50 protein-coding genes and 2 pseudogenes (2 of these 52 only partly in view) are annotated in these 57,671 nt (G+C 64.1%); 25 read left to right on the top strand and 27 right to left on the bottom strand.

Annotated features, from left to right (window positions below):
• Positions 1-166 carry the start of an NUDIX hydrolase gene (locus JZY91_RS10915; protein WP_234947875.1) on the bottom strand. Its footprint begins 857 nt before the window's first position, so 166 of the gene's 1,023 nt are visible here — the first part of the coding sequence; its start codon is at positions 164-166; the stop codon falls past the left edge of the window.
• A gap of 149 nt (positions 167-315) precedes the next feature.
• Between JZY91_RS10915 and JZY91_RS10910 the strand changes: the two genes are divergently transcribed.
• From JZY91_RS10910 to JZY91_RS10895, 4 genes are read left to right on the top strand one after another with little or no spacing between them, the layout of a single operon-like run.
• Positions 316-1,815 carry a CCA tRNA nucleotidyltransferase gene (locus tag JZY91_RS10910; protein WP_234949139.1) on the top strand — a complete coding sequence of 500 codons (1,500 nt, stop codon included), beginning with the start codon at positions 316-318 and terminating at the stop codon, positions 1,813-1,815.
• Complete coding sequence (locus JZY91_RS10905) at positions 1,808-2,416, top strand: YqgE/AlgH family protein (RefSeq protein ID WP_234947874.1); 609 nt, start codon at positions 1,808-1,810, stop codon at positions 2,414-2,416. Before JZY91_RS10910 ends, JZY91_RS10905 begins: the two co-directional genes overlap by 8 nt.
• A 34-nt stretch (positions 2,417-2,450) precedes the next feature.
• On the top strand, positions 2,451-3,149 hold the full coding sequence (locus JZY91_RS10900) for an AzlC family ABC transporter permease (protein WP_234947873.1): 699 nt from the start codon (positions 2,451-2,453) through the stop codon (positions 3,147-3,149).
• Between the two features lie 53 nt (positions 3,150-3,202).
• Positions 3,203-3,511, top strand: a complete 309-nt coding sequence (locus tag JZY91_RS10895; RefSeq protein WP_234949138.1) for a branched-chain amino acid transporter permease — start codon at positions 3,203-3,205, stop codon at positions 3,509-3,511.
• A 10-nt stretch (positions 3,512-3,521) separates the two neighbouring features.
• Here JZY91_RS10895 and JZY91_RS10890 read toward each other — a convergent pair whose 3' ends face one another.
• From JZY91_RS10890 to JZY91_RS10830, 13 genes are all read right to left on the bottom strand, one after another.
• Positions 3,522-3,827 (bottom strand): hypothetical protein, encoded by a 306-nt coding sequence (locus JZY91_RS10890; RefSeq protein WP_234947872.1) that lies wholly within the window; start codon positions 3,825-3,827, stop codon positions 3,522-3,524.
• A 10-nt stretch (positions 3,828-3,837) separates the two neighbouring features.
• The gene (locus tag JZY91_RS10885) at positions 3,838-4,857 is read right to left on the bottom strand and encodes a bile acid:sodium symporter family protein (RefSeq protein WP_234947871.1); all 1,020 of its coding nucleotides are present in this window, start codon (positions 4,855-4,857) and stop codon (positions 3,838-3,840) included.
• A 19-nt stretch (positions 4,858-4,876) separates the two neighbouring features.
• Positions 4,877-5,629 (bottom strand): VIT1/CCC1 transporter family protein, encoded by a 753-nt coding sequence (locus JZY91_RS10880; protein ID WP_370639225.1) that lies wholly within the window; start codon positions 5,627-5,629, stop codon positions 4,877-4,879.
• 88 nt (positions 5,630-5,717) lie between these two features.
• A complete protein-coding gene (locus JZY91_RS10875) occupies positions 5,718-6,089 on the bottom strand; it encodes a Rieske (2Fe-2S) protein (RefSeq protein ID WP_234947870.1) in 372 nt (123 codons plus the stop codon).
• Complete coding sequence (trpA, locus tag JZY91_RS10870) at positions 6,086-6,928, bottom strand: tryptophan synthase subunit alpha (RefSeq protein ID WP_234947869.1); 843 nt, start codon at positions 6,926-6,928, stop codon at positions 6,086-6,088. The genes JZY91_RS10875 and trpA overlap by 4 nt, the downstream gene beginning before the upstream one ends.
• The gene (gene trpB / locus JZY91_RS10865; RefSeq protein ID WP_234947868.1) at positions 6,929-8,266 is read right to left on the bottom strand and encodes a tryptophan synthase subunit beta; all 1,338 of its coding nucleotides are present in this window, start codon (positions 8,264-8,266) and stop codon (positions 6,929-6,931) included.
• Complete coding sequence (gene trpCF, locus JZY91_RS10860; RefSeq protein WP_234949136.1) at positions 8,263-9,681, bottom strand: bifunctional indole-3-glycerol-phosphate synthase TrpC/phosphoribosylanthranilate isomerase TrpF; 1,419 nt, start codon at positions 9,679-9,681, stop codon at positions 8,263-8,265. The genes trpB and trpCF overlap by 4 nt, the downstream gene beginning before the upstream one ends.
• A 10-nt stretch (positions 9,682-9,691) precedes the next feature.
• Positions 9,692-10,720, bottom strand: a complete 1,029-nt coding sequence (gene trpD, locus JZY91_RS10855) for an anthranilate phosphoribosyltransferase (RefSeq protein ID WP_234947867.1) — start codon at positions 10,718-10,720, stop codon at positions 9,692-9,694.
• The gene (locus JZY91_RS10850; protein ID WP_234947866.1) at positions 10,713-11,387 is read right to left on the bottom strand and encodes a gamma-glutamyl-gamma-aminobutyrate hydrolase family protein; all 675 of its coding nucleotides are present in this window, start codon (positions 11,385-11,387) and stop codon (positions 10,713-10,715) included. Before JZY91_RS10850 ends, trpD begins: the two co-directional genes overlap by 8 nt.
• On the bottom strand, positions 11,384-12,955 hold the full coding sequence (locus JZY91_RS10845; protein ID WP_234947865.1) for an anthranilate synthase component 1: 1,572 nt from the start codon (positions 12,953-12,955) through the stop codon (positions 11,384-11,386). Before JZY91_RS10845 ends, JZY91_RS10850 begins: the two co-directional genes overlap by 4 nt.
• Positions 12,956-13,204: 249 nt before the next feature.
• A complete protein-coding gene (locus tag JZY91_RS10840) occupies positions 13,205-13,678 on the bottom strand; it encodes an SdpI family protein (RefSeq protein ID WP_234947864.1) in 474 nt (157 codons plus the stop codon).
• Between the two features lie 10 nt (positions 13,679-13,688).
• Positions 13,689-14,171: a hypothetical protein gene (locus JZY91_RS10835; RefSeq protein WP_234947863.1), complete on the bottom strand. Its 483-nt coding sequence runs from the start codon at positions 14,169-14,171 to the stop codon at positions 13,689-13,691.
• Between the two features lie 122 nt (positions 14,172-14,293).
• Complete coding sequence (locus JZY91_RS10830; protein ID WP_234947862.1) at positions 14,294-15,418, bottom strand: ABC transporter ATP-binding protein; 1,125 nt, start codon at positions 15,416-15,418, stop codon at positions 14,294-14,296.
• Positions 15,419-15,657: 239 nt separating this feature from the next.
• Between JZY91_RS10830 and JZY91_RS10825 the strand changes: the two genes are divergently transcribed.
• The 3 genes from JZY91_RS10825 to JZY91_RS10815 all read left to right on the top strand — a co-directional run bounded on the left by JZY91_RS10825 (position 15,658) and on the right by JZY91_RS10815 (position 20,183).
• On the top strand, positions 15,658-16,929 hold the full coding sequence (locus JZY91_RS10825; protein ID WP_234947861.1) for a dicarboxylate/amino acid:cation symporter: 1,272 nt from the start codon (positions 15,658-15,660) through the stop codon (positions 16,927-16,929).
• 116 nt (positions 16,930-17,045) lie between these two features.
• Positions 17,046-18,671, top strand: a complete 1,626-nt coding sequence (locus JZY91_RS10820; protein ID WP_234947860.1) for a DUF5129 domain-containing protein — start codon at positions 17,046-17,048, stop codon at positions 18,669-18,671.
• A gap of 51 nt (positions 18,672-18,722) precedes the next feature.
• Complete coding sequence (locus JZY91_RS10815) at positions 18,723-20,183, top strand: DUF5129 domain-containing protein (RefSeq protein WP_234947859.1); 1,461 nt, start codon at positions 18,723-18,725, stop codon at positions 20,181-20,183.
• 129 nt (positions 20,184-20,312) lie between these two features.
• On the opposite strand, the gene JZY91_RS10810 is transcribed toward JZY91_RS10815, so the two are convergent.
• Entirely contained in the window at positions 20,313-21,929 is a 1,617-nt protein-coding gene (locus JZY91_RS10810; RefSeq protein ID WP_234947858.1) for a hypothetical protein, read from the bottom strand.
• Positions 21,930-22,207: 278 nt separating this feature from the next.
• Between JZY91_RS10810 and JZY91_RS10805 the strand changes: the two genes are divergently transcribed.
• The 8 genes from JZY91_RS10805 to JZY91_RS10770 all read left to right on the top strand — a co-directional run bounded on the left by JZY91_RS10805 (position 22,208) and on the right by JZY91_RS10770 (position 35,454).
• Entirely contained in the window at positions 22,208-23,167 is a 960-nt protein-coding gene (locus JZY91_RS10805) for a S1 family peptidase (protein ID WP_234947857.1), read from the top strand.
• A gap of 561 nt (positions 23,168-23,728) precedes the next feature.
• A complete protein-coding gene (locus tag JZY91_RS10800) occupies positions 23,729-26,341 on the top strand; it encodes a type I restriction-modification system subunit M (protein WP_234947856.1) in 2,613 nt (870 codons plus the stop codon).
• Complete coding sequence (locus JZY91_RS10795; protein ID WP_370639224.1) at positions 26,325-27,572, top strand: restriction endonuclease subunit S; 1,248 nt, start codon at positions 26,325-26,327, stop codon at positions 27,570-27,572. Before JZY91_RS10800 ends, JZY91_RS10795 begins: the two co-directional genes overlap by 17 nt.
• 15 nt (positions 27,573-27,587) lie before the next feature.
• The gene (locus tag JZY91_RS10790) at positions 27,588-30,755 is read left to right on the top strand and encodes an HsdR family type I site-specific deoxyribonuclease (RefSeq protein WP_234947855.1); all 3,168 of its coding nucleotides are present in this window, start codon (positions 27,588-27,590) and stop codon (positions 30,753-30,755) included.
• Positions 30,756-31,099: 344 nt separating this feature from the next.
• A complete protein-coding gene (locus JZY91_RS10785; protein WP_234947854.1) occupies positions 31,100-32,605 on the top strand; it encodes a hypothetical protein in 1,506 nt (501 codons plus the stop codon).
• Positions 32,606-32,988: 383 nt separating this feature from the next.
• Positions 32,989-34,089 (top strand): hypothetical protein, encoded by a 1,101-nt coding sequence (locus JZY91_RS10780; protein WP_234947853.1) that lies wholly within the window; start codon positions 32,989-32,991, stop codon positions 34,087-34,089.
• A gap of 164 nt (positions 34,090-34,253) precedes the next feature.
• Positions 34,254-34,577, top strand: coding sequence for a YdhR family protein (locus JZY91_RS10775; RefSeq protein WP_234947852.1), 324 nt, complete (start codon positions 34,254-34,256; stop codon positions 34,575-34,577).
• A 253-nt stretch (positions 34,578-34,830) separates the two neighbouring features.
• Positions 34,831-35,454, top strand: a complete 624-nt coding sequence (locus tag JZY91_RS10770) for an excalibur calcium-binding domain-containing protein (protein ID WP_234947851.1) — start codon at positions 34,831-34,833, stop codon at positions 35,452-35,454.
• Between the two features lie 32 nt (positions 35,455-35,486).
• Here JZY91_RS10770 and JZY91_RS10765 read toward each other — a convergent pair whose 3' ends face one another.
• The 3 genes from JZY91_RS10765 to JZY91_RS10755 form a co-directional block, all read right to left on the bottom strand.
• Positions 35,487-35,708, bottom strand: a complete 222-nt coding sequence (locus JZY91_RS10765; RefSeq protein WP_234947850.1) for a hypothetical protein — start codon at positions 35,706-35,708, stop codon at positions 35,487-35,489.
• 11 nt (positions 35,709-35,719) lie between these two features.
• Positions 35,720-35,968 (bottom strand): hypothetical protein, encoded by a 249-nt coding sequence (locus JZY91_RS10760; protein ID WP_234947849.1) that lies wholly within the window; start codon positions 35,966-35,968, stop codon positions 35,720-35,722.
• A 126-nt stretch (positions 35,969-36,094) separates the two neighbouring features.
• Positions 36,095-37,216 (bottom strand): alcohol dehydrogenase catalytic domain-containing protein, encoded by a 1,122-nt coding sequence (locus JZY91_RS10755; protein ID WP_234947848.1) that lies wholly within the window; start codon positions 37,214-37,216, stop codon positions 36,095-36,097.
• 136 nt (positions 37,217-37,352) lie between these two features.
• Here JZY91_RS10755 and JZY91_RS10750 point away from each other — a divergent pair, with 136 nt between their 5' ends.
• The 8 genes and pseudogenes from JZY91_RS10750 (at position 37,353) to JZY91_RS10720 (ending at position 45,761) form a co-directional block, all read left to right on the top strand.
• Positions 37,353-38,333 carry a cyclase family protein gene (locus tag JZY91_RS10750; protein ID WP_234947847.1) on the top strand — a complete coding sequence of 327 codons (981 nt, stop codon included), beginning with the start codon at positions 37,353-37,355 and terminating at the stop codon, positions 38,331-38,333.
• A gap of 170 nt (positions 38,334-38,503) precedes the next feature.
• Positions 38,504-38,896 carry a flavodoxin domain-containing protein gene (locus tag JZY91_RS10745; protein WP_234947846.1) on the top strand — a complete coding sequence of 131 codons (393 nt, stop codon included), beginning with the start codon at positions 38,504-38,506 and terminating at the stop codon, positions 38,894-38,896.
• Between the two features lie 60 nt (positions 38,897-38,956).
• Positions 38,957-40,126 carry a Fic family protein gene (locus JZY91_RS10740; protein ID WP_234947845.1) on the top strand — a complete coding sequence of 390 codons (1,170 nt, stop codon included), beginning with the start codon at positions 38,957-38,959 and terminating at the stop codon, positions 40,124-40,126.
• Between the two features lie 49 nt (positions 40,127-40,175).
• Positions 40,176-41,021 (top strand): annotated as a pseudogene (locus JZY91_RS10735) (ketopantoate reductase family protein); the annotation flags it as partial.
• A gap of 59 nt (positions 41,022-41,080) precedes the next feature.
• Positions 41,081-41,152, top strand: a complete 72-nt coding sequence (locus JZY91_RS11925) for a hypothetical protein (RefSeq protein ID WP_370639295.1) — start codon at positions 41,081-41,083, stop codon at positions 41,150-41,152.
• Between the two features lie 115 nt (positions 41,153-41,267).
• Entirely contained in the window at positions 41,268-44,108 is a 2,841-nt protein-coding gene (gene leuS / locus JZY91_RS10730) for a leucine--tRNA ligase (protein ID WP_234949134.1), read from the top strand.
• Positions 44,109-44,260: 152 nt separating this feature from the next.
• Positions 44,261-45,352 carry a hypothetical protein gene (locus tag JZY91_RS10725; protein WP_234947844.1) on the top strand — a complete coding sequence of 364 codons (1,092 nt, stop codon included), beginning with the start codon at positions 44,261-44,263 and terminating at the stop codon, positions 45,350-45,352.
• On the top strand, positions 45,336-45,761 hold the full coding sequence (locus JZY91_RS10720) for a VanZ family protein (protein WP_234947843.1): 426 nt from the start codon (positions 45,336-45,338) through the stop codon (positions 45,759-45,761). The genes JZY91_RS10725 and JZY91_RS10720 overlap by 17 nt, the downstream gene beginning before the upstream one ends.
• 56 nt (positions 45,762-45,817) lie before the next feature.
• Here JZY91_RS10720 and JZY91_RS10715 read toward each other — a convergent pair whose 3' ends face one another.
• Positions 45,818-47,353, bottom strand: coding sequence for a plasmid pRiA4b ORF-3 family protein (locus tag JZY91_RS10715; RefSeq protein ID WP_234947842.1), 1,536 nt, complete (start codon positions 47,351-47,353; stop codon positions 45,818-45,820).
• A 9-nt stretch (positions 47,354-47,362) separates the two neighbouring features.
• Positions 47,363-47,992 (bottom strand): hypothetical protein, encoded by a 630-nt coding sequence (locus JZY91_RS10710; protein ID WP_234947841.1) that lies wholly within the window; start codon positions 47,990-47,992, stop codon positions 47,363-47,365.
• Positions 47,993-48,034: 42 nt separating this feature from the next.
• On the opposite strand from JZY91_RS10710, the pseudogene JZY91_RS10700 reads away from it, so the two are divergent.
• Positions 48,035-49,181 (top strand): annotated as a pseudogene (locus JZY91_RS10700) (Bcr/CflA family efflux MFS transporter).
• Between the two features lie 477 nt (positions 49,182-49,658).
• On the opposite strand, the gene JZY91_RS10695 reads toward JZY91_RS10700, so the two are convergent.
• The 7 genes from JZY91_RS10695 to JZY91_RS10665 all read right to left on the bottom strand — a co-directional run bounded on the left by JZY91_RS10695 (position 49,659) and on the right by JZY91_RS10665 (position 56,486).
• Complete coding sequence (locus tag JZY91_RS10695) at positions 49,659-50,771, bottom strand: MFS transporter (protein WP_234949133.1); 1,113 nt, start codon at positions 50,769-50,771, stop codon at positions 49,659-49,661.
• 565 nt (positions 50,772-51,336) lie between these two features.
• Entirely contained in the window at positions 51,337-52,941 is a 1,605-nt protein-coding gene (locus JZY91_RS10690) for a cytochrome b/b6 domain-containing protein (protein WP_234947839.1), read from the bottom strand.
• Between the two features lie 55 nt (positions 52,942-52,996).
• On the bottom strand, positions 52,997-53,314 hold the full coding sequence (locus JZY91_RS10685) for an electron transfer flavoprotein subunit alpha/FixB family protein (RefSeq protein ID WP_234949132.1): 318 nt from the start codon (positions 53,312-53,314) through the stop codon (positions 52,997-52,999).
• Between the two features lie 204 nt (positions 53,315-53,518).
• The gene (locus JZY91_RS10680) at positions 53,519-53,734 is read right to left on the bottom strand and encodes a hypothetical protein (RefSeq protein WP_234947838.1); all 216 of its coding nucleotides are present in this window, start codon (positions 53,732-53,734) and stop codon (positions 53,519-53,521) included.
• Positions 53,734-53,985, bottom strand: coding sequence for a hypothetical protein (locus JZY91_RS10675; RefSeq protein ID WP_234947837.1), 252 nt, complete (start codon positions 53,983-53,985; stop codon positions 53,734-53,736). Before JZY91_RS10675 ends, JZY91_RS10680 begins: the two co-directional genes overlap by 1 nt.
• Before the next feature lie 13 nt (positions 53,986-53,998).
• The gene (locus JZY91_RS10670) at positions 53,999-54,769 is read right to left on the bottom strand and encodes an electron transfer flavoprotein subunit beta/FixA family protein (protein WP_234947836.1); all 771 of its coding nucleotides are present in this window, start codon (positions 54,767-54,769) and stop codon (positions 53,999-54,001) included.
• A 58-nt stretch (positions 54,770-54,827) separates the two neighbouring features.
• Positions 54,828-56,486, bottom strand: a complete 1,659-nt coding sequence (locus JZY91_RS10665; RefSeq protein ID WP_234947835.1) for an NAD(P)H-hydrate dehydratase — start codon at positions 56,484-56,486, stop codon at positions 54,828-54,830.
• 35 nt (positions 56,487-56,521) lie between these two features.
• Between JZY91_RS10665 and JZY91_RS10660 the strand changes: the two genes are divergently transcribed.
• Positions 56,522-57,671: the 5' portion of a DUF1846 domain-containing protein gene (locus JZY91_RS10660; protein WP_234947834.1), read on the top strand. It continues 344 nt past the right edge of the window; 1,150 of the gene's 1,494 nt are visible here — the first part of the coding sequence; it begins with the start codon at positions 56,522-56,524; its stop codon lies off the right edge, out of view.

Below are 57,671 nucleotides of genomic sequence, written 5' to 3'. Positions count from 1 at the left end.
CTTGCTGGCCGCGGCCCTTGCCGCGCCCACGCCTGCGGCGGCGCCGCGGGCGGCGATCGTCTCCCCCACCGTCACCGGACCCACCGCCCCCCGGGCGCGACTGCTCGCCCTGGGATGCGTCCCGGGGTGCAGAGGCGCCCGGGACGGGCCGTGTGTTGTCCGTCATTCGCCTTATCGTATCCGCCCCGCGCGGGCTTGTGGTATTTAACCGGCGCGAATCAGCCGGGTAACGTGTGACGGGTGACAGCTCCTGAAACGTACCCGGATGTCTTTGACCTGCCGCCCGCCGATGACCCCAATGCGCCCGCGGTGTTGATGACGCGGGTGGTGGCAGGCGTCGAGAAGCAAAAGCCCCTGCTGGAACCCCTGGCCGCCGCCTTCGCCGAGCGCGGGGAGCGGCTGTACCTGGTGGGCGGGCCGGTGCGAGACGCCATGCTGGGCAAGATCGGGCACGACCTTGATTTCACCACTTCCGCGCGGCCGGAGACGATCCGCGAGATCCTGGACGCGTGGGGCGAGAAAACCTGGGACACCGGCATTGAATACGGCACCGTCAGCGCGGTGAAGCACGGGGAGCAGGTGGAAATCACCACCTTCCGCGCCGATTTGTATGACGGCGTGACGCGAAACCCTGAGGTCACCTTCGGCGACACCATCGAAGGCGACCTGGTGCGGCGCGACTTCGCCTGCAACGCCATGGCCATTGAGCTTTTGCTTGTCGACGGCTCTTTGCAACCCGTTTTCCACGATCCCGTCGGAGGGTTGGAGGACGTGCGGTGGCGCCTACTGGACACGCCGCAGGCGCCCGAGGTGTCATTCCGGGATGACCCGCTGCGCATGCTGCGCGCTGCCCGCTTTGTTTCCCAACTCGGGTTTAAGGTGGCGCCGCGCGTGTTCGACGCGATGGTGGACATGGCGGATGAAATCGGCCGCATCACCGTGGAGCGCGTGCAGGCGGAGCTGGACAAGCTGATGGCCGGCGCGCGGCCGTGGGAGGGCATCGACTTGCTTGTGCAGACCGGGCTGGCCGCCCACGTGCTGCCTGAGGTGCCGGCGCTGCAGCTGGAGCAGGATGAGCACATGCAGCACAAGGATGTGTACCGCCACTCGCTGACCGTGCTGCGCCAAGCCACTGAGCTTGAGGCGGCGGCGGACCCGAATGCGGAGCCGGACCTGAAGCTGCGCTGGGCGGCGCTCCTGCACGACATCGGTAAACCGGATACCCGCGCCGTGAAAGAGGGCGGCGGCGTGAGCTTCCACCACCACGAGGTGGTTGGCGCGAAGATGGCCCGCAAGCGGCTCAAGGCCCTGAAGTACCCGAAGCACATGGTGGAGGACATCGGCCAGCTGGTGTATCTGCACATGCGCTTCCACGGGTTCGGCGAGGGGCAGTGGACCGATTCCGCCGTCCGCCGCTACGTCACCGATGCGGGCGACCTGCTCCCCCAGCTGCACAAGCTGGTGCGCGCGGATTGCACCACCCGCAACCCGAAGAAGGCCCGCCGCCTCCAGCGCACGTACGACCACCTGGAGGACCGCATCGCGGAACTCGCCGAGAAGGAAGACCTTGCGCGGGTGCGCCCGGACCTGGACGGCAACCAGATCATGGAGATCCTGGACCTCAAGCCCGGCCCGGAGGTGGGCAAGGCATGGAAGTACATGAAGGAGCTGCGCCTGGAGCGCGGCGAGCTGGACCACGATGAAGCCGTGGCGGAGCTCAAGGCGTGGTGGGCTGCACAGCAGTCTGGTCAGGAGCCAGGCCAGCAGTCCGGCCAGCAGTCCGGTCAACCTGGGGAGGAGCAGGAGCATGCCTGAGTACTTTTACGCGGACCGCTTGTTCAACGCCCTCGAGCGGGAGGAGCCCGCGCCGGGCATGCTGCTGCTCGCCGCGCCCGGCATGCTCTCCCCCGAATTCGCCCGCACGGTAGTCCTGGTGCTGGAGCACGATGCGGACGGCACCATCGGCGTCGTGCTGAACCGTCGCAGTGAGCTCGCGCTGTTCAACGTCATGCCGGATTGGGCCGATCTCGCCGCCTCGCCCCAGGCGGTGTATGTGGGTGGACCGGTGTCCCCGCAGTCCGCCATCGGCCTCGGGGTGACCAAGCTCGGCGTGGACATTGCCAACCATCCCCACTTCACCCGCTTGGCAAACAAGCTGGTGCACATCGACCTCGGCGCGGAGCCTTCCGTGCTTGCCGACGATCTCGAGGGCATCCGTGTCTTCGCCGGCTACGGCGGGTGGGAGGCCGGCCAGTTGGATGAGGAGATTCAGCGCGGCGATTGGTACGTCACCCCGGCCCTGCCGTCCGACGTCATCGCACCGGGTTCGGCGGATCTGTGGGGCGACGTGATGCGCAGGCAGGCTATGCCGCTGCCGCTTTTCGCTACCTTCCCCGCAGATATCGAAGACAACTAGCCCGGGGGCAAACGTGGCCGTTTCACGTGAAACATTGACGGAAGTACGCGCGGGCGTCAAGGACGCGTGGGTGGTCGCCCTCGGACTCGTTCCCCTGGGTCTGGCGTTCGGGTTGTTGATGGCGCAGGCGGGGTTCGCGTGGTGGTGGACCCCGATCTTCTCCACAGTAATTTTCGCGGGCTCGATGGAATTCCTTGCCATCGACCTCGTGCTCACCGGCGCGGGTGTCTGGACGGCCGCGCTCACCACCTTCATGGTGAACTTCCGCCACATCTTCTACGGCCTCACCTTCCCGCGCCACGTGGTGCGCCCCGGTCTCCCAAGTGCGTACGCCACCTACGCGCTGACTGATGAGGCTTACGCCGTCGGCTCCGCCGCCCACGCCCGCGGCCCGCTCACGTCAGCTCGACTGCTTTCCATCATCGGCTTTATACAGGCGCTGTGGATTATCGCGGGCATCGTCGGAGCGCTGGCTGGCTACGTCCTGCCGCCGGACCTGGAGGGCATGGACTTTGCGCTCACCGCATTGTTCGCCGTGCTGGCGTGGGACTCCTTCGGCGCGTCCCGCGACTACTCCGCCCCGCTGATCGCGGGCACGCTGGCGCTCATCGCCGCGGTGCTGGTGCCTGGCCAGGTGGCGGTTGTCGCGCTTCTGGCCTACTTCGCCGTCTTGCTGGTGCGTTTCTGGTCACCCAAGATCGACAGCGCCTTGACGTGGAGGCGGAAGGGGTGAGTGTGTTCACGACGCCCGGCGTCCTGGGTCTGCCCGAGCACGTCACTTTGGGAATGACGCTGGCGGTGCTCGTACCGGCGTGCCTGATTACCGTGCTGCTGCGTGCACTGCCGTTCTCCCTTATCAAGGCGTTGAAGGGCAGCCCGTTCATCGCATTCCTGGGCACGATGATGCCGGTGGGTGTGATGACGGTGTTGGTGGTGTACACCCTGGTGGGCTACGTGGACAAACCCGCGCGCCTTGGTGCGGCGCTGGTCTCGCTGGTGTTCACGCTGGTGCTGCAGTGGTGGCGCCGCCGCGCGGATGTGTCCATCCTCGGTGGCACCGCGCTGTTCATGGTCCTGGTGAACCTAGTGTTGTAGGGGCGGCGCCTTAACCCGGGAACTTGGCCCGGGCTTCCTCCCACAGGCCCTCGAACTCTTCCTCGCTAAGGCGCGTGGCGGTGATGCCCTCGAATTGTGCGTAGGCGTCCGGGTGCGGGACGGTGCCCATCGGCTCATTCGCTTGGCCGATGACCTTGCCGTCCACGTAGATGCCAGTGATGGTCTCGCTCGGGTCTAGCTCAATCATGCGCACCATGGTGCATTCCTGGGCGGAGACCTCTTCAAGTTCCGCGATATTCAGCAGCTCGCCGCCGAGCTCGGGGACCACGTAGTGAAGTCGGATGAAATGTTTCACGTGAAACACCCTACTTCCGCGGGGCGGAAACCCCAGCGTCGACCGTCGATGCCCCTGGCGCTTCCTCCGGCTCAGCCGCCAGCCGCGAGACGTACGCGGAGCACATGAGCAGCTGCACGAGGTGGTAGATCATCAGCGGGATGATCAAGACACCCAGCGTCGCCCCGCCGCCGAAGATCACCGACGCCATAGGCAGGCCCGTAGCCAGAGACTTTTGGGTTCCGCACATCTGGATGGCAACCTGATCCTCGCGCGAGAACCCCAGGCGCTGCGGCACCGCCTTGGACACCCACAGCATCGCTGCAACTAGGACCACAGAGAACACAGCCAGGAAGACAATCTCCCACACGGAGATCGTCCCCCACACGCCCGCTACAATGCCCTGCGAAAACGCGGAGTACACCACCATCCAAATAGAGCCGCGGTCCACGATCTTGGTCGCCTTGCTCTTCGCAGCTTTGCGTATCGACGGAAGAACATTATGCGCGATCTGTCCCAGCACAAACGGGAGCAGCAGCTGCAGCGAGATGTCGATGAAGACAGACGCGTCGATATGGATCCCGTCGCCCGCGCCCATCAGCAGCATCACCAAGAGTGGTGTGAGCACCACGCCGATGAGCGAGGACATGCTGGCCGCCACCACAGCACCCGGGACGTTGCCGCGCGCAATACCCGTCAGCGCCACGGAGGACTGCACGGTGGATGGGACCAGGGTGAGGAAGAGGATGCCCTGGTACATCTCCGGCGAGACAAACGCCGTTGTTGGCCGCATGGCAAGACCAATCAGCGGGTAGATCACGAACGTGAACACCAGGATGGTCAGGTGCAGCCGCCAATTGGTCAGGCCACGCAGCGCCTCTTGGGTGGACAAGCGCGCGCCGTAGAGGAAGAAGAGCAGGGCGATGGCCAGCTTCGTCAGCACACCGAAAACATCGGCGAAAGTGCCGCTCGCCGGTGCGATGAAGGCGAAGATCACCGCCACGATGATGCCGACGATCAAGGGGTCGGCCTTTTTCAAGAATCCGGGCATGGCGCCCAGTGTAAGACGGCTACCCCACGCTCGTGCCAAGCCAGGAGCCGACACCGAAGGTCACCGCCAGGGCGAGGCCGCCGCCGATGACCAGACGCGCCACCGCGCGCCACGGCTTCGCGCCACCCAGCTTCGCGGACAGGTAGCCGGTGACGGCAAGCGCGATCAGGGTGACCAAGACAGTGACCACCACACGGGAGGCCGCAGGTGTGGCGATGATGGCAATCAGCGGAATGAGCGCGCCGACGAAGAAGGACAGGAATGAGGCAATCGCAGCGGACCACGGGCTCACCAAGTCTTCCTCATCAATGCCGTAGTGCACCTCCAAGTGCGCCGCCAGCGGGTCCAGGGCGGTGCGCTCCCGCGCCACCGCGATCGCGGTCTCCTCGCTTAGGCCAGAGTCTTTGTACGCCTGGACAAGGTGGTTGAGCTCCGCGGCAGGGTCATCCTCGTGCAGCTGGCACTCGGTGCCGATGGCGGCGTCCTCCGCGTCGCGCTGCGAGGACACGGACACGTACTCCCCCAGCGCCATGGACACTGCACCACCGACAAGGGCGGCCACGCCGGCCGTGACAATCTCGCGGGTGCTGGATGTCGCGCCAGCAACGCCCACAACAACGGCAGCGGTGGACACAATGCCATCGTTCGCGCCCAACACGGCTGCGCGCAGGCGGTTGAGCTTCTCCCCCATCCCGTGGGTTTCTACCTCAACCTCGTGGAATTCCACGTCCGCGTTCGCCTCGCGCAGGTTCGCTGCGTCATTCGTACCCATGCGCACCGTTGTACACGGCTTGCATACCCGCGCACAAGCAAGTTAACGCATACTTACCGCAGCTCAGCGGTAGTTTTTCAGGTAAGGCTTAGCTGGTCGCGGCAGCGACGGTGTCGCCCTGGTCCACCAGCTTCACCTCAGTCATCGGGTTCAGCGACGGGCCCTGGAGCACCGCGCCGTCCTCGATGCTGAAGGTTGAACCGTGCTTGGTGCAGCGCACGGTATCGCCCTGCACCACGGTGATCTTGGACTGCTGGTGCGGACACACGGCGGAGTAAGCGACAAAGTTACCCTCGGTGGGCTGCGCGATGATCACGCGGTCCAGGATCACGGCGCTGCCAACGGGCACCTGAGTCTTGGCAATCTCGTCGTTCGGCGCCTGACCGCAGGCAGCCAAAAAAGCACCGGCGAAGGTGGTTGCGGTTCCGGCGAGAAAGAGGCGGCGGGAGCAGGTTGTCATGCCTTCACCGTAGCTGCTTTCATCTCCGAAACGTAGGAGGTGAGCTCTTCGCGCAGGCCCTCCCAGTCCGTCACGCGCCCCGGGTTCGGGTGGGTGTACTCCACGTACTTGGACACGATGTTGTTGATGGCGGAGCCGGTAATGGCGCCGACGGCACCGGCCGCAACTGCGTCGGACACGTGCTTGGGCTTAGAAATGCCGAAGCCCAGCATCACCGGCGGGCCGCCGAAGGTGCGGATGCCGTCCACCACCTCGCGCAGGCCGTCCACGGTCGCCTCCTGCTCACTGCCCGTCACGCCGTCGCGGGATACCGCGTAGATGTAGCCGCGGGAGTGCTCCGCCACGGCCTTAAGCGTTTGCTCCGCAGCCTTGTGCGGCGCGATGTAGACGGGTTCGATGCCGTTGGCTTCTGCCGCGGCGGAGAAGGGCGCGGCCTCGCGCACCGGCACATCCGGCAGGAGCACCGCGTCCGCCCCGGCCTCGTGGAACTCGCGGTAGAAGCGGTCGGTGCCGCGCACGTACGCCATGTTGGCATATGTCAGTAGACCGATCGGCAGCTCCGGGTACTTCGCCCGCAGCACGCGTACCTGCTCGAGCGCCTTGTCCAGCGTCGCTCCGCCGTCCAGCGCCCGCACGTGTGCGAGCTGGATGGAGGGGCCGTCCGCCACCGGGTCGGAGAACGGTACACCGAGCTCCAGGGCATCCGCGCCGGCCTCTACCACGATGGAAATGATCTCCAGCGCGTCTTCCGGCGACGGATCCGAAAGCATGAGGAACGGCACGAATGCGCCCTGTCCCTTCGCCTCCAAGTTTGCAAACAGGGTGTCAAAACGGCTCATCTACTTCGCCTCCTCGGCGTGCTGGGTTGGCTCTTCGCTCTCGGTGCCCTCCACGTCGGCGGGCATACCGGGCGCCGCGCCGTCGGTGACGTTGCCGCGGTGGTTCGGGCGGTCATCCTGCACCACCCAGTCCGGGCGCTCCTCCAAGGTCTGGCGGATGTGGGCGACGTCCTTATCGCCGCGGCCGGAGAGGGAGACCAGGATGTGCAGGGGTTCAGCGTCCTTCGGGTGCTCCGACGCGCGCTTGAGTGCGTACGCCAGGGCGTGGGAGGACTCCAGGGCCGGGATGATGCCCTCGTAGCGGCTCAGCATCTGGAAGGCGCGAATCGCGTCCTCGTCCGTCACTGCCACGTACGTCGCCCGGCCGCTCTTGGCCAGGTAGGAATGCTCCGGGCCCACGGCCGGGTAATCCAGGCCGGCGGAGATGGAGTAGGACTCCTCCACCTGGCCGTCCGGGTCGCGCATGACGTAGCTCTTCGTGCCGTGGAGGATGCCCACGGTGCCGGCGTTGACGGCGGCGCCGTGCTTGCCCACGCCGAAGCCTTCGCCGCCGGGTTCCGCACCGACAAGCTCCACGCCCTCATCATCGATGAAGTCCGCGAACATGCCGATGGCGTTGGAGCCGCCGCCCACGCAGGCGGTCACCACGTCCGGCAGCCGGCCGGTGCGCTCCAGCATCTGGGCCCGCGCCTCGGTGGAGATAACGCGGTGGAATTCCTTCAGCACCACGGGGAAGGGGTGCGGGCCCGCCGCAGTGCCCAAGAGGTAGTGGGTGGTGTGGAAGGTGGCGGTCCAGTCGCGCAGCGCCTCATTCACCGCGTCCTTCAGCGTGCCGGCGCCCGTCTCCACGCCGACAACCTCCGCGCCCATCAGTCGCATGCGGTACACGTTGGGCTCCTGGCGCTCCATGTCCTTCTTGCCCATGTAAATCACGCACTCCAGGTCCAGCAGCGCGCACGCCAAAGCAGTGGCGGTGCCGTGCTGGCCGGCGCCCGTCTCAGCGACAATGCGGGTCTTGCCCATCTGCTTGGCCAGGAGCGCCTGCCCGATCACCTGGTTGGTCTTGTGCGCGCCGCCGTGGACCAGGTCTTCGCGCTTGAGGAAGATGCGGGCGTTTGCCCCGTCCGTCGGTAAGTTCATGCACTCCGTAAGCGGCGTGGGGCGGCCGAGGTAGTCCCGCAGCAGGCGGCGGTACTCCGCCATGAACTCCTCGTCCGCCAGCGCGTCCACAAACGCCGCCTCCAGCTGGTCAAGCGCGGGCAGCAACGCTTCCGCAACGTACTGTCCGCCAAACTCGCCGTAGTACGCCGGCAGCAGCGGGAAGGTCCTCTCCGTCATGATGTTCTCCAGTTTCCAATGATCGAAAATGCGCGGTTGATCGCCGCTGCGTCCTTGCGCCCAGCCCACTCGCCTGCGCTTTCGGGGTACTCCACGCCGGAGTTCAGGTCTACGCCCGCACATCCCACTGCGAGCGCGTCCGCGACGTTGTCCGGGCCGATCCCGCCGGCCAATAGCGCCGAGCGCTTCACGGATTCCGGCACCGCGGACCAGTCGAAGGTGCTGCCGGAGCCGCCGTCGTGGGCATCGAGCACAAGCTTATCGACGCTCCCTTCAAGCCCCTCGGCCACCGCAGCACCGTCAGGGTGGGTCATGGACACTGCGCGCCAGACCTCGACGCCGGCAGCACCGGCGTCGTCAAGTTCGGAGCGCACGCGCTCCACCAGCGCAAGCTCGTCCTCCAAGCTGCCCTGGTACGGCGCGTGCACCTGCACGGCCTCCACGCCAGGCAGGCACAGCTCGGCGTAGCCCTCGGTGCGCCGGGACACCGCCACGTACGCCAGGCCGGGCTCGTGCGCGATGATGTTTTGTGCCGTTTCACGTGAAACATTGCGCGGACTCGCGGCCTCAAAGATCAGGCCGCCGTACACCGCGCCGGCTGCTTTCGCCGCTTGGGCAGCGCTCTTCGACGTCAAGCCGCACACCTTATTCGGACCGTAGACCAGCTCGCGGGCGGCGCGATCAATGTCGGGCTGCGCCGTGAGCTGGGAGCCGACCAAGAAGGCGTCCGAGTGCCCGCCGAGGCGGCGCACAGTGTGCACGTCGCGGATGCCGGACTCCGACACCACCACGGCACCCTCCGGGGCCAGCTGCGCGAGGCGGCCGGAGCGCTCAAGGTCAATCGTCAGGTCGTGCAGGTTGCGGTGGTTCACGCCGAAGATTTTGGCGCCGAGCGCAGTGGCGCGCCGCGCCTCCTCCTCGTCGATCACCTCCGTGAGCACGTCCATGCCCAGCTCCGCGGCGAGGGCGGCAAGGTGGGCGTAGGAATCGTCGTCAAGCACGGAAAGCATGAGCAGGATCGCGTCCGCGCCGAAGTAGCGCGCGGCGTAGACCTGGACCTCGTCGATGATGAAGTCCTTGCACAGCACGGGCAGGTGGGTGGACGCGGCAACGGTGGCTAGGTGGTCGTAGTCCCCGCCGAACTTGTCCGGCTCGCACAGCACCGAGATGCCAGCGGCGTACCGGGAGTAGATCCGCGCGATAGCGCCCGGCTCGTAGTGCTCCCGGATCATGCCCAGCGACGGGGAGGAGGATTTGCACTCCATGATGAAGCTCGTGCCCGGTGCCGCCAACCCGTCGTAGAGCGAGCGCTCCGATTTAGATAACGTGGTGAAATCTACGTGGGCAACCCGCTTGCGTATTTCGTCAAGGTGACCTTTTCGGGCTTCAACGATGTTCTCCAGCACCGTCGGCAAGCTGGAGGGGCTACGCACTGTAATCGGCCTCCTCGTGGGTGCGCAGCCAGGCTTGCACCGTGCCGTCGCTAATAAGCATGCGTGCATGCTCCACGCCCGCCGCGATGGAATCCGTGGTGCCGTTGAGGTAGAACATGGCACCCGCGGCGGCCGTAATGGCGTCGCGGTGCGCGGTGGGGCCCTCGCCGGCGAAGGTGGCGCGCATCATGGCTGCGTTCTCCGCGCCGTCCCCGCCCTTGAGATCCTCCAGGGCGTGGCGGCCAACGCCCAGGTCCTCCGGGGTGAGCGTGTAGTGCTCGATGTTGCCTTCGCGGTCCAGCTCCCACACCAGGGTCTCGCCGTGCACTGCGATCTCGTCCGTGCCGGCGCCGTGGACCACCAGCGCACGGCCGCGGCCCAGCTCGCGCATGGTTTCCGCGATCATCTGTCCCTGCGCCGGGTTGGCAATGCCCATGATCTGCAGCTCCGGACGGCCCGGGGACAGCAGCGGGCCCATCGTGTTGAACAGGGTGGGCACGCCAAGCGCCTTGCGCACCGGCTGCACAAACGCCACCGCCGGGTTGTACGCGGGCGCGAAGAGGAAGGTGAAGTTGGAGGACTCGAACTGGCGCACCGCGCGTTCCGGGTCCAGGTCCAGCGGAATGTTCAGCGCCTCCAGCACGTCCGCGGAGCCGGACTTGGAGCTCACGGAGCGGTTGCCGTGCTTGACCATCTTCACTCCGCCCGCGGCCGCAGTGAGCGAGGCTGCGGTGGTGATGTTGATGGTGTTCGCGCCGTCGCCGCCGGTGCCAGCGGTATCCATAATCCCCTCCCCCGTCACCGGGAACGGGCGGCCCGCGTTCAAGAACGCGCGGGCGGCACCCGCGATGTCGGCGAACGTCTCGCCGCGGGTGCGGATGGTGGCCAGCAGCGCGGCAATGTGCACGTCGTCATAATCACCCACCGTGAGCGGGGTGAACGCCTCCACCGCCTCCTCCAGGGTGGGCTCCGGGTTATCCAGGAAGCGGCGCAGGATTTCCAGGGAAGAATCGCTAGCCATTGTTCGTGCCTTTCTGAAGAAGTTGGTCCACGCAGCGGTTAAGGATCAGCGGGCCGGCGGGGGTGAGGATGGATTCGGGGTGAAACTGCAGGCCAATGGACATCCCGTCCGTGCTCTGCGCGGCCATAATCACGTCCCCGATCTGGGTGTCAGTCCACGCCAGCGCCTCCATCCCGGCAGGGACCTCCGTCGCACCCAGGGAGTGGTAGCGCGCCACCGGCACGTCGCGGCCAGGCTCGCCGGGCACCCCGCCTTCCGTCAGCCCGGCAAAGAGCGGGGACTCCACCCCGGCGTCGGTGAGCTGCATGCTTATCGACGCCCCATGCACCGGCCCACAAGGCATCACCCGCCCGCCGAAATGCTCGATGAGGGCCTGGTAGCCCAGGCAGATACCCAAAAGCGGGATGCGGCCCTGGGCGCGCTGGATGACTTCCATCATGCAGCCCGCCTCCGCCGGGTAGCCCGGCCCGGGCGAGAGCACGATCAGGTCCGGGTTCGCGGCGAAGACGGTGTCCGCGTCCACGGTGTTGCGGTACACCACCATGCTTTCGTGGCCCGCGGCGCTTGCCGGCTCCACCGGTGCCACGGATTCCGCCGCGCGGAATCCGTGCAGCGCGTCCACCAGGTTGTACACAAAGGAATCTTGGTTATCCAGCAGCACAATCATCGCGTGACCTCCAGTTCAGCGTCCGCCGCGGCCGCAATCGCGGAGAGCACCGCGTAGGCCTTGTGCAGCGTCTCATCCGCCTCCGCCTGCGGGTTGGAATCCCGCACCACGCCAGCGCCGGCCTGCACGATGGCGCGGCCGCCGGTGACGTAGGCGGAGCGGATGACAATGCAGGTATCAAAGTCGCCGGTGCCGGTGAGGTAGCCCACCGCGCCGCCGTAGGAGCCGCGGCGAACGCCCTCCAGCTCCCGCAGCAGCTCGGTGGCGCGCAACTTCGGCGCGCCGGTGAGCGTGCCCATGTTCATGCAGGCGCGGTACGCGTCCAGCGCGTCTAAATCATCCGCCAGGCGTGCGGTCACCCGGCTGACCAGGTGCATCACGCGGGAGTAGCGGTCCACTTGCAGCAGCTCCGCCACCTCGCGGGTGCCGGGTGCGGCCACGCGGGCCATGTCGTTGCGCGCCAAGTCCACCAGCATGGTGTGCTCCGCCACCTCCTTGGCGTCGGTGCGCAGCTGCAGCTCCATGCGCGTATCCAGCTCGTGGTTCACGCTGCCGTCCGGGTTCAACCCGCGCGGGCGGGTGCCCGCGATGGGGTACAGCTGCACCTCGCGCGTAACGTGGTCGAACTTCAGGCTGGATTCCGGCGAGGCACCGAAGAGCTCGTAGCCGCTTCCCGCGCGGTCCACACCACGCACGTAGAACATGTACGGCGAGGGGTTAGTCTCGCGCAGGCGCTGGTACGCCGCGAACGCGTCCGGGCAGTCCGCCGCGAACCCGCGTGCCGGCACCACCTGGTAAATGTCGCCGTTGGTGATGGAATCCTTGAGCTTCGCCACATCGCCGCGGAACGCGTCATCCTTAATGTCCGCCTCTGCGTTCAGCCGCGCACCGGGGTGCTCGGCGGGCGTGTAGGCGTGGGCGTCGTCCGGATCCGCGGCGTCAATTGTCGCCGCAAGCTCGCTCAGATCAATGCCCTCGCCCGCCGCGTCCACGCCGGCCAGGTAGGCGGTCTGCGTCTGGTGGTCAATGCGCAGCAGCACCTCTGCCAGCGCGAACTGGTAATCCGGGTAGGTGTTCGGGCCCTCACCCACCTGCGGCAGCGTCTCAAACGTCTCCAAGTAGTCGAAGGCGAAGCCGCCGACCAGCATCGGGAAATCCGCGTCCTCCCCCGCGGCGCTGCCGTAGCCGGCGCGCGTGGTCAGTGCCCGCAGCACCTCCACGCTGGAGGTGGCGGTAAGGCGCTCGCGCTCATCTTCCACTGCGGGCACCGGGAACTCGTATACGTTGTCCCCCGCCGCGTACTCAGCCAGCTGCTCGCGCACAGCCGCCGCGAGCACCTCGCCGGACGCGGTCAGCGGCTGAACCGTCACGCGGGTTCCGTTGCAGGTGACGCGTAGGGACGATCGCAGCACGGCCACCGACTGCAACCCAGACCGGGTAGTAATGTCCGCCGATTCCAGCAGCACAGCGTCCGTGGCGGCAGTGCCGCCCAGGTGCGCGAAGAGGCTGGAGGCGTTCTCGTGATACCGCACCTCATGGCGGGTGAAGCGTGGTGGTGGTTGGTGCATCACGGTTCCTTGGTGTCCTTGGTAGAAGTTCTGCACCGAGGGTACTGCCAGCAGAAAGGCCCGCGGTGCTTGGGGTTTTGTTCCAAGCCGGCGGGCCGGTTGTTTTTGGTTTGACTTAACCTGGCACGCCGTTTACGCGCGCCACCACCAGTTGTGTTGAGCGGAGAAGTAAGTCACGCCCCCAACGCTAAGTCAGCGTGCGGGGGCGTGCAAGTGTTTGGCCGTGTTTTATGCGCGGTTTATGCGGGTTTAGGCACCCCGCTGCTCATCCGCTTTGCCGGCCGCCTTGCGCAGCGCGTCCAAGTTCACCTGCGGCTGGGCTGGCGTCGCGGTTTCTTTCTCGGACTCTTGGGCTTGAATTGCGTCGTCGACAAGCGCTGCAGCCCGTGCCCCGAAGTTGCCGCCCACGGAGAGGGAAACCACGGCCGCAACCAGTGCGATGACGGGCGCCACCCACACCCAGCCGTGCGCGATGAAGCTGAACGCGGCGCCGATGGCCAGGGCCACGCCGGTGAGGATCCAGAACGGGCCCACCACCTTGTGCGCCTGCACCCACGTGGATTCGTGCTTGCGCACCTCCGGCACCCGCAGGCCAACCACGGAGTTGCCGGGTAGCTTGCCGGCGGCGGCCACCGCCCCGATGGCGATAAACGCCACTGCGGCGAGGATGAAGAGGATGCCCAGCACGACGTTGAGCGTGGTCATGGTTGCAAACGGGGACATGGTGTGCAGCTTACGCTGCCAGGTTTTCGCCCAGGGCACCCGCCAGGACCATGCGGATCAGGTAGATCGTTAGCGCGGGGACGATGATCAGCGTCAGCGGCACGGCCCACTGGATGGGCGGGAAGGTCACGGTGGCAAACCCGGCGGCGAAGATCGCCACGGCGGCCAGGGTGCGGGGCAGGTGGCGGAACGTGCTGGTGACAGCGGTGGCGACAAGCTCGCTAAAGGGCGCGTCCTGCTTGTCGCGGCTGCCCGCCCAGCCGAAGAACCACACGGCAACGCCGACGATGATGAACGCCGCGGCCAGTGTCAGGCCTTGGATGATGGTGCGGGCTGCGCCGCCCACCCCGGCTTGCGCAACCACCCACTGCTGGTAGCCCAGCGCGGCACCCGCGGCTAGAAGGATGAGCCAGAACAGTGTGACGGGCTGCCAATGCTTGGTCAGCTCGCGGAGGTACTGCAGGGCGCGGTGAGAGCCCACGTCTGCCAGCATGTCCCGCGTCCGACTACCAGGTCGCTGCCCCACTCCTCCAAGGGCAGCGACCACGGCATCTGCACTAGGGCAGGGGCGTAGGTTGGCGAAACGACGTTGAGCTTTTCCAACGCCCTGAGGGGTTAGATGCGCTGGCCGGTGGCCTTGGAGAAGGCGTGGAGGCCGCCCTCCTTGATGCGCACGTGGATGATGTCGCGTTCCCGGACGCCGGACAGCGGCTGGGTGCGCACCACAATCTGGCCTGCGGAGCCCTCGTCCGCACCCTCGTCGTGCCAGCCGCCGCCAGCAAGGTGGCCGTAGACGTAGGAGTCGGAGCCCAGCTCCTCCACAAAGTCCACCTCGACCGGGATGGTGTGCTCCATCTCGGAGCTGACCACCTCGAGCGCCTCCGGGCGGAAGCCGAGCACGATCTGGCCGTTGTCCTCCGGGGTGACGGCGGCCAAAGTAGCGTCGGCAAGCGGGATGCTTGCCTGGCCGGTGCGGGCGGCGCGGGAGGCGGGGTCGATGTCAAAGGTGGACAGATTCATGGCCGGGGAGCCGATGAAGCCGGCGACGAAGAGGTTGTTCGGGTGCTCATACAGCTCGCGCGGGGTGCCCACCTGCTGCAGCACGCCGAAGTTGAGCACGGCGATGCGGTCGCCCATGGTCAGCGCCTCAGTCTGGTCGTGCGTGACGTACACCGTGGTCACGCCCATGCGGCGCTGCAGGTTCGCAATCTGGGTACGGGTCTGCACACGCAGCTTGGCGTCCAGGTTGGACAGCGGCTCATCCATCAGGAACACCTGCGGCTCACGCACAATGGCGCGGCCCATGGCCACACGCTGTCGCTGACCACCGGAAAGCGCCTTCGGCTTGCGGTCCAGGTACTGGGTGAGGTCCAGCGTACGGGCTGCTTCCTCGACGCGTGTGTTGATCTCGCCCTTGTCCATGCCGGCGATCTTGAGGGCGAAACCGATGTTTTCTCGCACCGTCATGTGCGGGTACAGCGCGTAGTTCTGGAACACCATGGCAATGTCGCGCTCCTTCGGCGAGACGTGGGTGACGTCCTTGTCGCCGATCAGGATGCGGCCCTCATTGGTGTCCTCCAGGCCGGCCAGCATGCGCAGCGCGGTGGACTTACCGGAGCCGGACGGGCCGACCAGGACAAGGAACTCCCCGTCCGCGATGTCCAGGTTGAGCTTGTTCACGCTGGGCGTGGTCGCGCCGGGGTAGATGCGCGTTGCGTTGTCATAGGTTACTGAAGCCATGGTGGTCTCCTCCATCGGCAGGAACGTGCCGAACGATCCGTAGTGGAAAAAAGTTTGCATCACCTACGTTAGTCGGACACCCACCCTCGCCGCGGCAAGTTGGGCGATAACCGCATCTGCGGCCCTCGCCTACGCCGGACTAAGTTCGCGCTTGCAGGTCACGTGGTGGAAGATGACATCAAGGGTGCGGCCCGCGTCGCGCCACATGTCACCTGTGTTCACCCGAAAGTGCGTCTTCAATGAAATCGAAATTCTTGAACTCGCTGCTGTTCTGGATCGTGCTGGCGATTATCGCCGGTTGGGTCTGCAGCCTGTTCTTCCCCGTGTGGCTTGCGCGGGTGTTTGTCACCTTCAACGGCCTGTTCTCCAACTTCCTCGGCTTCTTCGTGCCGGTGCTCATCTTCGCGCTTATCGCGCCCGCGATCGCCTCGCTGGGCCAGGGCGCGGGCAAGTGGCTGGGCATCACCGCCGGCGTGGCCTACGGTTCCACCATCCTCTCCGGCCTCCTGGCCTGGGGCACCGCTACCCTGCTCTACCCCACGCTGCTGGCCGGCAAGAACCTGATCACCAACGTGGACAACCCGGAAGAAGGCGGCCTGAGCCCCTACTTCACCGTGGACATGCCGGCCCCGTTCGCCGTGATGTCCGCGCTGCTGCTGGCCTTTGTCATCGGCGTGGCCATGACCGCGGTGCCGTCCCGCAACATGAAGGCGGTGTTGGATGAGCTCAACGAGGTCATCCTCAAGGTTGTCACCAGCTTTGTCATCCCGCTGCTGCCGCTCTACATCTTCGGCACCTTCCTCAACCTGGGCATGAACGAGAACTTCGGTTCCACCATGGCCGCCTTCGGCACCGTGCTGGTGCTTTCCATTGTGATGACGCTGGTGATCATCCTCATCCAGTACCTGGTTGCCGGCGCCGTGGCGGGCGTGAACCCGTTCATCGCGCTGAAGAACATGGCACCGGCCTACTTCACCGCGCTGGGAACCTCCTCCTCCGCCGCAACCATCCCGGTCACCTACGCCTCCGCCCTGAAGAACAAGGTCGACGAGGACGTTGCCGGCTTCGTGGTCCCGCTCTGCGCCACCATCCACCTCTCCGGCTCCATGATGAAGATCACGCTCTACGCACTCGCCATCGTCTTCATGGGCAACCTGGATGTCAGCGCCGGACAAATCCTGGGCTTCGTGCTGCTCCTGGGCATCATGATGATCGCCGCGCCGGGCGTGCCGGGCGGCGCCATCATGGCCGCCGTCGGCCTGCTGCAGGCAAACCTTGGTTTCGACGACTCCATGGTCTCCCTCATGATCGCCGCATACATCGTGGTGGACAGCTTCGGCACCGCCGCGAACGTCACCGGCGACGGCGCCATCGCGCTCATGCTGAACAAGTTCGCCGCCGGCAAGATCAAGGGCTCTTCGCTTGACGACGGTCATGTTTCACGTGAAACCACCACCGAGCACGTGGAGGTTGTAGAGACCACCGGGACCGGGTCCACGGTTGTGAAGTAGCGCTGCAACTGCGCCTAAACGACGGCCGCTTTCCCTCACGGGGAGGCGGCCGTTTCACGTGAAACATCACAGATCGGCCCCGCCGAACGGCCTGGTAAAAGGAATACGCTAGAGGTATGGCACGCGAGCTGAGCAAGGCGAAGAACCGCACCCCGCAAACAAAGAAGCAGCAGAGCGTCACGGCAAAGCAGATGAAGCCCATCCTGGGCGTTGCTGCCGCGGTGGGTATCGCGCTGGGCAGCTTCGGCTTCGTTGCCACGGAGGTCCCCGCCGTGGAGCAGGCCATGTCCAGCATCGTGGTCGCCGCGCCAGAGGTGACGGTGGATGATCCGCATGAGGTCCTCACACCAGCGGAGCGCCAGCAGCTTATCGACGATGCCCGCACCATCAACGCCCCCGATTACGTCCAGCACTTCCACTACATGGTGTTTGAGAACAACCATGAAAACATCCTGGACACGGTGGAGGACTACACCCGGGACAATTACCCGGACCTCATCGACCAGTCCAAGGGCGAAAACGGCCAGTTCGCCGAGGGTGTGGTGATTATCGGCGTTGGCCTGAATCCCCGCCAGGCGTTCGCCTACAGCGGCTTCGATATTGGCGATGAGCTGGGCTTGACCAATGAGTCCCACCTCGAGGACGTCTTGGATGCGATGAAGCCGGACGTAAAGGCCGGCGACATCCCCGCTGGACTGATGAAGTCCGCGCACCTCGCCCTCGACGCCGAAAACGTTGCCCAGTACCAGCACGATAACGCCGTCGGGGATCGCGTGGGCGGCACTCTCGCGGGCCTCCTCGGCGGCTTCGGCCTGGCCACGGGCGTGGGCGTTGCCGTCGCCGCGGCCCGCAACAAGCGCCGCGACCAGCTCACCCAGGCCCGGGAGGACTATGAGCTGGTCACCGGTGAGTACCTCCGCCTCGCCCAGCGACTGGATGAGGTGGACATCCGCGCCCACTCCCTCACCTCCGCATTCGCGGACGCGGAGCTGCGCAAGCAGTGGGCTGAGGTCCGCGACCGCTTCCTGGACCTCAACGACGCGGTGCACGGAGCACAAGGCTTATCGACGATTGACATCAACAGCGACGAAGCCGCCCGCGCACACCGCAAGCAGCTCGCCGACGCCGCGGAGACCGTGCGCCACACCTCCAACGCGGAGGACAACATCGACCGTCTCTTTGCCGTGGAAAACGGTGACGCAGCTGCACGCCGCGCGGACCTTGCGGCGCTCCGAGAGGACCTCCAGGAGGCGCGCACAAAGGTCCAGGAGATCAAGTGGGAATCCAACAAGACCAAGAAGGCGATCCGGAAGGCTCCAGACACCCTCGCCCTCCCAGCCGCGGAGTCCACCGTCACGGGCGCGCCCAGCACCACGGACCCGAGCGCGCTCACCCCGACAGAGCTCCGCGCCGAGCTGGAGCGGGACTTGGACGCGCTGGACGGCCACATCATCGCCCTGCAGCGGGATCCCTCCTCCCCCACCTTCATCGATGACTTTGTGCGCATCTTGGGCGATTACCGCCTGGTGCTGGAGTACATCCGCCACGTTGGCTTCACCGATGTGAAGGAGCGGGAGAAGTTGGAGAACCCGGCGATTTACGACGATCGCTTCTGGTACCCCAACTACATCACCTACTACCACCTGGATTCCTGGCACGCGTCCAACGTGGCGGCGGCTCAGGCCGCATCCGCGTCCTCGTCTTCCGGCTTCAGTGCGGCAGGCGGCAGCTCCAGCTTCTAGGCTGCTCCGCCCCGGCAGCCCTCACCACGAAACCGTCGTACCATCGGCCCCATGAGCGACAAAGGTTTTCGCGGTTCCAGAAGCTCCGTTGGCAAGGACATTGCTGCAACGCTTGCCCTAACGGCTGCGCTTGGCATGGGCGGCGGCGCTGCGGCGTACGCGCTTACCGGCTCGGTCCCTACCGCCGAGGAGGTTGCTGTGTCCGTGCAGCAACAGCAGGCGCAGGTGGAGATTTCGGACCCGGCGGACTTGCTCACCCAGGAGGATGAGGCCCGCCTGTTGCGCGACGTGGAGCGCCTGAACCGCCCGGACACCGTGGAGAAGATCCACTTCATCATGCTGGATGAGGGCCGGGACAATGTGAATGACTCCGTGGAGAACTTCCTGCGCGACAACTACCCGGATGAGATCGGGGATGAGTATTTCGCGGACGGTGTCCTTATCATCGGCGCGGACATGAATAGCCGCCAGAACTTCATCTTCGCAGGCCAGGACGTGCTGGATCAGCTGTACCTCCATAAAGGCCAGCGCCTTTCCAGCGCGCTCGAGGCCATGAAGCCGGGCCTGAGCGACAACAACATCGAGGCCGGCCTCTTCGCCGGCGCCAACACCGCCACGGATATCGAGGCAGCTCAGGCCTACCCCATCAATGACGCGGAGGGAGACAAGACCGCGGCCGGCATCGCGTCCGGCCTAGTGCTCGGCGGTACCACCCTCGCGTACGGTGGCGTGGCCACGGAGCGTCGTAAGAAGCGCCGCAAGGAGATCGAGCAGGCCCGCGAGGATTACAACGCCATCGCGGCCGAGTACACGCAGCTCAGCCAGCGCCTGGATGAGCTGGACATTCGCGCCAACTCCGTCTCCAGTTCCTTCGCAAACCTGGAGCTGCGCAAGCAGTGGGAGGAGGTGCGCGACCGCTTCCTGGGCATGCACGAGGCTGCCTCTCTGGGCGTAGGCACGGACCGCCAAGCGTGGGAGAACCGCAAGGAGCTCGCCGCTGCCGCGAAGACGCTTGAGGACACCGGCCACGCCGAGGACAACATCAACCGCCTCTTCGCCGTGGAGCAGGGCGACGCCGCGGAGCGCCGCAGCATCATCACCGAGATCCGCGCGGACGTGATCCAGGCCCGCCGTAAGGTCAAGGATAAGGAGCTCAAGCGCGACCTCGCCGAGCTGGAGCGCGGCCTGGACTACCTGGACCAGAACCCGGACTACCCGGGCTTCCTCAACCAGTTCACCCGCATTCTCGGCGACTACTCCGTGCTTTTGGACGAGGTCAAGCGCCGCGAGATGAGCGACGTCAAGGACCGCGCCACCCTGCACACCCCGCAACTGACGGACCCGGGCTTCATTTACGTCAACTACACCCCGTACGTGGTCATGAACTCCTGGCACGCGGACAACGTGCGCATGGAGCGCGAGGCGCAGCAGGCCTCCTCCTCCGGGTCCAGCAGCGTGAACACCAGCTTCAGCTCGGGCTTCTCGGGCGGTGGCGGGTCCAGCTCCTTCTAGTACGCTTTCCATTCGTGAAACGCGCTGCACTAGGGCTTTGCTTATCGACGCTCCTTTTAAGCGAGTAGCGAGATGACCTGAGCACCACAGCTCACTTGCTACTCGCGTGGGTGAGAAATCCCTGCGGGTTTACAGACCCAAGAGCGTTCTCACGGTAGGAAAATTCAGCGCTGTTGCGGCAAGACCCGCAACGGCCGCGATAAGCGAGAGAACGAAAGTGACAATCGTGGTCGCCTTCGAGCTGCCCGACGGCTCAGTGGGCTTGATGACGGTGGTTTTCTCGGTATTCGCAAGCGTGACCGGAGCCTCTCGCACAGTAGAGACGATGGTCTTGGGCGCCTCAGACACCACAGTATTAACAATGGTTGTGTTATTGACCACCGTGGTCACATGCGATGTTTCGCGAACCGTGGTAGTGATCGTCGAGACGGTGGGCGCAGTACCCGTTTCAGGAGCTAGGGGTAGAACGGCCTTGCTTGTAGTCGATGTGGATGGTGTTGTAGTTGGACGCACCCACGGTGCCGAGGAAAAGTAGAGCACGCTGCCCGTCATATGTTCTGGCTCCCCGGTGCAAGGGTACTCAAGATCTATTTCGAACCATTCAAGATCTTCAGGGACAATGAGCTCAAGTTTCCCGTCCTCTTGAATACGGGCGGCCGCTCCGTCGACCACGTCGGTTACCCTTAGCGGCCAGCCATTTGGCAGCCCCTGAACTTCGAGCAAGTTGGCTTCACCTGGCTTGACCGAGGAGAGGTCAAACTCGGGGCGGTCGCACCGCACTTGGTACTCGGGCTTGATACGCAGAGTCTCCGAAAATTCTTCAGCTAACCCATCGGTGTATACAACCCGCACGTTCAACTTAACAGGTACGAAACTTGGCGATTCGGGGGCGCCGGTCTGTTTTACCGCGATTTGAGTTCCATGTCGGCCGGAATGAAATTCGAAAATTCCTTCCTTACGGCGAGAGTATCCCCATCCGTTCGCATCCAGGATTTCAACCCGTTGGACTGGGACTTCACGCAACCCCACAATTCGCACTGATCGGTCCCGCGGGGCGTACGGGTCAGTTAAGTCGAGCTCCAGAGTGTCAAACCCTAACTCTTGGGCAACGGGCTCTGACGGGCCTGGGCCGGGTTTAGGCTTAGGGTGCTCCGGGTAATCCCAAATTGAGGTTCCCTGCACTCTGATAGCAATGGCTTCGCTTGATCCGTCTGGGTAACTGACAGCGAGCGAGATAACGCCGTCCTGTGGACTCTCGCCGGCGCGGGTGACTTTAAGCCCTCGATCACCAACAGTTTCGGCTTCCCAACCCGCTGTTGTGGTCAAGACCTTCGCTTGCGCTCCATCTGGAAAACTGCGTAGCTCGAAGAGCTTCGGGTCATTGAACGCGATTGGTTCAGACTCGATATAGGGCTGGAAGGCGTCTCGCTGTTTGGATGGACGGGTTTCGAAAAACTGCTTGAACTGGTCAACGCTGCGATCAGAATAGACGACAGCCAGAATAAATTCCCCGCGTAGTATCCCGTCTTCGGTGGCGGCGTTATCCGATTGGCTGAAATGAGGCCGCATTGGGTCGGAAAAACCTAAGTAAAGATCGCCCTGGAAAGCGCTGAAGTATCCGTTGGGGTCCAGGATCGAAACGGATGAGATGGAGGCATCATCCGCCAGACCCTCCCATTCAAGGCGCGTATGGCGGTCTAGGACCTCAGGCACTCCAATCAGCCGCGGGTTCGATCGGTCGGCCATCGTCTCTGACTGCGTTTCCGACCTAGTGGGGACCGTATCTACCGCATTAACGGAATGTTGCGCTGCGGGCACCACAACTAGCGTGGTGGCTAGGGTCGTAGCGGCAAGAAGCCTACGCTTTTTCATTAATCCTCCAGGGTTCTGCGAGGGCACTTTCATGGTTTGACCGTGTTCATCACAGTTTAACTACTTTGGCCTGCTTGAACGTTGTTTTGCGGTTCGGATTAGGGCTTCTCCGGGGGCGGCGGGTCCAGCTCCTTCTAGTACGCTCTCCATTCGTGAAACGCGCTGCACTAGGGCTTTGCTTATCGACGCTCCTTTTAAGCACCACCACGCCCCCAGCCCTCGCCCAGCCCCTGCCAACCGCTACGCAGGGCGGTGTGATCTACACCAGCGCGGGCAGTGGCCAAGCGTCCTCGTGCACGATCAGCTACAACGATGCCGCCAAGCGCATCAGCTACACCGCCGGCCACTGCGGCAAGGCGGGCGACACCGTCTACCTGCGCAATGAGCGCGGGTACGCTGTACCCGCCGGCACCTTCTCCCCCGCCCCGTCCTACGGCGGCACGATGAGCAATGACTGGGCTAGGATCCAGTGGAACCCGAACGTTCCGCTCGGCCCCAACGTGTTCTCGGGCGATACGGTGCTGCACCCCAGCCAGCTGGTCAAGGGCGACCGCGTCTGCGTGCGCGGCGTGTCCAGCCACGGACCCGCGGTGGAGAACGGCGGCACCACCGTCACCTGTGCCCCCTACCTGGGCAACATCCACAACACATTCTTCTTCCAGAACGCGGGCACCCAGCAGGGCGATTCTGGTGGCGTGGTGTACGCGCCGGGCCGCGGCTACCTCGGCGTGCTTTCCGGCGTGAATGTGCTCACCAGCTCCCGCGGCACCACGGTCACCATCCAGCGCGCGACTTTTCCCGCCAACGGCGCCCGAGTGTCCAACGCGGACGTAGTGCGCTGGGCTAACGCCAACCTGCCGTTGGACATCGACCGCGTTCGCACCCCGCAGCCGGAACCAGCCGATCCTGCGGTGCAGCTGCCGCCAGCAGCGCAAGCCCCTACCGGCCCGGCAGCTATCGCCGATGCCACCAACGCCAACGCGATCACCGGCAATGGCGCGGAAACTGGTTCCTCGGCGCAGAACATCGCCGCCATCATCGTCGGCGTGGTCGGTCTCCTCGCGGCGGTGGTGCCGTTGCTCCAGAACCTCGTGGGCTTGCTCCCGTTCTAGAGCGCTACCTGCAAATATGCGCTGGTGAATGGATTCCGGAAAATGCGAGGCCCCCTCGCCTTCTCGCGCTCTAAATGGGGGGGGGTGAGCGCTCTACCGGTCTCGGGGGGGTTGGACCGTGGGCGAGGGGACCTGCATGTGCGAGTATACGCACACGCGGTTTCCGTTGTAAAGATGCCCTAAAGAAACAAAGGAATCGTGGACGGTGGTTCCGCAGCGTTAAAGGCGCATTTAGAACGTTCTGAAATCTCTGTCTCACGGGTTCCGAGGGCGACGTCACCGCACTTTTCGCGTCCCCTATCACCATTGGCATCTACATCATGCTGGCCATCGCAATTGTGGTCGCCGTGGTTCAGCACCTGCGAGGCATGCGGCGCGAGCGCGTCGCGGCCGCGCAGTTTCTACCACCCATAGAACATTTGTCGCTTCAGGCATCTCTAGCGCAATCTCTGCACGGAACTAATCAACTGTTTTGAGGAGTGTCTTGACGTCGAGCCCCTCCTCGAACAAGTTTACGTGCCCCTCCCGCCTAGATCTGGGACACCAGATACGTTTAAGACCATGGACCCGCAAAACGATAGGACGATGGACAAGCAAGCGCTCGCTCGCAAGGTTTGGGAGGCGACGAACCAGCTCCGCGGCGCACTGGACGCGAACGACTATAAGGACTTCATCCTGGGGTTCATGTTCTACAAGTTCCTCTCCGAAAAGGAGGAGCAGTTTTTCATCAAGCGGGGCTTGCCCAAGGCGCGGTTCGAGGATCAGCTCAATCGCGACAACGCGCGAGTGCGCGAGATGGCCAAGGTAAACATCGGTTTCTACATCTCTTACTACGATCTCTTCTCCACCTGGGTCGATATGGGTGGCGAGCTAACCGCCAGCACAGTGCTGGACGGCCTTAACCACTTTGACTCGAACGTGGCCGACTCCTACCGTGCGGTATTTAGTGGAATTTTTCAGTCGTTTCAACGCTCCATCCCGGCGCTTGGCACCGACGCGGGTGCGCGGTCAAAAAAGTTGCGCCAGATCATCACGATCATCAACCAGCTCCCCACCGGCACAGAAAAAGCCTACGATGTGCTCGGCTACGTATATGAGTTCCTAATCGGCCAATTCGCCGCAGGAGCTGGCAAGAAATCGGGAGAGTTCTACACCCCGCACCAGGTGGCCGTTGTCATGGCTGAGATCGTGGCGGAGCATCTGAAAGGTCGCGACACTATCGACGTCTATGACCCGACGTCCGGCTCTGCGTCGCTGCTGCTGAACATCGGCGATTCCATCGCACGACGCTCCGGCGATCCCGACCGGGTGCGTTACTTCGCACAGGAGCTGAAGCAGGACACCTACAACCTCACCCGCATGAACCTGGTCATGCGCGGTGTACGCCCGGCCAACATCGTCACCCGTAACGCCGACTCGCTCGCTCAAGACTGGCCGTACATCGATGAACACGGTAATTACGACCTACTGCGCGTCGACGCTGTCGTGTCCAATCCGCCGTACTCCGCGGAATGGGACCGCGACAACGCCCGTGGCGACGCACGCTTCAAGTACGGTCTGGCTCCGTCGAAAACAGCGGACTACGCGTTCTTGCTGCATGAGCTCTACCACTTGAAAGACGACGGCATTTTGACCATCGTGTTGCCCCACGGCGTGCTGTTCCGTGGCGGCGAGGAAGAAGCAATCCGCCGCAACCTGATCGATAACAACCACATCGAGACGATCATCGGTTTTCCGCCCAATATCTTCTACGGCACTGGTATCGCAACGCTGGTCATGGTGCTGAAAAAGCAGCGCGGTGACGACGGCGACGTACTGTTCGTCGACGCGTCAAAGGGCTTCATCAAAGCAGGCACCAAAAACGAGTTGCGCGCCCGCGACATCCGCAAGATCGTCGATACGGTCACGAACCGCGAGACCATCGAGGGGTACTCCCGGCTGGTTACGCGCGAGGAGATTCGCGTCAACGGCTACAACCTGAATATCCCGCGCTACGTGGACTCCTCAGAAACGCCGGAAACTTACGACATTTACTCCACCATGTTCGGCGGTATCCCGAATGCCGAGATCGGCACCCTCGGCCGCTACTGGGAGGCGCTGCCGGGGCTTCGTGAGGCGCTGTTCGAGCGGGTAAGCGACACCCACAGCCGGGTGAAAGTGAATGATGTGGCCGCGGTGGTGGCGGGGCACCCGTCGGCAGTTGCATTTCGTGACACGTTCACGTCGGCGCTGGTGGGCTTCGACGCCTTTGCCGAGGACACGCTGCTTACCGATCCGACCGCGGTGAATCCGGCGCAGGCCGAGGCGGCGCTGCGCTACGACCTGTTCGAGCGTCTGGCGGGTGTGCCGATCATCGACCCGTACGAGGTGTATCAGCTGTTCGCGGACACGTGGGAGGTCACAGAGTCAGACCTTGAGGTGGTGCGCGGCGAGGGGTTTGACGCAGTGCGCGCGGTGGACCCCAATATCGTTACGAAGAAGGTCAAGGGTAAAGACACCGAGGTCCAGGACGGCTGGGTTGGTAGGGTGCTGCCGTTCGAGCTGGTGCAGTCTGTGCTGCTTGCCGATCTTGTGGAGCGTGTGGAGCACTCCCGCGCCACGGTTGCCGCTGCGGCCGCGACGCGCGATGAGGTGTTCGCCGAGATCGACGAGGAGGATTACGGCGAGGGCGACACACTGATTACTAACGCTGCGGGCACAGCATTCGCAGCTGCGGGTGTCGCGCGCCGGATTAAGGCGCTCAAGGCAGATACGGAGCGCGACGAGCACGACGACGAGCTGCTTGCCCTGCTTGAACGGGCGGACTTTGCACTCAAGCAAGTGAAGGTGCTGGGCGCTGATGTGAAGCGCCTTGAGCTGTTATTGACTGCAAAGACGAAGGAGGCTATCGAGTCGCTCACCGACGAGCAGGCGGCCGGGTTGTTGCGCGAAAAGTGGGTGGGCCGGGTGTTCCGCTCCTTCGAGAAGATCGTGGACGCGGAGCTTGCAGCACTGGTGAGCGAGGTGAAGCGCTTGGATGCCAAGTATGCGACGACCTTGGGTGATGTTGAGGACACCATCCGCGAGACGAGCCGGGAGCTTGCCGGGATGATGTCGCAGCTTCGCGGCTCCGAATCCGACATGGCCGGAATCGCAGCGCTGGTGGAGATGCTTGGGGGTGAGGGACGTGCGTAACGAGGACACGCGCGTGCCCGCGCTGCGGTTGGCGGGGTTCGACGGCCCTCCCAGTGTTGTCCCAATTGAGTCTATTGCTGGACGAACAATTGGCGGAGGAACGCCCAGCACCTCAAATCCTTCATTCTGGCAAGGTGCCCTCCCCTGGATTCAGTCTTCCGACCTGGACGAAGACGATCCTTTCGCGGTAAACGTGTGCAAATTCATATCCACCAACGCTGTAGACTCTTCGGCTAGTTCGGAGATTCCGGCGAACTCACTTGCTGTAGTGACCCGCGTCGGTGTGGGAAAGGTCGCCCTCATGCCCGAGAAGTATGCGACCAGCCAAGATTTTCTCAACCTTTCGGAGTTACGCGGAGACCCCCACTACCTCGCGTACGCGGTAAAGCGGCGGGTCTCTCAAGCTGCGAAAAGCGCACAAGGAACTTCCATAAAGGGAATGACGAAACCCGAGGTTCTCGCGCTTACGATCACGACCCCCTGCCTAGAGGAACAGCGGGCGGTGTCGTCGTTGATGCGTGCTGTCGAGTCCTTAACCAACACCTCAAAGCTGCGCGCCGGGTCGCTCACGTCCCTCAAGCAGACCATGCTGGTGAAGATGTTCCCGCAGGGCACCGCCACCGCCCCGGAGGTGCGGTTCGAGGGGTTCGAGGGAGATTGGGAGCGCTCCACGCTCGGGCAGGTCGTCGAGTCGTTCCGGTACGGAGTGAACGCCACCGCAGTTCCGTACGACGGAGAAACCAAGTATTTGCGCATCACTGACATTGACCCCGGGGCGGGAGACTTCGGAACTGGGGAAACTACCTCACCCGGTGTCGACCGTCGCACGGCTGACGAGTTTCTTCTTTGCGACGGAGACATCGTTTTCGCTAGGACGGGTGCCACTGTTGGAAGAAGTTTCCTCTATCGAAAGCAGGTTGGACGCACTGTGTGGGCTGGCTTCCTTATTCGTGCAAGAGTCACCGATGCCGCCGATCCCGACTTCGTCTATTCCTCCACGCTCACACCGGGTTACTGGGAGTACGTACGCATGACCTCCCAGCGTTCCGGCCAGCCGGGGCTTAACTCCACCGAGTATGCAAATCTGCCCATCGCGCTCCCCTCCCTCTCCGAGCAGCAGGCCATCGGCGCGTACTTCCGCAACCTCGACGCTCTCATCGACGCAGAGCAGAAGAAGCTGGCCACGCTGCGTAATCTGAAAAGCGCGCTGCTGACCCAGATGTTCGTCTAGACCCAGGACAGACCAATGAGCACCGAAGCACCCGTGAAGTTCCGTAACGAGGCCGAGTTCGAAGACGCGGTCATCTTCAACCTCACCCACAAATACGGCTGGTCGCCCGACGTGCTCACCTACGCCACCGAAGACCAGCTCATTGCGAACTGGGCGCGCATCGTATTCGAGAACAACAACACCCCCGACCGGCTCAACGGTGTGCCGCTCTCCCCCATCGAGATCGAAACCCTCGTGGACGAGGTGGCGGCACTGCCGAATCCAGCAGCCGTGCAGCGCTGGCTCCAAGGCCGAGAAACCATCCTCACCCGCAACAACCCACTGGACGAGAAAAACCACGGGCGCGAGATTCCGCTGACCATTTTCTCCCCCTCAGAAATAGGCGGCGGCGACTCCACCTACCAGATCGCCCGCCAGCCGAAGTTCGCCAAGCGGTCTAACGTCGCCCGCGACCGGCGAGGTGACTTCACGTTGCTCATCTGGGGCCTGCCTTTGATCCACGTCGAGCTCAAAAACGAGGGACATGATGTCACCGAGGCGTGCATGCAGGTACAGCGCTACGCCCGCGAGAACGCCTGGACCGGATTCTTCAACATGGTGCAGCTCTTCGTCGCGATGACCCCCACCGACATGCGCTACTTCGCCAACCCGGGCGGGGTGGATAAGTTCAACTCCGACTTCTTCTTCAAGTGGACCGACGCGGGCAACGAGCCGTACCCGGACTGGCAGGGCGTTGTTCGCCACGTGCTCGGCATCCCACCCGCACACAAACTCGTTGGCGACTACCTCGTTGCCGACGGCGGCGACGGTGCGTTAAAGGTCCTGCGCCCCTACCAGGTCCATGCGGTCGAGGCGATCCTCTCGACACTGCGCACCATCAACCGGGAGCACCGCGATTCCTGGACAAAGAACACGCACAAGGGCGGGTTCGTGTGGCACACCACCGGGTCCGGGAAAACAATGACGTCGTTTACCGCGGCCCAGCTCATTGCGCGCGAAAAACTCGCCGACAAGGTGGTGTTCGTTCTCGACCGGGTGGAGCTTTCCGAGCAGTCCGAGATCGAATACACGAACTTCGCAGGCGACATGGTGGAACTGACCCGCCCAGCCCACTCATACGCGCTGGTCAAGGAGCTGAAGTCCAAGGGCGCACCGCTGATTATCACCTCCCTGCACAAGCTCGGCATCATCTCGGATCCGAACGGCGACTTCGCTGACGTGGACTTCTCCTCTGTCGATCAGAAGCGCCTGGTGTTCGTGGTGGACGAGGCTCACCGCACCACCTTCGGCGACATGTTCCGCTTCCTCACCCAACGCTTCCCGCACGCGGTCTACTTCGGGTTCACGGGGACACCGATTCACGAGGTCAACAAGCGCAAAGACACCATCACTGCCGACCTCTTCGGCAACGAATTGCACCGCTACTCGATCTTCTACGGGCTGCGCGACGGAAATGTGCTGGAGTTCCACACCGTGCCCGTCTCCACGTTCACGGACGAGGAGCTACGCCATGCGGTCGCGCTGCGTCAAGCCGACGCGCGCGACATGGATGAGGTGGTAGCCGACGAGCGTAAACTCGCGGTCTACAACACTTATATCGACGAGGATCGGGTCCCGTGGACCACCACCATCGACGAGAATGGGCGCCGCGTCGAGGGCATCGAGCAGCTCGCCAAAACCTCCACGTGGGAGACCGAGAAGCACCGCCAGGCGGTCGTAGACTACATGGTCAAACACTGGGACCAGCGCTCCCGCAACCGCCAACTGCACGCCCTGTTCGCCACCAGCTCTGTGCTCGAAGCCATCGATTACTACCGGCGCTTCAAAGCCGACGGCTCGCTCAAAGTCACAGCGGTGTTCACCGACGCGAACCAGAACACCCCAGACGCGCTAGAGCGCGACGCGGGCATCGAGGAGGTGCTCACCGATTACAACGCGCTATACGGCACCACCTTCTCCGCCTCCGACCACGCGGACTTCCGTGCAGACGCCGCCGACAGACTGGCGCACAGGCGCGGCTACAAGCACGTGCAAGTAGACGAGCAGCTCGACCTCGTGATCGTCGTCGATCAGTTGCTCACCGGCTACGACTCCAAATACATTGGCACCCTCTACCTCGACAAGGTTGTTGATTACGCCCAGCTCGTGCAGGCGTTCTCGCGCACGAACCGCGTCTACAACCACCTGCTGAAACCCTTCGGCACGATTGTCTACTTCCGCAAAGTCCACACGATGAAAAAGAACATCGTCGACGCCTTCGACCTCTATGCGGGACGTGACGCATTGGCGGTGTTCGCAGACCCCCTGCCGGAAACCATCACGGTCGCCAACACCAGCGCGGAAGCGGTGCGCCAGATCTTCCAAGACGCGGGGTGTTCCGACAACTCCCGTCTACCCGACGACCCAGCCGCGCGTAAGGCGTTCGCCGCCGCCTACGCCGAACTGACCCGCCGACTCGAATCCGCGTTTATCCAGGGCTTCGAGTGGGGCATGGACCATGTCGAAGACGAAAACGGCAACCGTGTTGAGGTGGATGTCAGCCTCGACGAGTACGAGGCGTGGACCCAGCGCTACGCCGAGCTTGCCGAAGCGTCCGAGCAGAGCGAGGCGGATGAAACTATTCCGCTCGATCTCGAAGCGCTGGCAATGGCGCGCGCCACTCAAGTCATTGACGCGGAGTATCTGAACGAGCGATTCCAGATGTGGAAAGCTGCGGTTGCGCAGCCTGAAGCGTCGCAGGAAGTCCAAGACGACCTGCTTGCTCAACTCAAACGGGAGTATGCCAAGTTGAGCCAGGGCGATCAGGCGGCCGCGGACCAGATCTTCAAGGATGTCATGCTGGGCGTTCTCGATCCGAAAGACGAACGGTCAATCCAAGAGCTCATCGAGATCTACCGAGCCGAAGAGCAAGACGAGTTTGTTGATCAGTTGAACGCCGCCACGGGATTGGAGCGCTCTCTCATCAAAGAGACACTCAAGCTTGTAGATGGCACCATGACTCCTATCAGGGCATACGGTCGCTTCCATCGACTTCAGAACGGCGTTGACGTTGAACGCTTCGGAGAATGGCTCCACGTCAGAGGCATCGATGCTGAACCGTTCGACCGCTTTGACTACGCGGATAAGTTGCTTGTCGAGTTCTTCACGCGCGGCGGCTTTGACCTAAGCGAATGGGGCCCCTAAAGATAGCTTGTGGTCACATCGTAGACCGCGCTTGATTGTAAAATCTGTTAGGCTGTTCGAAAAGATATGCGATCTGTGAATTTGGAAGAACTATCCGCTGAAACAGCGAAATGACGACAGTATGCGGAGACTAATCAAGGCTAGGAAAGTTCTAGATGCAGTTGGAAGGCTGGTAAGTGCGCGAAATGGGTGGCTTCGACTGGAGTCGAGATGTCAGCAATAAATATCTTAGATATGTACCGGACAAAAGCGTAGCTCAGGCAGGATCAAGGGCAGTTGGATGGGTAACGATTGGGGAGGGTCTGCCCTTTAGTTACTCGGACGTCTGGGGTGGGCTCCGAGCCGTGCTGGTTGAGGATGAATTCGATCATGCGTTCCCCTTTGGGGATGGGTGGGTCGGTCAGAATCTGGCCTGTGTTACCCGTTTATGGGCTGGCCAAGATCAACGCCCAGAGACCCTTGATGGCATGCTCGACCACAGTGAGCATGGCTCCGTGAGATTCTTTTGCCAGGGAGTTTTTCCTCCGGGCGCTTCCGAGTATCAGATCTTCATTACGCCATCATTCCTGTGGTTCTGGGATGCATATCAGGTGGGCGAGGAGTGGCGCTTCTTAACGCCTTGGGGTGAGGAGAGGCAATTGCTCCGGATGAGGACTAGTGAAGACGGCTGGAGCGTGGAAGTGCGGGCGGAGGAGCTCGGGACATATCTCTATGCGTTTAACAAGCGCCTACTAATACAGTTTGAGCTGTTCCAGATGACTGGAGAGATTCTGGAGCGGACCGTGCATGAGGAATTCACGGACGATTGTGGAAGCTTTAGCTACAGGGAGTATTCCCTCGCGGCGAGTAGTGAAAGTAATAGCTGCGTGTCATTGGGCGGCAGGTTCACGTACCGTGGCCGTCTAGGGAGAACTAAACCGTTGTTGCTGGAAGGGGAGGGTGAGGCTCCGGAATACGGGTCCTTCATTGTTGGTGTGTCACCCGATGGTGAACCAGTAGAGTTTACTAGTGAACCAAGCCAATTGGGGAACTATTTCGGAGCTAATCCCACGGCTCCTCATTACCTTACGCCCGTATATTTCCGGCGGGACGTTCTCAGCAAATATATCTCGACACCGTCTCGTTTTAGTATCAGCGCTACACGTTTGGAATGCCTCAACCTTTGGGGAATTGATATTTCGTTAAATGACCAAAACATGGTGGTGGTCTACTTAGGTGACATTGGTGCGCACATCCCGCGCGAAGAGCACAACCACTGGCGAATTTACAACGATCTCCCAGAGGGAGGTATCGATGACGGAAGATTTCGCCGAGATTTTCTTGGTCAGTGGGTGGGATCGCCGGACCCCATTGGAGAGCTCAAGACCAAAGTCGGGGATATCAATAGCCATTGTGAACGAAAGTTCGGATTTCCAATCTGGAAAAAACTTGAACCCAGTCTGGAACGGCAGGTGGAAGTACTGGTTTATCCCGCTTCGGCAGACCCGCTTTCGCTACAGGGGCCAATTCTAACTCTCACCAAATGGCTGGTCGATTCTCTCAACACTAAAGCTATATGTAAAGCGCTTCCAGCAGATGAAGTGATTCCTGATCGCAGTTTGGAAAACCTCCGAAAGCTTGGCGAGAAAGAAGGTTGGCCAGACGAATTTTGTCAGCGCCTTCGACAACTCCAGGCTCTCCGATCCCGGGGAGGAATCGCGCATCTCAAAAATTCAGAGTCTGCGAAAGTCTATGGAGATTTGGGTTTACGTGGCCACGACGCAAGAGAAGACTTTGACATACTTGTGAAGTCTCTCAATCTCGCGTTCGATTCCTTGCTGGTAAAAGTGTCCGCCCACGAGGCCGAGTGAGCGGTTGCTTATACACTTGGATTTCCACGCTCCCGCATCGGCGTTAGTTCAATGTGCTGCGATCTAGTGGACCATCAAAGAGACAATTCTCAGTTGGAAGCCACCTTCCGCAAGGCCAGACTGATATGCGATGGCCTCCCCAACCTCTGCCTCGGCTCTATTAAGGCGCGCCGTTTGGGAGACCACGCTGAGCTCGGCCCACTCTAGCACCCAGACACCACTTTTCCCGCGTTCCGCTGTGACTTCAAAACTCTTCATGGTTGCCACCCCCTGAGAACAGGAGTATCGCTCTGAAGCCGAGCGGTCAATAGCTAAGAGACGGATACCGTTGCGAGATAGGAAACCGGAGCCAGAGGAGGAGAGCTGCTGTAGGTTCAGGCGCCATGGAGGGGAAAACATTCGATATTCCCGTGAAAGCTGCGGGAACGCAGTTCACGGGATACGTTTCAGTTTCGGCGCTGCCGGGGGTGCAGCTAACCAAACAGCAGCTGGGGTTTGGTCCAGAGCTGCGGCAACTCGTCGAAACCACCGCTCGGAACTATCGGCCGGTGGATGAAACGCAGCCGGTCGGCGAAGCCGCAGAAGAAATAGCGGGGACAGCGAAGTTCGCACACGCCATGCTGCGAGATTTAAGGAGCGCACGAGATGGGCGCCAAGCTGAGAGTTTCGCGCTCCTTCTTCTCGAGGCGTGTCGCGCCGCGTTGAAGAGCGAGCCGCGATTCGCCGTAGCGTTCTTCTTAGCTCGAGCGGTGTGGGAAAAGACCCGCAACCTTGAATCCGTTGAGCGGCTGGATGAGTACCTCGACGAGATTGAACGTGCGCTTCCTCAGCGCGGTGGCAACGCAATGGTCCTGCAGATGCCGTTATTCCAACTCAGTGAACCAGGAGCTTGGGTGTTCACGACGATGTTCGTCGGCGGAGCCGAGTACACCATCGAGCTGAAAGCGCAGCGGCCGGTGTACGGGGTGCTGAGAGCAATTGGTTTGGCGCTGGAGGGGATCGTCGAGAGGCACAATGCCCCTGCTGCGGTGGAGGTTTACCGAACGTTTGCCTACGCGCGGGCGCTGCTGGAGCTGGCGCAAGGTGACGCGTACTTCGAGAACGAGTACCTGGGCGATGCGGTGGATAACGCGCTGCTGGAGTGCGCGGATACGTTGCTGCGGGCCAGCGAGGAGTTCGGCGAATTTAATGAGGCTGTGAGTGGCGGCGACTATGAAGCGGCAGCGGAGCTTTTGCCGCGGGATGTTCTCGGGCGTGTGGGCGGTGCGCCGTCGCCGGAGGAGGTGCGGGTGTTGAACGAATCGCTTGAGGCGGTCCCGGGGCGGACGGTGGTGGTGTTTTTCAACCCGGGTGGGGATCAGCACGCGGAGCTGCCTATGGATTGGGTACCGGAGCTGGAGGATTTCACGCCGGTATGGGTGCCGTGGTTGAGCACGGATCACTTTGCCATTCCGACAACGCAGGCGTTCCGGACTCGGTTTTAGGAGACCGAGGTCGATTTGTATTCACCTTGATCCTTACCGTGAGGTGGGGTTTCGGTGCGGTGGGGTTCCGTTTTACGGACCGCCTAGTACGCTCACTGTCACCTCGTTTAGACCGATTGGTCTAGAAGTGAACGTCGATAAGCAAAAGCCCGAAAGGAAACGTCATGTCTACCCTGCTCTCCGTCACCTTTGACAGCCCGTACGAGTTCACCGACCAGAAGATCCGCGAGGGGTTTGAGGGCGCGATCCCGGACCTTCAGCAGATTCCGGGGCTTGTGTGGAAGGTGTGGACGTCGCAACCCGGGGAGGGTCGCGGCGCGTCCTTCTACCTCTTCGACACCGTTGAGAATGCTAAGCAGTGGGGCGAGGGTCCTCTGCGGGCGTCGCTGGAAAACCTCGGTAACTCGAATATTGAGGTCCAGTACTGGGAGGTTGAGGAGGAATTCTCCAAGCAAACCTTTGCCACGCTGCAGCGCGAGCAGGGATAGGGCGCGGTTCTAAAACAATTAGAAACAAATCGGGAACAATTGGTTTTATGTCCTTGAAGTGCACAAATGGGACTTCTGGCGGCTGATTAAGCGCCCGAATTGTTTCCTATATCTTCGCTATATCTTTCGCGGGCCCATTTAGCGTCGGACAGAACAATTCGAAAACAATTCGAGAAGTTATCGGGGGCAGGACCTTAGTAATTTCTGTGCGAAAACCGGGATGTTGGTGTGTAGACAGTGTGAAAATAGTGGAATGAGGAAATCCGTTATCGCCGCCGCATCTGCGTGCGCTGTTGCTCTGTCTGTTGTCGCTCCCCCTGCTGCTTCCGCCTCGTCTGCGATGTTGAGCTCCCTCGTCGCACTGGAGGCGACGGGCGACGGGTCGTCCGAGTCCTTCTCGTCTGAAAGCGAAGTAGTCCACTCCGCAGCGAAGGAGGAAGACAGCGCATCCCGTGAGTCTTCTTCCTCTGACACCACGAAGATCGTTGCCGGTGTGGTTGGTGGCGTCGCGGCGCTCGCCGCTGGTGCCGGCCTTGTGTGCTGGGCCATGCAACAGGGTATCGTTCCTAATCCCCTCCCCACGGTGATCCCGTGCAACCCGCCGGCCCCGGTTGCCGCTCCGGCACCTGCGCCTGCTCCGGCACCTGAACCGCCGGCTCCCGCACCGGCACCGGCCCCTCAACCTGCTCCCGCTCCGCAGCCGGCTCCGGCACCGCAGGTGCGCCCTGCCCAGGCGCAGCCGTCCGGCAAGATGTACGCGAACTGCCGTGCGGTGTGGAATGACCTCGGCCGCCCGATCCGCCGTGGCGAGCCGGGCTACGGCACCCACCTGGACCGCGATGGCGACGGCGTCGGCTGCGAGAAGCGTCCGAAGTAGGGTCTAGCCGCTATGCCCGCTGGCGGTGGCTACTACGTGCGCTGGCGGGCGGACTTGTGCTCCTCGAGGATTCCCCACAGGCTTGAGGGCTTGCGTGCCCAGAGCCTGCCTTCTTCATCGGTAAAACCGAGGTACTGGTCCAGCGTCTTATCCTCGCTACCAGGGGCCGCATCGTGCCAGGCATCGACCCAATCATCAATCTCTTCCGGGCGTGCGGTGCCTGCGAGGCACGCGTCGATGAATGTCTGGGACACGGTTTCTCCTTTCAGCGCGAACGTACTCGGTTGTAGTGCGATCCCCGGGTTTTGGGCAAAACGGTTGAGCGGTCTTTCCACTCCACCGCGCTGCGAAACACGTCGTGAGCGAAGTACGGGTTGTGCGCTTTCCCATACATCGTTCCGCCGTAGCGCATCATCCGCACGTTGAGGTTGTATGCGGCCTTCACCATCCCCTCAAGCCAACTGAACCGCATCTCGCCGGTGATGATTCGCTCGAAATCCTCCAGGCTAAACACCCATGCTGAGACCGTGCCGGAGATTCTGTAGTGAAGGGGGAATAGGTCTAGTCTCGTAAGTTGTACATGGCGCCTGACTCGCTCCAAACTAATCCTGGATGCTGCCGCCCACACTCGGGACAGGAATTAATCGAACATGATCACCTGGCGCAGGGACAGGCCGTTATCCAGCTTGTCCATTGCCTCATTGATCTCTTCGAGCTTGATGCGGGAGGAAATGAGCTTCTCTGCGTGAAGCTTGCCCTCTCGCCAGAGCTCCTCGTACTTCGGGATGTCAACCTTCGGCACTGCCGAGCCCAGGTAGCTGCCCTTCAGGGTGCGAGCCTCGGCGGTCAACACCAGAGGGTCAATCTCGGAGACTGAGTTCGGTGCGGGCAGGCCAACCGTCACCGTCATACCGCCCATACCGGTGATCTTGTAGGCGGTCTCGAGCGCCTTCGGGTGGCCCGCAGCCTCAATCACCGCGTCGAACTTCCGGCCAGATTCAACAGCCTCATCCGGTGTCATAGCCTCGGTGCAACCAAGCTCTTTTGCTAGCTCGCGCTTGCTGTCCTGAACGTCAATTGCCACGATTTCCTTCAGACCCAGCGCCGCGGCGGTAAGGACAGCGGCTGCGCCAACGCCTCCGAGACCAACCACGGCAAGTGAGGTGTCCTCGTTCGGCTTAATTTCGTTGAGCAACGCTCCGCCGCCAGTAAGAATGGCACACCCAAGGACGGCTGCGACTTCTGGCGGCACATCCTCGCCCACCGCAACAAGGGAACGCACGTCAGCTACCACGTGAGTAGCAAATCCGGAGATGCCAAGGTGGTGGTTCACTACCTCACCATCGCGCTGCAGCGGACGATCCCCGTTGAGCAACGTGCCTTCGTTATTCGCCTTGGAACCCCGCTCGCACGGGATTCGGCCATCCGTTTTGCATGCCTTGCACTCCTCGCAGCGCGGAAGGAACGTGCAGATTACGTGCTGGCCAACCTCGAACTCGGTCACGCCCGGACCGAGTTCTTCCACAACTCCGGAAGCCTCGTGGCCCAAGAGCATGGGCAGGGGGCGCGGGCGGTTGTTGTTCACCACGGAAAGGTCTGAGTGGCAGATACCAGCTGCGAGGATCTTGATGCGTACTTCGCTCTCCCCCGGCGGGGCAAGCTCAAGCTCCGAGATGGAGATGGGGATGGAATCTGCGTACGGCGTGGAGCGGCCGGATTCTTCCAGAACTGCTCCCTTGATGGTCAGAGTGTCGCTGCTCATGAACTTCTCCTCCCGTAATCGGTGCGTGAGTGGGCTGGAACTCACTATAGTTCGTTTTGTAATGCTAATCACATGAATTCACCATGTGATTAGCGGACGGTCCCGTACATCACCACACCAGAAAAGAGGTTTCCAGATGGGCCACAACCACGACTTTTCCCAGTTCGACGACCTAGCCAAGTTGTTGGAAGATTCTCCCAACAACTGGGGCCGCTGGGGCGATGACGATGAGGTCGGTGCCCTGAACTTCCTTGACCATGAGCAGATCATGCGCGGGCTCAAGTCTGCGCGACAGGGCAAGGTGTTCACTCTCCAGGTGCAGATGGGCCACCCGCACGGTGATCCGGTCTTCCCCGGCCGCACCGGCATGGAGCGTGAGATGGTCTTCGACGACAATTCCTTCGAGCCGGGCGGCAACGGCCCGCAGTACAAGGGCGGTATCCGCTACTCGGATGACAAGGCTTCGATCTTCCTGCAGGGTTCCACGCAGTATGACGCGCTTGGGCACGCGTGGTACGACGGCAAGCTGTGGAACGGCAAGTCCGCCGACACCACCAATGATGGCGGTATGGACTTCGCATCGGTCCTGCCGATCGCGGAGCGCGGCGTTGTTGGCCGCGGCGTGTTGATTGATATGGCACGCCATCGCGGGAAGGAATGGCTGGAGAAGGGCGAGACGTTCACGCACGAAGACTTGCTTGAAGCCGCCGCAGCACAGGGCGTTGAAATTCAGAAGCGCGACATCCTGCTGGTTCGCACCGGGTGGATGAAGTACTGGTACAGCGTTGATGCGGAGGAGTTCAACAAGGATCTTGTGGAGCCGGGTCTGACCTACACCCCGGAGCTGGTGGATTGGTTCATGGAGCGCGAGATTCCGAACCTGGTCACCGACACCATTGCGAACGAGGTGACCTATGAGCCCACCTCCGGCATCGCGTTGGTGCTTCACGGCGTGTTCCTGCGCAACTTGGGTATCAGCCTTACCGAGATCGCCTGGCTGGATGATCTCGCGGATTCCTGCGCCGAAGACGGCCAGTGGGACTTCCTCTACACCGCCGCCCCGCTCAAGGTGGTCCGCGGAACCGGCTCGCCGGTGAACCCGATTGTGATCAAGTAGATCCAGTCCATCTAGTGCCACAATGGCACCATGAGCTGCGAAATCTACTACTCCACCTACTACGGGTCCACCAAGCGCTACGCGGAGGAGCTGGGGGTTCGGCTTGGGGTGAGCGTCGATACGCTGCCCCAGCCCCGCACGTCTCCGCCGCACCCGAGGCAGGGCCGCTCGTGGTGCTCGCGCCCGCGCACGGCCCGCTTAACGACGGCGCAAAGTTCCTCCAACAGCTCCCCGCAGATGTCCTTGCCAACCGGCCCGCATGCCTGGTCACGGTGGGGATGACGCTGGATGATGAGGTTGTTCGCGCAGATCCCGCGGCCAGTCTCCTCGGCCAGCTCAAGGACACGGTGCAACGCTTCTACCTGCCGGGGCGGTTGAACTACCCGGAGCTCAGCAGCGCGCACAAGAACGTGATGCGCGGGCTGATCGGCATGTTGAAGCTCAAGCCGGGCAAGACGGAGAATGAGCGGAACATGGTCGCCACGTACGGCAAGGATGTGGACCGCGTGGACCTTGCGCGTCTGGATCTGGTGGAGGCATGGGCGCGCGAGCACGGGGCGTAACAGGTCGCTACGGAAGATTAGCGACCTTTTAAGCCTCTAAAAGGTCGCTATAGTGTGGGCATGACTTGGCCCGCTGTCACGTATGAATCGCTGCCCTGGCGCTCTCTCGCCGAGGGTGTCTCACGTCGGGCTGCGCGCACGGTTCCGGGGAGCTATGAAAGTGCAAAGGTGGCGCAGATAAGCACCAGCCCCTTGGTGCTCTGCCCTGAGACGGTTGCTGAGGTGGAGCGCGCGACGGTAGCGGCCACGCGTTTCGATGCCGTGGAGGCGCACCGTGTGCTGCCCTTCACTCCCCTGCTGCTGCGCAGCGAATCTGTGGCTTCGAGCCGGATTGAGCAGCTGACCTCGTCCGCCAGGAAGATTCTGGAAGCAGAGATGACGGGCGGCGGCACCGGAAACGCGGCCCTCATCGCAGCGAACACTAGGCAGATGGCGCGTGCGGTGGAGTCGGGCGAGCCAACGGTCGCCTCTGTGCTGGAGATTCACCGGTTGCTGCTTGCGGAGTCTGCGCCAAACATCGCGGGCCGGTTCAGGGATCAGCCGGTGTGGATCGGGAGCGCGAACTCGCATCCGGGCGGAGCGCCGTTCGTGCCCCCGCATCAGCGGTACATCGCGGGTTTGATGGCGGACCTGGAGACATTCATGCAGCGGGAAGACATGCCGGCGCTTGCGCAGGCAGCTGTGGCCCACGCGCAGTTTGAGACCATTCACCCGTTCGCGGACGGCAATGGGCGGACGGGACGCGCGCTTGTCCACGTCGTGCTGCGTAACCGGGGTGTGAGTTCCAGCGTCGCTCTTCCGATCTCGGCTGGGTTGTTGACTGATGTTGGCGGCTATTTCGACGCCCTCACCGCATACCGCGAGGGTACCGTGGAGCCGATCGTTCTCCTGTTCGCCCAGGCGGCACTCGAGGGCGCGGAGCGGGGCACATGGCTTGCCGACGAACTCATGGAGCTACGCGAGGAATGGGACGAGCGCCTGCACGCCCGCGCGGATTCATTGGCTTGGCCTCTGCTGGATCTGTTGCTGCAGCACCCGATTGTCACGTCCACGTTTGCGGCAGATGCGTTGGGTACCACCTCGGCACGGGCCCGAAAGGCGCTAAACCGTCTCGAGGAAGACGGGATTGTGGTGTCAGCCCAGCTCGGCAAACGAGCCCGCGCGTGGCGTTCACCGGATGTGCTGGATTTGCTGGATGAATTCGCAGAACGGGCAGGCCGCAGGGAGTGAAAGGTGCTCCGACCAGCGGTAAAATAGACCTCGAAAGCCTTCTCACGCGATGCGCCGAGGGTTCCGCCGGCGCGGAAGGGGTCGCACAACCATGAAGACTGCAGTTATCGGCGCCGGGGCAATGGGGCAACTCTTCGGTGCAAGGCTAATCGCCGCGGGCGAGGACGTGGTGTTCTTCGATGTGATGGATCAGACCATCGATGCCCTGAATAAGGACGGCATTGAGCTGATCGTGGACGGGGATGCCACGCACGTTCAGGCCAAGGCTGCCAAGTCCGCCGACTACACAGATCCGGTGGACTTTGTCCTCTTCTTTACCAAGGGCTTCCACACCCCCGGTGCCATCGAGGGTGCCAAGCACCTGTTCCACGAGCAGACGATTGCGCTGACCCTGCAGAACGGCCTGGGCAACGGGGAGCTGCTGGTGGAAACGTTCGGTCCGGAGCACACGCTCGCTGGCGTGACCGATTACTCCGCGGACCGCGCGGGCGCGAACGCCATCACCACTTCTTCGTACGGCTCCATCGCGATGGGCGACTTGGTGGCGGACGGCGTGAACTCGGACGCCGCCGTTGCGGTGCATGAGCTGTTCACGCGCGCCGGGTTCAACGTGGAGCTGTTCGATAACGTGAACATCCCCATCTGGGAAAAGCTGATCCTGAACACGGTGCTGAACACCATCGGCGGCGCAACCGGCCTCACGCTGGGTGAGACGAACGGTACTGAGCCAGGCCGTCGCCTCACCGAAGCGGTGCTGGCGGAGGCGCTTGCGGTGGCGCATGCCCGCAACGTGCCGGTGCGCGAGGACGTGATCCGGGAACACATCGCCGCTGTCTTTGCCAAGTCCGCGGGCCACAAGACTTCCATGACGCAGGACGTTGAGGCGGGCCGCCGCACGGAGATCGGATCGACGCCATCGGCGGCGCCGTCGCCAGTGCCGGCGAAGAGGCCGGCGTGCCCACGCCGGTGCTTTCCGCGCTTTGCGACGTCGTCCGAGCGCGCACCCTCCCGCGTTCAACGCAGTAGCACACATGCTCCCCGTCGTTCGCTGCGGGGAGGGCGCGGTAAGGGGAGCGTCGTCAAGCAAAAGCCCCCAAGCGCAGCGCGGCACCGTAACGTGCCCCGACTACACTGCGTAAGCATGACTGAGGCGAACCCGACGGCGCACCGGTATACGGCGGCGCTGGCCAACGAGATTGAATCCACCTGGCAGCAGTACTGGCGCGAGAACGGCACGTTCAACGCGCCGAACCCCACCGGCGATCTGGCGACGGGTAAGCCGCTGCCGGAGGAGAAGCTGAACGTCCAGGACATGTTCCCGTACCCCTCCGGTGCGGGTCTGCACGTTGGCCACCCGCTGGGGTACATCGCCACGGATGTGTACGCGCGCTACAACCGCATGCTGGGCAAGAACGTCCTGCACACGCTGGGTTACGACGCATTCGGTCTGCCCGCGGAGCAGTACGCGATTCAGACGGGCACGCACCCGCGCACGACCACTGAGGCGAACATTGCCAACATGGAGCGCCAGCTGAACCAGCTGGGTCTGGGCCACGACAAGCGCCGCGCCGTAGCCACCACGGACCCGGAGTTTTACAAGTGGACGCAGTGGATCTTCCTGCAGATTTACAACGCCTGGTTTGATGAGGAGCTGCAGAAGGCCCGCCCCATCGAGGACCTGGTGCGCGACCTGCTCACGGGTGCGCGCCAAACCAAGGACGGGCGGGACTTCAAGGACCTGAACACGCAGGAAAAGCACGCGGCGTTGGATGAGTTCCGCCTGGTGTACCTCTCTGAATCCATGGTCAACTGGTGCCCCGGCCTGGGCACGGTGCTGGCGAATGAGGAAGTCACGGCGGACGGCCGCTCCGAGCGCGGCAACTTCCCCGTTTACCGCAAGCGCCTGCGCCAGTGGATGATGCGCATTACCGCGTACTCGGACCGCTTGCTGGAGGATCTGGACCTTTTGGATTGGCCGGAAAAGGTCAAGAGCATGCAGCGCAACTGGATCGGCCGCTCCCGCGGCGCGCAGGTGGCGTTCGATTCCGCGGCCGGCTCCATCGAGGTGTTCACCACCCGCCCGGACACGCTCTTCGGCGCCACCTACGTCACGCTGGCACCGGAGCACGAGCTGGTGGATGCGCTGGTGGCGGACGCGTACCCGGAGGGCACGCCGGACACCTGGACCTACGGCCAGGCCACCCCGCGCGAGGCCGTGGACGCGTACCTGGCCGCTATCGCCGCGAAGTCTGACGTGGAGCGCCAGGAGAACAAAGACAAGACCGGTGTGTTCCTGGGCTCCTACGCCAAGAACCCGGTGAACGGCGAAGAGGTGCCCATCTTCATCGCGGACTACGTGCTCACCGGCTACGGCACCGGCGCCATCATGGCGGTGCCGGCGCACGATGAGCGTGACTACGAGTTCGCCAGCGTCTTCGGCCTGCCCATCATCCCGGTGCTGGACGGGGATATCTCCGAGGCGGCGTTTGTGGGGGATGCGGCGCACATTAATTCGTCGAATAGCAATGGCCTGGACCTGAACGGCTTGGGCAAGGACGACGCGATCGAGGCCGCCATCAACTGGCTGGTGGAGCGCGAATCCGGCGAGGAGAAGATCCAGTACAAGCTGCGCGACTGGCTGTTCGCCCGCCAGCGCTACTGGGGCGAGCCCTTCCCCATTGTGTACGACGAGTTTGGCCAGGCCCACGGCATCCCGGAGGACCAGCTGCCGGTGGAGCTGCCGGAGGTGGAGGACTACAAGCCGGTCAGCTTCGACCCGGACGACAAGGACTCGGAGCCCTCTCCCCCGCTGGCCAAGGCCACGGACTGGGTGAACGTGACCATGGATCTGGGCGACGGGCCGAAGCAGTACCGCCGCGACACCAACGTCATGCCGCAGTGGGCAGGTTCCTCCTGGTACCAGCTGCGCTACATCGACCCGACGAACTCGGACGAGTTTGTGAACCTGGAGAATGAGGCGTACTGGACCGGCCCGCAGGAGGACAAGCACGGTGCCGGCGACCCAGGCGGCGTGGACCTCTACGTCGGCGGCGTCGAGCACGCGGTGCTGCACCTGCTGTACTCCCGCTTCTGGCACAAGGTGCTGTATGACCTGGGGTTTGTCACCTCCAAGGAGCCGTACCGCCGCCTGTACAACCAGGGCTACATCCAGGCCTACGCCTTCACGGATGCCCGCGGCGTCTACGTCCCGGCCGCTGAGGTGGAGGAGCGCGACGGCGCGTTCTGGTACAACGGCGAGCAGGTCAACCGGGAGTACGGCAAGATGGGCAAGTCCCTCAAGAACGCCGTCGCGCCGGATGATGTGGTGCGCGATTACGGCGCGGACACCCTGCGCGTCTACGAGATGTCCATGGGCCCGCTGGACACCTCCCGCCCGTGGGCGACGAAGGACGTTGTGGGCGCCCACCGCTTCCTGCAGCGCCTGTGGCGCCTGGTGGTCTCGGAGGAGGACGGCTCCCTCGCCGTCGTGGACGCCGAGCTGACCAGCGACGATGAGAAGCAGCTCCACCGCACCATCGCCGGCGTCCGCGACGATTATGAGGGCCTGCGCGACAACACCGTCGTGGCCAAGCTCATCGAGTACGTCAACTACCTCACCAAGACGTACCCGTCCGGCGCCCCGCGCGCTGCCGTGGAGCCGCTGATCCAGATGGTCTCCCCGCTCGCGCCGCACATCGCGGAGGAACTCTGGGCCCGCCTCGGCCACCAGGGCACCATCACTTTCGAGCCGTTCCCCACCTTCTCGGAGCACTTGCTTATCGACGACACCGTTGAACTCCCCGTCCAAATCAACGGCAAAGTCAAGGCTCGCCTGGACGTGCCGGTGGACGCGTCGAAGGAGGACATCGAGAAGCTGGCGTTGGAGGACGCCCGCGTGGTCGAACTGACGACCGGCGCCGGCAAGACGGTGGTGAAGACGATCGTCGTGCCCGGCCGCATGGTGAACCTGGTTGTGAAGTAGCCCGCCGGGGGCGAGCCGGGCTTGGGCCGCCGGGGTTGGGGCCGTGGAGCCGTAAGGCCCACCGGCGAGCCGTGAGGCCGGGGCCTCCCGTGGGTAGGCTGGGATCGCATTTGTCCGAGACAACTCGATCCATACCCACGAGGAGACACTCGATGACCAATCCCAACCAGGGCGGCTACCAGCCGTACCCCGGCGGCGACGGCTACGGCGGCGACGGCTACGGCGATGCCGAACCGACCGCGCCGGGCGCGCCGAACTACGGCGAGCCCGCGTACCCGAGCTACCCCAACCAGCCGGCGGACTACTCCCAGTTTGAGGTGAACTCCGCAGCCGGGGCTGCCGGCGCGACCGCGCTGCGCTACCACGGCCAGCAGCTGACGGACGGCTACTACGGTGACGGCCAGATGCCGCACCCGATCAATGATCCTCACGCAAACGGCTGGGCGCACCGCAAGGGCACCGGCAAGCTGCGTCTGGGCGAGGCCATCTCCTGGTCCTTCAAGGCATTTGGCAAGAACCCGAAGTTTTGGCTGGTTATCGGCCTGATCTCCGCGGTGCTCAGCGTGATGTCTTCCGTCGCGACGGTGCCGGGTATGAGCTTCCTCTCCGCCATCGCGTCTGTGCTGCTGTGGCCGGTGTTTGTGGCTGCGGCGTTGCAGCAAACGCTCGTCGTCAAGCTGAAGTCCCCCAGCACGCCGGCCTACGGTAAGTCGCTGGGCGTGGCCGTGCTGCTGGTGTTTGCGGGGTCGATTCTGGCCACCATCCTGGGCATCATCACGTTCATGTTCGCGTTCGCGTCGATCGATCTGGACCCGGCGGCGCTGCCGCAGCAGCCGGACGATATCTTCGGGGACCCCGAGCTGATGGGCACCATCATGAGCACGTTTGGCCTGGTTACGCTGGTGATCTTGCTGCTGGTGATGCTGCTGGTCCCGTTCGTGGTGTACCCGATGTACTACGCCGCGGATAACAACGGCGGGTTCGGGCACGCGATTGGCGCGGGCGTGAAGGCCGGTGCGCGCAGCTACCTGCCCACGCTGGGCCTGATTCTGTTCAGCGGCCTGATCGCTATCCTTGCCAGCCTGCCGGCGGTGTTGACGGCGACGGGCACGATCGGCACCGTCGTCGGCGGCCTGCTTTCGCTGGTGCTCACCATGGTGGCGGCGCCGATCAGCCTGCTGCTTGGCGCGCACGCGTACCGCCAGGTTTCCGGAGGCCCGGTGCCGTATGAGGCGGCTGCGTAACCGCTACTCCCGGGGCACATACATCGCTGCCGCGGTGCTGGTCATCGCGGTGGTGTTGTTGTTTACGGTGGGCAAGGCGTACTTCTCGCTCCCCGGGGTGTGGAGCGCGGAAAGCCACCAAGTGCGCCAGGTGCGACTGGAACCGCTGGCGACATTCCGGCACTACCGCGTGTGGTGGGGTCCGTGGCTGAACCTGGGCGGCAACATTGCGCTGTTCATGCCGGTGGGGTGGGTGGCGTACCGGCTTCTCGGGGACGTGAAGCGGGCCACGCTTGCCGGCGCCGGGTTCAGCCTGGTTATTGAGGTGCTGCAGTACGTGCTGGCCGCGGGGTACTCCGATGTGGATGACATCCTGTTCAACACCCTCGGCGCGTTCGCCGGGGCGTATCTGGCGCGGGCGCTGCGGTAGGCGGGGGCCGGGCCGGGGCCGCCCGGCCCGGCCGGGGGCGTGGCGCTCCCCGGCGCCTACCGTGAATACCCGTAAAACTTCACCATGGAGCGCAGGAGGCGCCCCCCGTTCATGGACGTCCTCATGCCGTCGTTATCGGCGTACACGCCGCCTAAGGTTTCAAGGAAACCCAGCGCCTCGTCCCACTGGCCTTCGGTGAACGGGTGACCATGCTCCGGCAAGTCAACCAGGCCCAGGGAATCTGCAAGGCACGCCGCAAGCGGCGGCCAGAACTGCTGGCCGAAGGCGGTCTCGAACCCGGCGCAGAGTTCACTGCTGAACTCTCCAATCGGGTCATTCGCCACCAGGAACTGCAGCCCCTTCTCCGTCACCTGGAGGGTGCCGGGCTGCCGCTCTGCAATCAATCCCCCGCCCTCGAGCACCCGGCGCATGTGCTGCACGTCAATCCAGGAGTTTTCGCGCGGTTGGCGCAGGTAGGTGGGCAGGCCCATAACATCTAGACATTGCTTCACCGCCGCGGAGTTAAGCTTGCCCTTGCCGGTAAGGCCCAGCGGGGTGCGGAACAGCTCGATAACGTCGGCGAATGCATCGGAGAATGCATCGTGCGCGCCGCGACCAGGTAGCTCAGTGGGCGACCCGATCACCGGGATGCCGTCGCCGTTTCCCCCGCCCTCGCCGGGAATCACCGTCAGATGCGGCGCGCCGGGCACCCGCTCCCCCGGCACGCCCGGCACGCCGAACCCGCCGGCCGGCGCATCCGGCATACCAAACCCGCCAACCGGCCCCGGCCCGGAACCGTCGCGGAACGGGATGTCCAAACCCGGAATTGGCATGTTCAGCAAATCTTCGCCGGCGTGCTGCTCAAAGAACTCGGCCACGGCCGCGATCAAGGTTGGATTGCGGTCCGGCATCGGGTCATTTTCCAAGATGTCGCGCAGCTCCGGGCGCGAATCGAGGAAATCCTCGAATTGGTTGGCCAGGTCAAGGGCTCGCGGGTCTGTGGCGGCGTCCTGTGCGGCGTCGAAAAACAGCTCCTCCGCCACAAAGCCGATGCGTGTAGCCACGGCAACCGGGTCCGTCACGGTCAGGCGCTGCAGCATCCGCTCCGGGGACATCACCGGCAAGAAGCTCAGCAAAAGTGGCGTGACCTCCATGTCCGGCTCCAGGCCGGCGGCGATGCGGCGGGCTTCGGCGCGGAAGCGCGTCATCATCGCGGGGCCGTTGGTGGCTTCGACGATGTCGGGCCCGGAAGCGTCGATAAGCAAGGGCGTCGGGCCGTCCAGCTGCGAGTAGCCCAGCACCTCAACGTGGACGTTCCAATTCGCCGTCGGGTCATAGATATAGGTTATCTCCCGCAGCTTTGCCACGGTCATGTCCACCTCATCGCCCTCGCCGGCGCTGGGCACCTCGGCGTACACCTGGCGCGTTTTCCCGCTCTTGGTCACGTACAGGTGCGTCGCCGCCCCGGAGAAACCGAACGCCGCGTTGATCACCTCCGAGAGCTGCCCCAAGTCCATCGAATCCTCCACGTTCACGCAGCGCGTGATCTCCGGATTCGCGTCCTCCAAAGACATCAGCAAGGTGACAATCATCGCTCTCCCCTACAGCGGTTCGCCGCCCAGGACTACGGCACGTACCCACCCGGTCGACTGGTTCTTAATCCCCCACGTCCGCCCGCCGGCCTCCGCGTACGCCACATCGCCGGCGGGAACTTGGACGTTTTGTACCAAGATACCGTCGCCAAGCGGCAAAAGCCCGTATTCAAAGCTCTCCTCCAGCGTGAAAGCAACCTCAGCCCCCGGGGCAAGGCGAAGTTCCGCCGCTACCAGCGGAAACTCGGTGCTCACCGGGGACGTGCGGCCGAACATCGTGCCCACCAGCACGCGCGCCTCCCCCTGCAGCGCCGTGGTCACCCCGCGCAGCGTGAACACCTCCGGGGTGAAAATCTCCACCGTGCCGTCTGCCGGGCCGAGCGCATCCAGGCGCGCGCCCGTCACGGAGCCGGACCCGCTTATCGACGCTCCCCTGAACACCCCCACCTGATCCGCCGACACCGGCTCATTGAACCCGCCCGGACCGGTCAGGCGCAGCTCCCCGTCCGTGACCCAGAAGAAGCTCTGCCGATCCCGGCGCGGTGCTAGCTGGTCAGCGCCCTCGCGCGTGTCCAACGCCACGGCGAGATCCCACGCACCGATCCGCCCGGGCGCGGAAGTAACTTCAACATTTCTCATGTGCGTTATGGTACCTGCGTGCCGCAACTTTCAGCTGGGCTCATGCTCGCCCTCGCGTTTTTCGCCGCGGCCGGGCCGCTGGGCATTGACATGTACCTGCCCGGCCTACCCCAGCTGCAGGAGGACCTTGGTACCACCGCCCCTGCCGTGCAGCTGACCATCTCCGGGTTCATGGTGGGCATGGCGGTGGGCAACCTGCTGTTCGGCCCGATTTCGGATGGCACCGGGCGCAAACGGCCCATCATCATCTCCTCCCTCGTCTTCTTTGTCACCTCGGTGCTGTGCGCTGTGGCGCCGTCGATCGAGCTGCTTGTGCTCGCCCGCGTGCTGCAAGGCGTGGCGGGCGGCCGTGATTGTGGTGTCCCGCTCTGTCATTCCGGACCTTGCCCGCAGCACCGCCGCCGCCCGCGCGTTCTCCGCGCTGATGGCGCTGACCGGCTTCATGCCCGCGCTTGCCCCCGCGCTGGGCGGGCTGATGCTGCCGGTAATCGGGTGGCGAGGCATCTTCTGGGTTCTGGCCGCCGTCAACTTTATCCAGGTGCTGCTGGCGCTGGGGCTGCCGGAGAGCCTCCCTGCGGACAAGCGCACCTCCGGCGGCCTGCGCACCCTCTTCCCCCGCATCGGCCGCTGCCTGCAGCGCCCCGCGTTCGTGGGCTACCTGCTCGCCTGCGCCCTCGGCTTCGGCGCGCTGTTTTCCTACATCGCCGCATCCCCGCTGGTGCTGCAGAACCAGCTGGGCCTCTCCCCGACCACGTTCTCCCTGGTCTTCGGCGCGCTGGCCCTGTCCTTCCCCATCTCCAACGCGCTGAACATGCGGCTTGTGCGCCGCGTTCCGCCCCGGAAGGTGCTCATTGGGGCCTTGCTTATCGACGCCTCCATAACCACCCTCCTCATCTTCCTCTCCCTGGGAACGTTGGGCTGGTGGTTTATTCCCGTGCTGGCCACCTTGCCCATGATGTCCGGCTTCATCTCCGCCAACGCCACCGCCTTGGCTGTGGAGGAGGTGCGCGACATCGGCGCCGGCGCTGGCAGCGGCGCGATCGGGTTTGTGCAGTTCCTGGTGGCCGCGACCGTTGCTCCGCTGGCCGGCCTGGGCACAAACCACGCCCTTGCCATGGCGGTGTCTTCCTTCGCGTGCGCCGCGTTGGGCCTTGCGGCGGTGCTGCTGCTCACCCGCCGCCGCGGCTAACGGCTGCCCTGCTGCCCGGTAGCCCGGCTGCCCGGTAGCCCGGCTGCCCGGCCGCCCGGTAGCGGCGACGCCGGACGGCCCGGCGGTCCTGCTGACAGCTGCCCCGGCGAAAGAATCGGACGATTCCTTCGCCGAGCCCTCTAAAGGCCCTGGTGGGTGCAATTCCAGGACGATTCCCTCGCCGGCCCCTCGCCGGCCCCTGGCTGGGCCTGCCCTGCGGGCCGCCCCCGCAGCTCCGTTGGGTCCACCCAAGAGCCAAAGTTTGTCGACTCCTTCTCCAAGGCCACTAAAAGACCAGGTGGGTGCAGTACTTGGACAACTTTGGCTCTGGGGTCGGGCGGCCGCAACGGGGCAGCAGGGAATCCACCCGGCCCCGGCGGCCCGGCGGCCCCGACGGCCCCGCCCCGCACCAGCCCCCGGGCAGCGCCGACGGCTCGGCCCTGCCGCCCGCCCCGGCTCGCCCCCACCTGGACGGAGCTACCGCAGCTTCGGCCTGGAGAACCCGGCCAGTACAACCAGGGCACCCGCGCCGAGGATCAAGGTGAGGAGGAGGGTGCCGGGTAGGAAGTTGGCGTCGACAGTCGCGGCGCCCAGCGCCGAGCCGGAGGCGATGCCAACCTGGAACGTGACCACGTAGATGGAGCTGGCCAGGTCCTGGTTGCGCTGGCCTGCGTGCATGAAGATGGTGGTGCCGGCGGTGGGGAGTGCGCCGGCGGCGATGCCCAGGACGGCGACCGCGACGAACATCAGCCAACCGGACCCGAATTGCAGCGCGGCTAGGCCGAGTGCGGCGGCGGTCATGAGTAATACAGTGTCGATGCCGTTGATGCGGATCATGCGGCGATCAACGCGTCGTCCGGCGAAGACGATGCCCAGGAGGCCGAAGATGCCGTACATGGACAGGCCGATGGGCACCCAGCGCGGCCCGGTGGTGGATTCTAGCAGGAGGGCGAGGTAGGTGAAGGTGGCAAAGATGGCCGTCACAGCGAAGGCCAGGTAGACCACCAGCGACGGGATCGCAGACTTCGTGGTCGATGTGGCGTCAGCGCTGTCTGTGGGGCGGGCCGGCATGGCCGGGAGCGTCTTTGCCAGGAGCAAGAACGCCACGACGGCTGCGGCACCCAAAATCCAGGTGGAGTTGCGCCAGCCGATGGCGTTGCCGATGGCCGTGGTCAATGGTGCGCCCACGACGGTGGACATGGTGGAGCCGATGGAGACCGCGGCCACTGCGCGACCCATCTGACCTGGGGGAGCGAGGCGTGCGGACATCGGATTGACCAGAGACCAGAAGAGGCCGTGGGTAAGCGCGGCGGTGACGCGGCCGGCAACCAGCACCCAGTAATTCGGCACCATGGCCTGCAGCACAATGCCGGCGAGGAGGAAGCCGAGCGTGGCCATAAACAGCGGCCGGCGGTCCAAATTGCGGGTGGCGGCCATCAGCGGGATGGTCACCAGGGCGACCAGGCCGGCGTAGACGCTCATCAGCAAGCCAATTTGCCCTTCGGAGACACCGAAGTCCGCCGCCATCGGCGTGATCAGGCCGACGGAGAACATCTCGAAGCAGACGTAGACGAACGCGGCGAAGCTCATCGCCGCGAGCGGCACGATCTGGAGCTTCGCGGGGTGGTCTTGGCGGTGCTGCTGATGCTGCTGATGCTGCGTTTCAGTCACCAGCAAAAAATAGCACCAGAGGCTGGGGCGTACATCCGGGCTGGGCTAGGGAACGGGGAGCGTGGGCGGGGAGTGGTACGTTGCTTAGCTTCTCGTTCCGATCCTCCGTTGCGTAGCCTCCGTTGCCGATCCTCACGCGACGATCCAGGGGCTTAAATGCTTTAAACCGGGATGAATTAAACCCCTTGGATCGCCACGAAGGGCTACGCAACAGGGGATCGCAATGGAGGATCGAAACAGAGGGCTAGTGACCAGCCAAAAAGAGGGCCCGGCCGAAGCCGAGCCCACCAATTACACCGCTAGGATCGCCTGCCGCCCTACCGCTAGCACCGGCCCGCAGCCACCAACCGCGAGCGCCGGCCCGCAGCCACCAGCCGGGCGACCCCGACCGCCGAGCCGGGCGACCCCGACCACCAACCGAGCGACCCCGCAGCCACCAGCCGGGAGACCCCGACCACCAGCCGAGCGACCACCCAGCCCAGACCTACCGATTACTCACGTTGCCCGTCAGGTTCGCAACCGGCGCGACGATAGAAGGCCTAGTCACAAACCACGCCACCGCAGTCACCGCGACAGCGCCCAGGAACACCCACACGCCGGTCCAATCGGTGGCGTAGACGGAGGGGTCAACGTCGCCACGCGCGGCGAACATGGCCGCCATGTTGCGACGGAAACCGGTGAACACCACCAGTACCAGGTGGATCGCAATGAACACCAAGAAGTAGATCATCACCGGGAAGTGAATCTTGCGCGCCGCGGAAGCGGGGTACGCCTTAGACGCGCCCTTCCACGTGTCGGACCAGAAGGTGCTCATCCGGAATCCGGCGGAGATGATTGCCAGTGGGGCGGCGATAAAGACCGTCGTAAAGTAAGCAAGCTCCTGCAGCGCGTTGTAGTGCACCCAGCCGTTTTCCAGCGGCCAGTTCAGCGTGAGGTATTGCAGCCCGGCGCTGAGCGCGTTGGGGAAAACATCCCAGCTCGTGGGCACAATGCGCACCCAGTGGCCGGTGGCGAACAGCAGAATGTAGAACACCAGGCCGTTCAGCACCCACAGCACGTCCAGCGCTTGGTGTAGCCACAGCGTGAGGCTGATCTTGCGCTTCGGCGTGCGTCGCGGCGCCCAATACGCCTCCGGCTTCCGTTCGTTCCGCACCTGCAGACCCGTCCGAATCACCAGCACCATCAGGAACATGTTGAAGAAGTGCGCCCAGTTCAGCCACGCCGGGAGTCCAACCAGCGCGCCCTCCGGCAACGGCTGCGTGCCCGGGTACTCGGCCACAAAATCCGCACCCCACGGCGTGCCCACCAGCCACCGCGCACCAAACACGGCAATCACACCCAGCACCAGCAGCGCAAGTGCGACCAGGAGCCATTTTTGCTTAACGACGCTCCCATCCCGCGCCCCAGCCACCTTCCGCCCCGCAGAATTCGTGGGCGCCGCGGACCTGGGTGCGTCGGGTTTCGATGGTCTTGCCGGCTCCTGCGCAGGCGTCGCCGGCTCAGCCGCCGACGCGGCCGCAGGCTGTTCGGGCGTAGCCGGTTCGGCGACGGTCTCGACAACCGGCTCAGCCGCAAGCTCCTCAGCCGGTGCCGCCGGCTCCTCAGCCAGCTCCTCAGCCGGCTCAGCTGCTACCGAAGTAGTCGGCGCGACGGAGTCGACCACCGCCATCACCGCCGGAATCTGCGCGGTTGCTGCTTCTGGCCACGCCGGACCGCCTGCCACGCGGGGGAGACCCTTGCGCAGCGAGACGGTTTCGGTCTGGGTATCTGCAAGGGCCGTGCCCTCGCCAAGCTCCACGCGGGATGACCCGGCGACGGCCGGGACCTCGACGGTCACCTCGCCCGCCGGCGGCCATGGTTCGCCACCAGCAACGCGGGGGAGACCGCGTCGCAGAGGAACGGTCGCGGTAGCCGGGGCCGGCAAACCGGTAGCCGGGGCCGGCAAACCGGCAGCACCAGCCACCGCCGCCGCACCACCAACCTCAACGGTCCCCACGACCTCGGCATTCTCTGGGCCGACGGCATCGGCGGGCGGCCACGGCTCGCCGCCGGGGACGCGGGGGAGTCCTCGTCGCAGGACAACAGACATGGACGCTCCTTACCTCAACGCTCTCTCAACGCTTCCACGCGCGCGCTCGCGCTTCCTACTCGCCCTGCTTCGCGGCGCTGACCAGCTCGATCAGCTGCGGCACGACATCGAAGATGTCGCCGACAATGCCAAAGTCGGCGATTTCGAAGATGGGGGAGTCCGGGTCGTTGTTAATGGCCACGATGGTGTCAGAAGTCTGCATGCCCACCAGGTGCTGGATCGCACCGGACACGCCAAGCGCGATGTACAGCTGCGGCGACACCAGCACACCCGTCTGGCCGACTTGGTGGTCGGCGGAGACGTAGCCGTCGTCCACAGCCACGCGCGTCGCACCCACCGCGGCACCCAGCGCATCCGCCAGGCCGCCAACCAGCCGCTCGAATTCCTCCTCGGAGCCCAGCGCGCTACCGCCAGCAACAACCCGCGGTGTGCAGGCTTGGGCGTGAGCTGGTGTTTTCCGCCACCGTCTTCCCCGTCACCCGCGCGGCACGCGCCCCGGACGCGGGCACGTCAAGCTTTTCGACGCTCGCCCGAACCCCCTCACCACGCACATCAACCGCACCCTGACGCAGCGTGATTACCGGGGCGCTGTGCGTGGCGGCTGCAACGGTGGAATAGTTGCCGCCGAAGACGGAGTGGTTGGGGTTATGCCTTCGTCGTCACGCGCAAGGCCCGTGACATCCGTGAGCAGGGCGCGGCGCTCGCGCACGGCAATGCGCGCGGCGATGTCGCGGCCGGCGATGGAGTGGGAGAGCACGATGGCGGCGGGGCGTGTGGCGGCGATGGCGGCCACTACGCCACTACGGCATCCGCCTGCGGGACAGTCAGCGCAGTGTCGTCCACGTCTGCGACCAAGACCTTCACCGCGCCCAGCTCGCCGAGCGCGGAAGCCAGCTCCTCCTCGGTGCCCATCGCAGAGGTGGCCAGGGCGACGGGCGCGCCGATGCCGGAGGCGGCGCCGATCAGCTCGGCGGCGGAATCCGCAATGCCGCCCGCGGGGGCAGCGTCGATGACCACCAGGATTGCTTCGTTGGTATTCGTCATTGTGTGCTCCCGTTTAGATGAAGTTCTTCTCGGCCAGGTAGTCGGCGAGCTGCTGGGCGGCTGTGCCGTCGTCGTCAATCACGGTGCCTGCCTCGCGCGGCGGGCGCTTCGCAACCTCGAGGACGATGGCCCGCGCCGGAGTGAAATCGTTCGCGTCAATGCCCAGGTCAGCCAGGGTGAGGGGAGTGAGCTCCTGCTTCTTCGCGGCCATCAGGCCCTTGAAGTTGGGGAAGCGGGCGTCCGGGAACGCGTCCGTCACCGAGATCACCGCGGGCAGCTCAGCAGCCAGCTCCACGTCCACGCCGTCGCTCGCGCGGTGCGCCGTGATCGCGGCTCCGTCCACCTCCACCGAGGTCAGGTTGGTCAGGTTCGGCCAGCCCAGCAGTTCCGCCACCATGGTGGGCACCACGCCGCCACCCCCGTCGGAGGAGAGGTTGCCGGCCACCACTAGGTCGTATTCGCCGCGGCGCACCAGCGCCGCCAGCACCTCGGCGGTGAGGCCGAAATCGGCGCCCACCAGCGCGTCATCATGCACCATGTGCGCCGTCTTCGCGCCCATGGCAATGCCCTTGCGGATGCTGCCGTCGCTGGCCACCGGGCCGAGGGAAAGCAGCTCCACCTCGCCGCCGTGCGCCTCCGCGAGCTTCAGCGCGGCCTCCACGGCGCGCTCGCCCACCTCGTCCGCGACGTTGTCGCCGGTCCGCACGGCCAGGCCCGTTTCCAGGTCCAGGTCACGTTCCCCGTACGTATCGGGGACCTCTTTAAGTAGTACTGCGATGCGCATGCTGGGAAAGTGCTCCTGGTTAAGACGGTCTAGAAAGAGAAGTAAGGTGCACGTTAGTTTACTGGGGCCGTTGCGGGTTCAGCCGTGCGGTCGCCGGGCGGATGCACTCCGCGATCCGGCTCGCGGGCGCCGTCGCGTCCCCGTACGGGGTTTCCGCCGCCAACTTCGCCGCCATGGCGTGCACGGACACCGCCGCGGTCATGGCGAATTCCACCGGCCAGTCTTGCGCATTGGCCAGTGCCAGATAGGCGCCCGCCAGGCCGGAGAGCACGTCGCCCGAGCCAGGTGTGGCCGCCCATGAATGCCCAGCGTCCACGCCCAGCACCCAAAACGGCGCGTCCTCCGGCGCGACCAGCGTCACCCGGCCCTTGCGGATCACGGTGCACCCAAGCGCCGCCGCCACCGCGCGCACCTCATCGAACCGGTTCGACTCCTTCACGCCCACGGCCTTCCGCAGGCGCGCAAACTCGCCGTCGTGCGGCGTGAGCACTGTCTGCTCCTCCCGCGATGCCACCAGTTCCCGCAGGTCGGCATGTTGCGCCAGGAGGGTCAGCCCGTCGGCGTCGATAAGCACGGGCACCTCCTGCCCCAGCACCCACCGCAAGTCCTGCGCCGCAGCCGCATCCGTGCCCGCGCCGGGCCCGAACACCCACGCTTGCACGCGCCCGGCATCCTGGGGCTTTTGCAACACCCACGCTTGCACGCGCCCGGCATCCTGGGGCTTTTGCTTGACGACGCTCTCCGGAACCGCCCGCACCACCTCAAGCGCCTGCGGCCCCGCGTAGCGCACCATGGCCGGCGTGGCGTTGACGGCGGCGGTGGTGCACAGGATCGCCGCGCCGGGGTAGTCCTCGCTTCCAGCGCAAATGCCCACCACGCCGCCGGAGAATTTGTCGTCGGCCGGGCCCGGCTCGATGTCTGCGCCGGAGGCGGGGTACATGGTGGTCAAGTCCTCCGGCCAGGCGCCCGCGGGCGGGTCCGGCACCACGGCGCGGCTGGCGCTGAGCAGGGGAGGACCGTCGTCCGCCCATTCCGGAAGCGTGTCCACCAGCGCCTCATTGATGTTCATGTGCGGCAGTTCGAGGCCCGCCAGGAGCTGCACGCCGCAGGCCGGGTTGAGGATGTGGGCGCGGCGCCAGCCGCCGAATGTCACAGTCACGTCCGCGGTGACGTGCAGGGCGCCGCCCTGGCCCGTGTCTGCCTCGATGCCGGAGGGCAGGTCCACCGCCAGCACCCACGGGTGCGCCTGGTCCAAAAGCTCCACTGCGCCGCGAAGCTCCTCGCGCAGGCCCGCAGTGCCGCCGATGCCGGTGATGCCGTCGACGGCCAGCCGGTATTCGTCGTTGAACCGCCAGCCTGCCTCCGGCAGTGCGTCCAACACCTTGCCGCCCGCGTTGGTGAAGGCGGTGAGTGCCCGCTCGTGCGCCGTGCCCGCGGTGAGGAACGCGTCCACCGGGTGGCCGGCCAGGGCGAGTTCCGCGCCGGCGTAGAGCGCGTCGCCGCCGTTGCCGCCCGGGCCCGCAAGAATAAAGGTGCGTTTGGGCTCCGCGTCGACGGAGCGGTATGTGCCGCGCGCGGGCCACGAAAGCATGGCCTCCGCGACCGTGTACACGCTGTGCGCGGCGTGGCGCATGAGCTGGTCAGGCTCCGTTTCCTCGACGAGAAGGCGGGCCTCCGCGGCGCGGATCTGGTCCACGGTGAAGGTGGTTGCGTACATGCTGCCAGCCTAGGCGCGGGGTTAGACTGTGGGCCATGCCGTACACAATCGGGTTTGACCGTGAAAAGTACATCCAGATGCAATCCGAGCACATCACGGCTCGGCGCAGGGACATCGGCGGCAAGCTGTACCTGGAGATGGGCGGCAAGCTTTTCGACGATCACCACGCATCCCGCGTCCTCCCCGGTTTCACCCCGGACAACAAGATCGCCATGCTGGACCGGATCAAGGACGAGATCGAGATCATCATCTGCTTCAACGCGGGCGATGTGGTGCGACAGAAGATGCGCGCGGACTTGGGCATTACGTACGAAGAGGACGTGCTGCGGCTGGTGGACGTGTTCCGGGACCGCGGCTTTTTGGTGGAGAACGTGGTGTGCACCCAGATTGAAGGGTCTAACGCCAACGTGGACGCGTTCCTGGACCGCCTCACCCGCCTGGGCCTGAAGGTGGCGCGCCACTACATGATTCCGGGCTACCCCAACGACACGGCCACCGTGGTCAGCGAAAACGGCTTCGGCCGCAACGATTATGTGGCAACCAGCCGGGATCTGATTGTGATGACGGGGCCGGGCCCAGGCTCCGGCAAGCTGGCCACCTGCCTGAGCCAGGTGTACCACGACAACAAGCGCGGCATTCCCGCTGGTTACGCCAAGTTTGAGACGTTCCCGATCTGGAACCTGGCCCTGTCCCACCCGGTGAACCTGGCCTACGAGGCCGCGACGGTGGACTTGGACGACATGAACGTGATCGACCAGTACCACCTGGACGCGTACGGCGAGCAGGTGACCAGCTACAACCGCGACATCGAGGTCTTCCCGCTGCTGCGCACCCTGCTGAAGGAGGCCACCGGCAAGGAGCCCTACAAGTCCCCGACGGACATGGGCGTGAACATGGCGGGTTACTGCATTTCGGACGACGCCGCCTGCCGCCACGCCTCCGAGCAGGAGATCATCCGCCGCTACTACAAGGCGCTGGTGGATGAGCGCCGCATGGACAAGACGTCCACCGAGTCGGACCGCGCGATGAACGTCATGCGCAAAGCCAACGTGACCACGGCGGATCGCGTGGTGGTGGCACCAGCGATGGCGGTTGCTGAAGCGACCGGCAAGCCCGGCGCCGCGCTCGAGTTGCCCAGCGGGCAGATTGTCACCGGCAAGACTTCTGACCTGCTCGGCCCTTCCG

It is taken from the genome of Corynebacterium sp. CNCTC7651, from assembly GCF_021496665.1.
In the GTDB taxonomy this organism is placed as follows: Bacteria; Actinomycetota; Actinomycetes; order Mycobacteriales; family Mycobacteriaceae; genus Corynebacterium.
The sequence above is the reverse complement of the archived record's forward strand: the minus strand, read 5'-3'. Positions and strand labels throughout refer to the sequence as shown.

What these genes read in the sequence shown, in the direction of transcription:
- JZY91_RS10910 (WP_234949139.1), top strand. Translation starts at nt 316, where the DNA reads ATGACGCGGGTGGTGGCAGGCGTCGAGAAGCAAAAGCCCCTGCTGGAA.
- JZY91_RS10905 (WP_234947874.1), top strand. Translation starts at nt 1,808, where the DNA reads ATGCCTGAGTACTTTTACGCGGACCGCTTGTTCAACGCCCTCGAGCGG.
- JZY91_RS10895 (WP_234949138.1), top strand. Translation starts at nt 3,203, where the DNA reads ATGACGCTGGCGGTGCTCGTACCGGCGTGCCTGATTACCGTGCTGCTG.
- JZY91_RS10885 (WP_234947871.1), bottom strand. Translation starts at nt 4,857, where the DNA reads ATGCCCGGATTCTTGAAAAAGGCCGACCCCTTGATCGTCGGCATCATC.
- JZY91_RS10880 (WP_370639225.1), bottom strand. Translation starts at nt 5,629, where the DNA reads ATGGGTACGAATGACGCAGCGAACCTGCGCGAGGCGAACGCGGACGTG.
- JZY91_RS10875 (WP_234947870.1), bottom strand. Translation starts at nt 6,089, where the DNA reads ATGACAACCTGCTCCCGCCGCCTCTTTCTCGCCGGAACCGCAACCACC.
- trpA (WP_234947869.1), bottom strand. Translation starts at nt 6,928, where the DNA reads ATGAGCCGTTTTGACACCCTGTTTGCAAACTTGGAGGCGAAGGGACAG.
- trpB (WP_234947868.1), bottom strand. Translation starts at nt 8,266, where the DNA reads ATGACGGAGAGGACCTTCCCGCTGCTGCCGGCGTACTACGGCGAGTTT.
- trpD (WP_234947867.1), bottom strand. Translation starts at nt 10,720, where the DNA reads ATGGCTAGCGATTCTTCCCTGGAAATCCTGCGCCGCTTCCTGGATAAC.
- JZY91_RS10850 (WP_234947866.1), bottom strand. Translation starts at nt 11,387, where the DNA reads ATGATTGTGCTGCTGGATAACCAAGATTCCTTTGTGTACAACCTGGTG.
- JZY91_RS10845 (WP_234947865.1), bottom strand. Translation starts at nt 12,955, where the DNA reads ATGCACCAACCACCACCACGCTTCACCCGCCATGAGGTGCGGTATCAC.
- JZY91_RS10840 (WP_234947864.1), bottom strand. Translation starts at nt 13,678, where the DNA reads ATGTCCCCGTTTGCAACCATGACCACGCTCAACGTCGTGCTGGGCATC.
- JZY91_RS10835 (WP_234947863.1), bottom strand. Translation starts at nt 14,171, where the DNA reads ATGCTGGCAGACGTGGGCTCTCACCGCGCCCTGCAGTACCTCCGCGAG.
- JZY91_RS10830 (WP_234947862.1), bottom strand. Translation starts at nt 15,418, where the DNA reads ATGGCTTCAGTAACCTATGACAACGCAACGCGCATCTACCCCGGCGCG.
- JZY91_RS10825 (WP_234947861.1), top strand. Translation starts at nt 15,658, where the DNA reads ATGAAATCGAAATTCTTGAACTCGCTGCTGTTCTGGATCGTGCTGGCG.
- JZY91_RS10820 (WP_234947860.1), top strand. Translation starts at nt 17,046, where the DNA reads ATGGCACGCGAGCTGAGCAAGGCGAAGAACCGCACCCCGCAAACAAAG.
- JZY91_RS10815 (WP_234947859.1), top strand. Translation starts at nt 18,723, where the DNA reads ATGAGCGACAAAGGTTTTCGCGGTTCCAGAAGCTCCGTTGGCAAGGAC.
- JZY91_RS10810 (WP_234947858.1), bottom strand. Translation starts at nt 21,929, where the DNA reads ATGGCCGACCGATCGAACCCGCGGCTGATTGGAGTGCCTGAGGTCCTA.
- JZY91_RS10800 (WP_234947856.1), top strand. Translation starts at nt 23,729, where the DNA reads ATGGACCCGCAAAACGATAGGACGATGGACAAGCAAGCGCTCGCTCGC.
- JZY91_RS10790 (WP_234947855.1), top strand. Translation starts at nt 27,588, where the DNA reads ATGAGCACCGAAGCACCCGTGAAGTTCCGTAACGAGGCCGAGTTCGAA.
- JZY91_RS10780 (WP_234947853.1), top strand. Translation starts at nt 32,989, where the DNA reads ATGGAGGGGAAAACATTCGATATTCCCGTGAAAGCTGCGGGAACGCAG.
- JZY91_RS10775 (WP_234947852.1), top strand. Translation starts at nt 34,254, where the DNA reads ATGTCTACCCTGCTCTCCGTCACCTTTGACAGCCCGTACGAGTTCACC.
- JZY91_RS10770 (WP_234947851.1), top strand. Translation starts at nt 34,831, where the DNA reads ATGAGGAAATCCGTTATCGCCGCCGCATCTGCGTGCGCTGTTGCTCTG.
- JZY91_RS10755 (WP_234947848.1), bottom strand. Translation starts at nt 37,216, where the DNA reads ATGAGCAGCGACACTCTGACCATCAAGGGAGCAGTTCTGGAAGAATCC.
- JZY91_RS10750 (WP_234947847.1), top strand. Translation starts at nt 37,353, where the DNA reads ATGGGCCACAACCACGACTTTTCCCAGTTCGACGACCTAGCCAAGTTG.
- JZY91_RS10740 (WP_234947845.1), top strand. Translation starts at nt 38,957, where the DNA reads ATGACTTGGCCCGCTGTCACGTATGAATCGCTGCCCTGGCGCTCTCTC.
- leuS (WP_234949134.1), top strand. Translation starts at nt 41,268, where the DNA reads ATGACTGAGGCGAACCCGACGGCGCACCGGTATACGGCGGCGCTGGCC.
- JZY91_RS10725 (WP_234947844.1), top strand. Translation starts at nt 44,261, where the DNA reads ATGACCAATCCCAACCAGGGCGGCTACCAGCCGTACCCCGGCGGCGAC.
- JZY91_RS10720 (WP_234947843.1), top strand. Translation starts at nt 45,336, where the DNA reads ATGAGGCGGCTGCGTAACCGCTACTCCCGGGGCACATACATCGCTGCC.
- JZY91_RS10715 (WP_234947842.1), bottom strand. Translation starts at nt 47,353, where the DNA reads ATGATTGTCACCTTGCTGATGTCTTTGGAGGACGCGAATCCGGAGATC.
- JZY91_RS10710 (WP_234947841.1), bottom strand. Translation starts at nt 47,992, where the DNA reads ATGAGAAATGTTGAAGTTACTTCCGCGCCCGGGCGGATCGGTGCGTGG.
- JZY91_RS10695 (WP_234949133.1), bottom strand. Translation starts at nt 50,771, where the DNA reads ATGAGCTTCGCCGCGTTCGTCTACGTCTGCTTCGAGATGTTCTCCGTC.
- JZY91_RS10690 (WP_234947839.1), bottom strand. Translation starts at nt 52,941, where the DNA reads ATGTCTGTTGTCCTGCGACGAGGACTCCCCCGCGTCCCCGGCGGCGAG.
- JZY91_RS10675 (WP_234947837.1), bottom strand. Translation starts at nt 53,985, where the DNA reads ATGACGAATACCAACGAAGCAATCCTGGTGGTCATCGACGCTGCCCCC.
- JZY91_RS10670 (WP_234947836.1), bottom strand. Translation starts at nt 54,769, where the DNA reads ATGCGCATCGCAGTACTACTTAAAGAGGTCCCCGATACGTACGGGGAA.
- JZY91_RS10665 (WP_234947835.1), bottom strand. Translation starts at nt 56,486, where the DNA reads ATGTACGCAACCACCTTCACCGTGGACCAGATCCGCGCCGCGGAGGCC.